Raw genomic sequence first — 57,671 nt, forward strand, 5'->3', positions numbered from 1 at the left:
GTTAATTATAATAATGGAAGTACCATTTCCTGTTTGAGAAATTTTCATGTCTTTTGACAATGAATTGGTTCCAATATTTTGAATATTTTGATTGTTTCCATTCTGATTCATTTCCATATTTACCTTATAATTAGTATAATATGTCAAATCACTGATTATATTATTATCTCCAATTTGAGAAATTTTTTGAGAGATTTCAGCAGCATTTTTGGTATAATCAACAGTATTATTTAGTCCGTTTTGACTAATAATAAGATTGGAATTTTCTGAAGAAATACTTGCATTAATTACATTATAATCTCCAATTTGTTGAATGTTCACACTATTTTGATTGAACTGTATTGGGTTCAAATTATTTGGCAAATTAGAAACCACAAATAATGAATTTTCTTCAGAATCAAAAAGAGAAGAACTATAAGAATTAAAAGCAGTATTGTTTTCTTCTTCTTGAGAAAAACAAATTTGCATAAAAATGATTGCAAATAGGATTATGTATTTTTTTGAAATCATACTTTAATTTTAAAATAATATAGATGAGACAGTATTTCCTTTTGGAAATACCACCTCATCATATACTAAAGTTTAGTTAGATTGTGTAACTGTTGAGTTATTTCCGTTACCAACTTGCATAACTGTACTTAGGTGTGATTGTCCAGATTGAAGTGTATTAGCAACGTTCATATCTCCTAATTGAGAAATTGCTGAATTATTCATATCTCCATCTTGACGAGTTCTAGCATAGTTATCATCTCCATCTTGGTCATGGTTAGAAACGTTATCATCTCCTGTTTGTCTTTGTCTAGACTCATTGTTATCACCATGTTGGATAGCGTAAGCATAGTTGTCATCTCCTGCTTGTCTTTGCCAGATAGTACTATTAGAAGTTACTCCACCTAATCCTTGATCAGCGATAGCGTCGTTTCCATCACCTATTTGGATTTGTTCAGCCTCATTGAAACCACCAGTACTTAAATCATTTTGATAAACTATTGCTTGGTTATTGTCTCCATTTTGCATTTGACTAGACCAGTTGTCAGTATCACCTTGAGTTGCATTAGCATCATTACTGTTCCCTGTTTGACGTTGAATAGCATAATGATTTGTTCCAACTTGATAAATATTAGCATCATTTACATGACCAACTTGTTTTTGATCAGCCATATTATCATCTCCTAATTGAGTGATATACGCTAAATTTCCTGGTGAACCGTTTGGTCCTGAGCTTTGATCTTGGATGGCATCATTACCATCTCCAGTTTGAGTAGTTGTAGCGTAGTTATTGTCAAAACGTTGTTTTTGCATTGAAGTGTTTCCGTCACCTGTTTGCGTAGTAATTGCAATATTATATTCCGCATTACCAACACCTTGATCTACAGTAGCATCATTGTTATCTCCTAATTGGATAACATCTGCTTCATTGAAATCACCATCTTGTTTAACATCAGAATCATTTGAAACACCATTTTGATTAACATCAGAGTCATTTGACTCACCACTTAGAGCAGAAACAGAACCCATTTGATTTACAACTGAGTTGTTGGTTGCTCCTACTTGTAAAACATTTGATTGGTTGGTTGTACCGTCTTGAGAAACACTACTTACGTTGCCTTGGGCAAATGCAGTCCCCGTAGCCACAAGAAAGGCTACACTTAAAATTAAGTTTTTCATAATATAAATATTTAATTGGTTACAATTTCAATATTTGGGGCTGAAAAAACTTTTAAAAATTAAAAGAATTATTTTTCTTAATTTAATATCTTGTGCTTGCAGGGATACACAATTACATAATTATATACAAATATAATTTTATATGCTTCAAACTATTTAAATAGTCAGTAGGTATTAAGCATATTATTCGCTCATTGAGTTCAAATGTAATTCTTTTTTTTTAAACACCAAACTTTTTTGCAAAAATCAACCAATATATCGATTAAATTGACAAAAAAATCGTTAAAATACTGCTTAATACATAAATTAATAGGACTTAGTTGTTAATTACATATTTAATCTCATTTTTAACAAAAAAGCCTATTCTTCTAAAGAACAGGCTTTTTAATTTATTTTAAGAGTATATTTATTATTTAGCAAATAACAACTCTCTATATTTAGTTAAAGTCCAAATTTCATCGTCAATCATCAACTCTAATTTATCTGCATGCTCTCTGATAATATCAAAATAAGGTTTAACTTTATCACAGTATGCAGCAGCCATTTTTTCAATATCTGTTAGGTTGTTAGCTTTCTTACGCTCTTCTGTCATTTTATCCACATTTGAATTTATCCCTTCAATATGTCCAGATATTTCTTTAATCATAGCTAACTGCTCTTTCGCTATTTTTTCAAAATCTTTACCGAAAATTTCTTTTAAACCTCTAACATTTTCGATTAGTGTATTTTGATATTTAATAGCTGTTGGAATAACATGATTACGAGCTATATCTCCTAAAACACGACCTTCAATTTGAATTTTCTTAGTGTACTCTTCTAATTCAATTTCATAACGAGCTTCAACTTCAACATGATTCATTACTCCTAACCCTTCAAACAAGTCCATTGCTTTTTTAGAAACTTTGGCTTTCAAAGCACTTGGTGTAGTTTTATGATTACTTAACCCTCTTTTCTTTGCTTCTTTTTCCCAAGCTTCGCTGTAACCATCTCCTTCAAAAAGGATATTTTTAGTTTGTTTGATATATTCTCTTAAAACATTAAAAATAGCTTCGTCCTTCTTTAAATCTTTTTTCTTAATCAGTGCATCAACCTCTTTTTTGAAATCTCTAAGCTGCTTAGCAACCATTGTATTTAAAGTAGTCATTGAAGTAGCACAATTGGCAGTTGAACCCACAGCTCTAAATTCAAATTTATTTCCTGTAAAGGCAAATGGTGAAGTTCTATTTCTATCTGTATTGTCTAATAAAACATCTGGAATTTTTCCAACAACGTTTAGCTTTAAGTCTGTTTTTTCTTCAGGTGAAAGTTTCCCATTTGTTACACCTTCTAATTCAGCTAAAACTCTAGTTAATTGAGCTCCAATAAAAACTGATATAATTGCTGGTGGTGCTTCATTTGCTCCTAATCTATGATCATTACTCGCTGATGCAATTGCTGCTCTTAATAATTCTTCATAATCATGAACTGCTTTAATAGTATTTACAAAGAAAGTTAAAAATTGAAGATTGCTCATCGGAGTTTTTCCAGGAGCTAATAAGTTAATCCCAGTATCAGTAGCTAAAGACCAGTTATTATGTTTTCCAGAACCGTTAACACCTTTGTATGGTTTTTCGTGGAATAATACTTTATATTCATGACGTTCTGCAACTTTTTGCATAACATCCATTAATAATGAATTGTGATCTACTGCTAAGTTAGTTTCTTCAAAAATAGGAGCTAATTCAAACTGACTTGGAGCAACTTCATTATGTCTAGTTTTTACAGGAATTCCTAATAACATACATTCGTTTTCCAAATCTCTCATATAATTTAAGACACGAGTTGGAATAGAACCAAAATAATGATCGTCTAATTGTTGTCCTTTTGCAGCAGTGTGACCTAATAAAGTTCTACCAGTAGCCATAATATCTGGACGAGAATTAGCTAATGCTTTATCTACTAAAAAATATTCTTGTTCCCAACCAAGAGTTGGTGTTACTTTTTTTACATTTTTATCAAAATATTTTGCTACCTCTGTAGCTGCTTCATCAATTGCACTTAATGCTCTTAATAAAGGTGCTTTGTTATCCAAAGCTTCCCCTGTATAAGATACAAAAACTGTAGGAATACATAATGTAGTACCAAAAATAAATGCTGGAGATGTAGGATCCCAAGCTGTATAACCTCTAGCTTCAAAAGTATTTCTAATTCCACCATTTGGAAAAGATGAAGCATCTGGCTCTTGTTGTACCAATTGGTCTCCACCAAACTTCTCTACTGGATCTGCACCATCAAATGAAGTTTCAAAAAAAGCATCATGTTTTTCTGCAGTTCCACCTGTTAAAGGTTGAAACCAGTGTGTATAGTGAGTAACTCCTTTAGAAAGAGCCCATTCTTTCATTCCTAATGCAATGTAATCTGCTAATTTTCTATCAATTTTAGTTCCGTGTTGCACAGCACTTTTTACAGCTTTATAACCTTCAGAAGTTAAAAACTGACGCATTGTTTTATCATTAAAAACATTACTTCCAAAAATAGTTGATTTTTTATCTAATTCTTCTACGTGAATTGGTGTTCTTGAATTAGCCTTTTCAAGTGCTCTAAAACGAATTGTTGACATAATTATTAATTATTTTGAAGTTATACCCTTTAAATTTGATGCAAATATAATCAAAAATTAATTATAACACATTTATACCCCTATTTTTTTTAGGGTTAAAATTTCAAAAACACACATTTCCTTGGTTTCGTTTTTAAGAAAGTAAAAAATTATATTTGTGCTCTTAAATAAATTTTATGATAGTTTGGATTGTTTTTATTGCTGCAATTATATTTTTCTTGGCTTTAGATTTAGGTGTTTTCAATAAAAACCCTCATATTATAAGTTCAAAAGAAGCTGGAATATGGACTTCAATTTGGGTCACACTTTCTTTTTTATTTTCTGGTGTAATATATTGGATATATTCCAATGGCTTTATTGAAAATCCTTCTAACCTTACTCCTACTTTAGCATCTATGAAGTTCATAACAGGTTACTTGATTGAACTTTCATTAAGTGTGGACAATATTTTTGTAATTGCCGTTATTTTTACATCCTTTAAAATTCCTCAAAAATACCAACACAGAGTTTTGTTTTGGGGAATTCTTGGAGCCATTGTTTTTAGAGGTTTAATGATTTATTTTGGAGTATTGCTTATCAATAAATTCAGTTGGATGATTTATGTTTTTGGATTATTTTTAATTTTTACAGCTGCTAAAATGCTTTTTAAAAATGATGATGAAGAAGTTTTTAATCCTAAAAAATCATTTGTATTTAAGATTTTAAGAAAAATAATGCCTATTACCTTGCATATGGAAGGACAGCATTTTTTTGTTAGAAAAAGAACTATCCTATTTGCAACACCTTTATTTGTTGCACTAATTGTAATTGAATTAATGGATGTTTTATTTGCAATGGATAGTGTTCCTGCTATATTAGCTATTACTTCAGATGGATTCTTGGTTTTTAGTTCTAATATTTTTGCAATACTTGGTTTAAGGTCAATGTATTTCTTTTTAGCAAATATGTTAGAAAAATTCAGTTATTTAGAATACAGTTTAATTGCTATTTTAACTTTTGTTGGAATTAAAATGTTAGCTCATGACTATATTGAGTTACCTGAATGGGCTTCCTTAGGCTTTATTGCTTTGTCATTATTAATTGGAATTGCTTATTCGTTATATAAGGACAAAAGTAAAAAATAAAAAAGAGGTCACTTCCCAGTAACCTCTTTTAACAAACAAACTAATCTAACCAAACTAACAAACTATTTTTATATATATTTAATCTAACTTTTTAATTGTTGATTTTTCATAACCTAACATTTTAATAGTAGCGTTATAATCTGAATAATCAACGACTGATCTATTAGTAAATGCGGCTGGAACAACAACTATTCTAAAGGTTTGATTATCTGTAACTTGACTTGATAAATTAAACAATTCAAACCCTTCCATGTATAACTCAACATCATATCTTGAGAAATTATAATCAAATCTATAATCTAAGGTTCCGTCATCAAAGTAAAATGTTTCTGGTAATAATTTCCAATAATCAGTACCATTTGAATATCCACTTAATCTATATACCAAAACCATATCCGAATTATAAATTGGAGGATTAAATGTAACCAATCTACTAAAATCATTATTAGGACCAAAAGATGTGGTTACTTCAAAAACTTCACTGATAGTGTCATAATCTACTATATCTCTTTCTACAACTTCGTTTACTGTACAACTATTTAGTGTTATCATCCCGATAAAAGCTAAAACTAAAGTATTTTTTTTCATGATATCTTTTTTTAAATGATTAATGATGTTTAACTATATTCAATTGCCGTGCCAAACTTTTTATTTAACAAAATTTTGTACTTTTGAAAGATGAAAAATAATTTGTATTTATACATGGTAATGTTAGGCTGTACACCAAAAGGAAGGCTAACAGAACAGCATGATGTTTTTTTTGGAATAGGAAATTCTTTAGCTGAATTGATTCCAAATATGAAACAATTTTGGCCAGAAGCTAAAGGAAAAATTCACATCGATGCTTGGCAAAAAGTGACTTATGTTGATGGTTTTTCTATTGAAATTATCGAAAGAAGTAAGACCATTGAAAATAATGAAAAATTATTCTTCATAAATTTAGGTGGTTACAAGGAAAATGAATTTGAAGAGTACCATTACAAAGTTTTAACCGTTGCAAAAAGTAAAGCTTCAGCCATTAAAAACAGTAAGAAAACAACTTTTTTTAAGCATTGTGGTTTTGAAGGAGCTGGAGCTTCACATATTGATGACAAATATGGAATTGATGTGGATGATATTTATAGAGTGGATGATATTTTATCGAATGAATTCAAATTAAAATACCAATTAAAAATTACAAAAACTAAAACTACAACAGAAGACAAGAAACATATAGGTTATTTAAAATTAGACAAGAAAAATACTTTAAACTTATAATTATGGGAAGAAATAACGAGAGGAACATCAAAAAACATAACGATAAATTACATAAAGAACAAGATAAAGCAAAAGCTAAAAAAGCTGCTCGTGCTGAAAAACTAAAAGCAATTGTACGAAAGTTCAACGAAGAAAAGAATACTTGATCTATATTTTACACTATATTTACTTCTTAATTTTTAAGTTACATTTTAATAATGTTTTAAAAATAAATTGATGATTTTGAGGTAACCATACAAACCTCATCTATAAGGTAAGTTTGCACAAACAACTATAAACTTATCTTATGAAAATTAAATTTACTCTACTTTTATTTTTACTAACTTATTTTATGCAAGCTCAGCTTACTACAGCTGGAGATATTGCGTTTGTAGGTTTTAATGCAGATGGCGATGACGATATTGCCTTTGTTACTTTTAAAGATATTCCTGCGAACTCAACTATTATTTTTTGTGATTCTGAATGGAATGGGGCAAGTTTTGGAACTGACGAAGGAGATTTTACTTGGAATTCGGGTTCAACTCTTATTCCAGCTGGAACTGTTATCTCAATCAATAATATTAGTGCTACAATTACTCCTTCAATTGGAACTATCACAGTTAATAATGCTGGTGGACTTTCATCTTCAAGTGATGCAATGTTTGCTTTTTTAGGAACTTCTCCTAGAACTGTTTCCATTATGTTAGCTGCTATTTCTAATTCATCAACAGGTTTTGGAGATTTAACAAATTCAGGTTTAACAATTGGTTCTACAGCTATTCTTTTACCAGAAGGAACAGATATAGCAAACTATAATGGTCCAAGAACTGGTTTAGATGCAAACGGATATTTATCACAATTAAATAATGCTGCAAACTGGCAAGTAGAAGATACTTCATCTGATGATAGTGCTAATGGAACAATTCCGGACTTACCTTTTAACAGCACAGCTTTTAACTCTAACACTTTTTCAATTTCAATGGTATCAGAAACTACGATTGTAAATGAAAATGATGGAACAGCTTCTGTTACAGTAAACCTTTCAAATGCTTCAGCTTCAATTGTAACTGTTGATGTTGCAATTCTTACTAATTCAGGAACAGCAACAAATGGAACAGAATATACGTTTACGAATCAAACAGTAAGTTTTCCAGCAAATACCACTTCACAAGTTATTTCAATTACTTTGAATAATGATGCTGTGGCAAATGGAGATAAATACTTTGTATTGCAACTTTCAAATCCAACAGGTGCAAACATAACTGGAATTACTCAAAATATTGTTTACATCTTAGACGATGAAGTTAACGTTCCAACAGCTTCAAACGCTTTAAATATAAATTATTTAAGTAGTTATTTGGTTGACCCAACAGGTTCTTCTGAAATTGTAGCTCATGATCCAACAACACAAAGGTTATTTGTAATGAATTCTACAGCTTCAAAAGTTGAAATTTTAAATTTTGCAAATCCAGCAGCTATTACACCAATCATGTCCGTTGATTTATCATCTTATGGAATTGGTGGAACAAGTATTGCCTTCAAAAACGGAATTGTTGCAGCAACTGTTGAAGGAGCAAATTTCGGAAACGGTAAAGTAGTTTTCATGGATACAAATGGAACAATTGGTTCTGTGGTTGAAGCTGGAGTTTTGCCTGACATGATAACTTTTACACCTGATGGAACAAAAGTTTTGACAGCAAATGAAGGACAGCCAAATGATGATTATACCATTGATCCTGAAGGTAGTATTTCAATTATAAATGTTAGTGGTGGATTTAATAATGTACAACAATCAGATGTTACTAATTTAAATTTCAATGCTTTTGACAGTCAATTAGCTACTTTAAGAGCGAGTGGTGTTCGTATATTTGGAGTGAATGCTACCGTTTCTAAAGATTTGGAACCAGAATATATTACAGTAGCTGATAATGGCTTGACTGCTTGGGTAACCTTACAAGAAAACAATGCGATTGCAACCATTAATTTAACTACAAACCAAATAACTGCAATTACTTCTTTAGGATTAAAAGACCATTCAATTGCTGGAAATACTTTAGATACTTCAGATCAATTTGGAGAAATTTTTATGGGCAATTGGCCAATTAAAGGAATGTATATGCCAGATGCAATGGCACATTATACTGTTGGAGGAACAACTTATTTAGTAACTGCTAACGAAGGAGATGCAAGAGATTATAATGGATTGGCTGAAGAAGTTCGCGTGGGAAGTAGTGCTTATACTTTAGACCCAACTGTTTTCCCTAATGCAGATTTACTTAAAAAGAATGGTAATTTAGGAAGATTAACAGTTACAAATGCAACAGGTGATATTGATAATGATGGCGATTTTGATGAAATTCATGTATTTGGAGCACGTTCATTCAGTATTTGGAATGCAACAACTGGACAAATTGTTTATGATAGTGGTGATGATTTTGAAAAAATTACAGCAAACGATCCAATCTACGGAGCATTATTCAATGCAAGTAATGACAATAATAATTTAAAAAACAGAAGTGACAACAAAGGTCCAGAACCAGAAGGAATTACTGTAGCAACAATTAATGGTGCTACATATGCATTTATAACTTTAGAAAGAACTGGTGGATTAATGACTTATGACATCACAAATCCTTCTGCTCCCACTTTTGTTTCTTATAAAAACAGCAGAACCATACCAACAGTTGGTGGAGATTTGGCTCCAGAAGGAATTATTTATATTGCTCCTGCTGATAATTCATTAGCAAAAGGTTTAGTAGTTATGGCAAATGAAGTTAGTGCTACATTAAGTATTTATGAAATTACAAATGATGTTTTAACGAATGATAATTTCACTGCATCGACTAACGCGTTTGTGGTTTATCCAAATCCTGTAAAAGATGGAATGGTTTATTTTAACAGAGAAGTTTCTGTAAGTCTTTTTGACATTTCAGGAAGAAAAGTTACGGAAAAAGAAAATATATCAAGTTTAGAAATGAATTACCCAAAAGGAATTTATCTTCTTAAAACTAAAGATGGTTTGGTTGAGAAGATCATTATTAAGTAAGTTGTTATTAATTCTGATTAACCTTAAAGGTCTTTCGAAAGAAAGGCCTTTTTTATTAGGTATGGAAATTCTATAAAAAACAATAAAGACATTGTAACACAGTAAGAAGTGCTTTAAGGTAATTTTACAAAATAACTTTAAAACCTTACATTATGAAAATCGGAAAAATACTTGGGGCTGTTTTAATTATTGGAGCACTATATATTGGTTACTTAGGAATTAATAAAGTCTCTAACAATAGCAAAGAAGTTGAAGTACTAGGATTAGAAATAGATGCTTCAAATGAATCAGGAAAAGAACAAGGTTTCCTATATATTGGACTAGCTGTCGTTCTTTTTGGTGGGGGAATTTATTCGTTGAATAAGAAATAAAATAGTACTATTTAAAGAATAGCCTTTCAAAAAAAATGAATGGCTATTTTTTTATTGATATAATGTAAAAATCGTTAAAAATGATATAAATATTACAAACCAATACTTACTTAAATTTGTGATAATAAAATTAATACTAATTTAAAATACTTAATTATGAAAAAGAAAATAGCAATTTTAGCTACCAATGGATTTGAAGAAATTGAATTAACGTCACCTAAAGAAGCTTTAGAAAAAGAAGGTTGGCAAACAGAAATAATTAGTCCAGAATCTGGAAGTATTAAAGCTTGGGCTACAACTGATTGGGGAAAATCATATGAGGTTGATAAAAAGATAGTTGACGCAAATCCTTCAGATTATAATGCTTTACTATTACCTGGTGGAGTAATTAATCCAGATAGCTTGAGAACAAATCAACATGCTTTAAAATTTGTAAAAGATTTCTTTGAAAAGGGAAAACCTGTTGCAGCTATTTGCCATGGACCACAAACATTAATTAATGCAGAAGTTGTAAAAGGAAGAAAAATGACCTCGTATCCATCAATTAAAGAGGATTTAATCAATGCTGGTGCAGAATGGCACGATAAAGAAGTTGTAGTTGATAAAGGATTAGTTACTAGTAGAAATCCTGATGATTTACCAGCTTTCAATAAAAAAATGATTGAAGAAATTAAAGAAGGTAAACACGAACCAGCTTTATAAAATTATAGTATAAAAGTAAAAAGGTCAAACAAAATCTGTTTGACCTTTTTTTATTATACTTAAAAAAATTACATATTCCTTCTATATTGCCCACCAACTTCAAATAAACCATTTGTTATTTGACCTAACGAACAAACTTTTGTCGCTTCCATTAACAACTCAAACATATTTTCGTTTTTAATGGCAGCATTTTGTAACTTTTGTAATTGCTCAGCTACTCTATCTTCGTAAGTTGTATGTAATTGATTCAACATATCAATTTGATATTGTTTTTCTTCTTCCGTTGCACGAATCACCTCAGCTGGAATGACCGTTGGAGAACCTTTTGAACTCAAAAATGTATTCACACCAATAATTGGAAATTCTCCTGTGTGTTTCAACATTTCGTAATACATGGATTCTTCTTGGATTTTGCTTCTTTGGTACATGGTTTCCATAGCTCCAAGAACTCCTCCTCTTTCTGTGATTCTGTCAAACTCCGTTAAAACAGCTTCTTCAACTAAATCGGTTAATTCTTCAATAATGAACGAACCTTGAATTGGGTTTTCATTTTTAGCTAAACCTAATTCTTTATTAATAATCAACTGAATTGCCATGGCTCTTCGAACTGATTCTTCGGTTGGAGTTGTAATTGCTTCATCGTAAGCATTGGTATGCAATGAATTACAGTTGTCGTAAATCGCATATAAAGCTTGTAAAGTCGTACGAATATCATTAAAATCAATTTCTTGAGCATGTAATGAACGTCCAGAAGTTTGAATGTGGTATTTCAACATTTGTGCTCTTTCGTTAGCACCATATTTATTTTTTAAGGCTTTTGCCCAAATTTTTCTTGCTACTCGACCAATCACAGCATATTCTGGATCGATTCCGTTGGAGAAGAAGAATGATAAATTAGGTCCAAAATCATTGATGTTCATTCCACGACTTAAATAATATTCCACATAAGTGAAACCATTTGAAAGCGTGAAAGCTAACTGTGTAATAGGATTCGCTCCAGCTTCTGCAATATGATATCCTGAAATCGAAACCGAATAGAAATTACGAACGTTTTGCTTGATGAAATATTCTTGCACATCTCCCATTAAACGTAAAGCAAATTCTGTAGAGAAAATACAAGTATTTTGTGCTTGATCTTCTTTTAAAATATCAGCTTGAACCGTTCCACGAACTTGCGATAAGGTCTTAATTTTTATATCGTTATAAACGTCAATTGGCAATACTTGATCACCTGTAACACCTAACAGCATTAAACCTAAACCATTATTTCCTTCTGGTAATTTTCCTTGGTATTGAGGTCTTTTGGTTCCTTTTTTCTTGTAGATTTCAGTAATTTTAGCTTCTACTTCATCCACCAAACCATTTTCTTTGATGTATTTTTCACAGTTTTGATCAATAGCTGCATTCATAAAGAATCCTAACAACATTGGTGCTGGTCCATTAATTGTCATAGAAACCGAAGTTAAAGCATGACTCAAATCGAAACCCGAATACAATTTTTTAGCATCATCTAAACAACAAATAGAAACTCCAGCATTTCCAATTTTTCCATAAATATCTGGACGCAAATCTGGATCATTTCCGTATAATGTTACACTATCAAAAGCTGTGGACAAACGCTTTGCTGGCATTCCTTGACTCACGTAATGAAAACGTTTGTTGGTTCTTTCTGGTCCACCTTCACCAGCGAACATTCTACTTGGATCTTCTCCTTCACGCTTAAATGGATATAATCCTGATGCAAATGGAAATTCTCCAGGTACATTTTCTTGTAAATTCCATTTTAAGATATCACCCCAAGCTTTGTATTTTGGTAACGAAACTTTTGGAATTTGAGAATGCGATAACGATTCTGTATGCGTTGCAATTTTGATTTCTTTATCACGAACTTTAAAAGTGTAAAATTCGTTTTTATATTTTTGAACTTTTTCATCCCAAGTAAGAATCACTTCCCAATTGTAGGCATCTAAGTCCATTTTAATTTTATCAAATTGTTGAATTAACAATTCTAAAAATACTTTATTTTCTTCTGTTCTATTTAATGAATCTGCTACGATTCCAGTTTTATCAATTTGAGGAAGATTTCCGTTTACGGATTCAATCGTTTTGAAAATTCCGTATAATTTTTGAGCCACTTCAACTTGTGTTAAAGCAATCTCATCATATTTTCTGTTGTTTTCTGCAATTTCCGATAAATAACGTGTTCTGTGAGGTGGAATTACGAAAATTTTCTCACTCATTTCACGTGTAATTTCGAAAGTAGAATTCAAATCAACACCTGTTTTTTCTACCATTTTATCCATGATTGATTTATATAGAGTGTTCATTCCAGGATCGTTGAATTGAGAAGCAATTGTACCAAAAACTGGCATTTCATCTGGATTTACATCCCAAAGGTTATGATTGCGTTGGTATTGTTTTTTCACATCGCGAATTGCATCTAATGCTCCACGTTTATCAAATTTGTTTAATGCTACCAAATCCGCAAAATCCAACATATCGATTTTCTCTAATTGTGTTGCCGCTCCAAATTCCGGTGTCATTACATATAAAGAAACATCCGAATGATCCATGATTTCTGTATCTGACTGACCAATTCCAGAAGTTTCAAGAATGATTAAATCATATTTTGCAGCCTTCAATACTTGGATAGCTTCATTTACATATTTTGACAACGCCAAATTTGATTGACGAGTTGCCAAAGAACGCATATAAACTCTAGGATTATTAATTGCATTCATACGAATTCTATCTCCTAAAAGTGCTCCTCCAGTTTTTCTTTTTGATGGGTCAACCGAAATTAATCCGATTGTTTTTTCAGGAAAATCGATTAAAAATCTTCTAACTAATTCATCCACCAAAGAAGATTTTCCTGCACCACCAGTTCCTGTAATTCCTAAAACAGGTGTTTTTGAAGTTTCATTCTTTTTGTGAATGGCATCCATAGTTTCCTTTGCAATTTCAGGAAAATTTTCTGCAGCAGAAATTACTCTTGCAATGGCTGTTGGTACTTTTTCTTCTAAATGATTGATTTCACCATTTAATTTATCACCAATCGGAAAATCAGAACGTTTTACTAAATCGTTAATCATTCCTTGTAATCCCATAGCACGACCATCGTCTGGAGAATATATTTTTTCTATTCCGTAAGCATGTAATTCTTCAATTTCTGTTGGTAGAATAACTCCACCACCACCTGCAAATATTTTAATATGTCCAGCACCTTTTTCTTTTAGTAAATCATACATATATTTTAAATATTCTGTATGTCCACCTTGATAAGATGTCATGGCAATAGCATTCGCATCTTCTTGAATCGCTGTATTTACAACTTCATCTACACTTCTATCATGACCCAAATGAATTACTTCGCAACCGGTTGATTGAATAATTCTTCTCATGATATTGATTGCAGCATCGTGTCCATCAAAAAGTGAGGCAGCTGTAACGATTCTTACTTTATTTTTAGGTGTATAAGGTAACTGTGGTTCCATTTTAAATAATTATCAATTTTAAAGGGTGCAATTTACGAATTAATTAAATTTTATACGATTTAAATGTTTTAAAATTTGAATTCTAAATTGAGGCACTATATTTGTAAATAATTTTTCAATAAAAAACATATCATGAAAAAAATAATTTTAATTTTATTAGCAGCAACTACTTTCTCAGGTTGTGCAGAATTACAACAAGTTGTTGATCAATTACCACAAGGTACAGGAATTAGTCAATTAGATATTGCTAATGGTTTAAAAGAAGCTTTAGACAATGGAATAGATAAACAAGTTTCAAAATTAACAGCAACAGATGGTTTTTTTAAAAATGAAGCTGTTAAAATTTTATTGCCTCAAGAATTACAAGTAGTTGATACAAAATTGAGACAAATTGGACTTTCTAGTTTAGCTGATGAAGGTTTAAAAGTTTTAAACAGAGCTGCTGAAGATGCTGTGAAAGAAGCTACTCCAATATTTGTTAGTGCTGTTAAAAACATGACTTTCACAGATGCAAAAAATATTTTAATGGGAAATAATACAGCTGCTACAACCTATTTAGAGACTTCAACTTCTAATGCTTTATATGCTAAATTTAATCCAGTTATTAAAAATTCGTTTGCTAAAGTTGGAGCTGATAAAGTTTGGACAAACATAATTACTAAATACAACAGTGTTCCTTTTGTAACTAAAGTAAATCCAGATTTGACAGATTACACAACAAACAAAGCTATGGAAGGAGTTTTTAAAATGATTGCTGTTGAGGAACAAAACATTAGAACAAACCTTAGTTCAAGAACATCAGATTTATTGAAAAAAGTATTTGCATTACAAGATTAAAAAGTTTCTAAAATTTTAATAATCAATAACATATAAATAACAAATAGTTAACATTAGCCAAAAATATTTTAACGACATTTGTACCGTTAATAAATAACATAAAAGTTTGGTTGAGTTAGTTAGTAAAAAAGAATGTTGTACTTAGTTGTACGACATTTTTTTTTATAGTTTAGTTTGCAAAATTTTAAAATAATCAAAAGCTTTTAAAATTCGTGTTCCATACCAAGAAAACATTTCTCCATCTACAAAAACTGTTTTAGCATGGTGTGTAAATCGTCCAATTTCAAAAGCATCTTCATCTTTAAAAGGATAAGGTTCTGAGGATAAAAACACCAAATCTGGATCACCTTCTAATCGCATCTTTTTCAATTCAACTTCTGGATATCTTCCTTTTTCTTTGTATATATTTTTAAAATGATTTGCTTCCAAAAGTGTATTGATAAAGGTATCTTTTCCGGCAGTCATATATGGATTTTTCCAAATAAAATAAGCCACTTTTTTAGAAGGCTTGTCTTTGATAAAATTTTGAAAATCTTGATACGCAAAATTGATTTTATCATGCCATTTTTGAGCTTCCGTTCTTTTACCAAATAACTTTCCAAAGTCTAAAATCATTTGCAAATTATCTTCTATTGAGCAAATATCTGTAACAATGACTGGACAAATTTGGCTTAACTCTTCAACGATTTCTTTTGTATTTTCTTCTTTGTTGGCAATAATTACATCAGGATTTAATTCTTTTACTTTTTCAAAATGAACGTTTTTTGTTCCGCCAACTATTTTCTTTGTTCTTTTAAAATGAATAGGATGCACGCAGAATTTTGTAATGCCAACAATCGCATCTTCCAAACCTAAGTCATATAATAATTCTGTTTGTGATGGAACAAGTGAAACTATTCGTTGTGGTACATTAGTAAATGTGTAGTCAATTATTTTTCCTTTAGCGTATATTAAATAATTTGTATTCAAGGTTTTAATTCTTATTTTCGTAGAAAATTCTTTAGATGAAAGCTAAAATTACTTTTCTAACTTGTTTATTGATTAGTCAAATATACGGACAAATTAATTTTAATTATAATTTTAACACCACTGGACAACGTGTGTGTTTGGTTTCTGCAAGTGTAACAGAAAATCCAGCTAGCGTTATTATTAATTTACATGATAGTGCTCAAAATACTTCACAGAATTATTCCATCAAAAGACGTCCTATCAACAGCCAAAATATGGATTGGGTAACCGTTGCTTCTAATATTCCAGCAACTACAACTTCTTGGACAGATACAAATGTTACTTTAGGAAGTGCTTATGAATATCAAATTTCAAGAAACACAGGAACTCAAACCGCAACAGGTTATGTAACTGCTTGTATAAGATATGACCAAACTGATTACAAAGGAAGAATGATTTTAGTCATAGACAATTCGTTTATAACTAGCTTGGCAACTGAAATTGCTCAGTTGAAAAAAGATTTAACATACGAAGGTTGGTTTGTAGAAGAATTATATGTCAACAGAGCCACAACTTGGGAAACAGAACCAGAAATCATAACCATTAAAAATCAAATTACTACAATTTACAATAATGCACCAACCAATGACAAACCTAAACATTTATTTTTATTAGGCCATATTCCTGTTCCTCGTTCTGGGCAAGGAGCTTTTGCACCAGATGGTCATGATGAGAACAAAGGTGCTCGTGGAGCAGATTGCTATTATGCGGATATTGATGGTGTTTTTACTGATGTCGCAACATACAATCCAGGAACTATTGACTCAAAAGCTATCAACTTACCAGGTGATTTAAAATGGGATCAAGATTTTATTCCGAGTGAATTAGAAATGGCATTTGGCAGAGTAGATTTTGCCGATATTGGTGGAAGTTCTCAAACCGAATTACAACTTTTACAAAGCTATTTGAATCGTTTACACAATTACAGAATGGTAGCTTCAGGACATGATATGGGAAACAAAACTGCTTTTAATTTTGGATATGACAATTCTAATGATGGTTCTTACAGAAGTTTGATTCCACTTTCTGGAGTAAATAATGTGTATCAATATTCTGGTACAACTATTTTCCCTTTATGGGTAAATCAAACTGGTCCTTATCAAGTATTTATGCAAAATGTTGAAATTCCTCATCCTGTGGCTTGGGATGACAATGGCATGAATGCTACAATTTTCAGTTCAGACCAAAGCTATTGGGGTTATTGGGATGATGCTCAGAACTCTTGGGGAGTTGGTCATATCAGAAATTTACTTTCAAAACCTACCAAATGTTTGGGAATACTATACACAACTTCAGCAGTAAATTTATTTCATCAAACTGGCATGGGTGAAACTATGGGTTGGAGCATCAAACGAATAATGGACCACAACCAAACTAATAATTTATACCAAAAACCCGAACAAGATTATGATACTTGGGAGTTTTGGGGAAGAACACATTTGCAATATCATGGTGATCCAACTTTGCGATTAAATCAAGTTATTCCGCCAACAAATGTTCAAGTTGGTTTGAACAATGGTCATTTAATTACTTGGAATGCTTCAACAGACTCTAATATTATTGGATATCATGTATATAGAAGTTATTCAGAAAATGGTCCTTTTGTTCGATTAACGAGTGCTCCAATCACGGATTTATCTTTCACAGATGGTGACTTAACTACTGTGATTAGATACTATTTAGTTAAAGCTATTAAATTAGAAACAACTGGAAGTGGTAATTATTTGAATCCAAGTATTGGAATAATGGCTACAAATGCTTTAAGCATTACTGGTTTTTCTGAAAATTCAGTTCAAGTTTATCCAAATCCTGCACAAAATGAAATTACTGTTGCATCCAATGAAACATTAATTTCTATTGAATTATATGATGTTAAAGGACAAAAAATAGCAACATTTAATCCAAACAACACTATTAACGTATCTAATTTGAGTCAAGGAATTTATTTCTTGAGAATTTATAATAATGAAGGTTTTTGGGTTGTAAAAAAAATAGTTAAATATTAAATTATTTCTTATCCAAATACTTAGCTATTTTATGAGTATTAGAAAGCAATATTATACCAAAAATAATTGCTACAATCCTTACATGAACCCAATACATTTCGGGTTTTTTATCTAAAATTAAATTCCCATAAGCTTGAAATTTAAAAATATTTATAATGTCAACAAATAATTGCGCAAAATTTTGAGAAATTAAAGTTCCTCCAATAAATATGATAATCAATTTAATAATTAAAACATTTGAAAATGAATTAATTTCAACTTTATCATTATCAAATCCTTTATCCAATTTAAAAAAATCAATAATTTGATCTGTAAAAGTTATTATTAGATAAATAAAAAGAGTCAGAAATATTATGCTCAAGACTCCTATTCCTAATATATTCAGTAAGAAATTAGAATCAAGATGTAAATTTAAAAATTGTGAAGCAACAGCTAAAAAACTGGCAATAATAGAATTCAATGCAATCAATTTAATAACTATTCTAAAAAAATCTCTTTTTGTCATATTATCTATTATTTAAAATTGATTCCATTTCTTGTTGTAATTTCAAAGCTTCTTCCCTAGCCTTTTGTGCAAAATCTTCTTGGCTTGAAGCATAAATAATTCCACGAGACGAGTTGATTAATAATCCAACCTCATCGTTCATGCCATATTTACAAACTTCTGATAAGCTTCCTCCTTGTGCTCCAACTCCAGGAACTAAAAGAAAACTTTTTGGAACAATTTTTCTGATTTCAGTAAAATATTCTGCTTTGGTTGCACCCACAACATACATTAAATTTTCTGAATTTTTCCAACCTTTAGAAGTTTCTAAAACCGTTTTGTATAACTCTTTCCCTTCTACATTTTTAGTTTGAAAATCAAAAGCTCCTTCATTTGAAGTTAAAGCCAACATAATAGTATGCTTATTTTCAAATGCTAAAAAAGGTTCAACAGAATCTTTACCCATATAAGGAGCAACAGTAACTGAATCAAAATTTAAATCTTCAAAAAAAGCTTTGGCATACATGGAAGAAGTGTTTCCAATATCTCCACGTTTTGCATCAGCAATGGTGAAAATTTCAGGATAGTTTTTGTTGATATATTCTATAGTTTTTTGAAGTGATTGCCAACCTTTGATTCCGTAAGCTTCGTAAAAAGCAGTATTTGGTTTATATGAAACGCACAAATCATGGGTTGCATCAATTATATTTTTATTGAATTCAAAAATTGGGTCTTCTAGTTCTAATAAATGCTTTGGAATTTTATTTAAATCAACATCTAAACCTATGCATAGAAATGATTTTTTTAATTGAATTTGTTCAAGTAGTTGTTTTGTAGTCATTTGTAGTTTGTTGTGATTGCAAATTTACAAAGTTTAATTGTTTAAAATATACATTCTATAAATATCTATTAAAATTCTGTAAATAGTTTTGATGCACCTAGCTATAAATTTGTAAAATAAATAACAAGATTATGAATGAGATAACGATACTTCAGAAAATAGCTTTATGTGGATTCAATTTAATGGTTTCTACATTCACAAGTGATTTATTGATTAATGCCAAACAAGTAAATTATTTTGAAATGTTCTTGTTATCATTTGCTATTGAGTTTAAAAACATGATAATTCCAGCAGATTTTTCTTTTTTAGAATGGATTGATATTGAAAAAATTAATATGTTAAAGATGTCATTAAAGGAAATAAGTTTTATAAATTCTTAAGCAATTATAATTATATAAGATTCATTAAAAATTCTGTAAGACAATTAGAAAATAGCCATCATATCTTTGTAAAACAAATAACAACTAATAAAAAACATATAAAAAATGGATACTAAATTAGGAATACCTCAAAAAGAAATGAAAGCCAATATTAAAAACTTGACGACAGTTTTAGCTAGTGAAATGGTTTTATATGTTAAAACAAGAAAATTTCACTGGAATGTAGCTGGAAACAGTTTTATGGAAATGCATAAACTTTTTGAAGCTCAGTATAATGAATTGGAACTTATCATAGATGAAGTTGCTGAAAGAATTGGCAAACTAGGTGAGAAAGCAATAGGAACCATGAAAGAATTTAATGACCATTCTCTATTAAAGGAATGCACTAAATATGAAGAAAAAGATGCAATGGTTGATGAGTTACTTTCAGATTACCAAAAATTAATTAGTTCTATAAGAGATTTTATTAAAGAAACAGAAGAAACTGATGATTTTGGAACAGCTGACTTTTTAACTGGAATCATTCAAAAACATGAAGAACAAGCATGGATTTTGAGAAGATATAAAGATCAAAAATAATTATTAATTCAAATAAAAAAAACGTTATGAACACAACAGAAATCAAAGGAAACTGGAACGAGTTTAAAGGAAAAATGAAACAAAAATTTGCAGATTTAACTGATGATGATTTGCTTTTTGAAGAAGGAAAAGAAGATGAATTTTACGGAAGAATTCAACAAAAAGTTGGAAAAACGAAAGATGAAGTAAAAAAAATGATTGCAGAATTATAATCAACTTCACAAATTAATTTAAACTGTCTATTGATTTATTGGTATCTTACATAGTTATTAATATATTTATAGACAGTTTTTTACAAATACAAAACCCATGAATACAACTAAAAATAAAACTCATATTGTACATGATTTATTTGCTTTTATCTTAATTGTATTCTTGGCTTATGTTACACAAGATTTTTTAATTCCCATATTTTTTGCAATTCTATTAAGTGTTTTGGTTTATCCAATTGTAAAATACTTTGAAACTAGATTGTGTTTCAATAGAATTGTTTCCATATTGATTGCCATATTAGTATTTACCTCCATTATCTTTTTAATTTTTGTTTTGATTGGAATACAGTTTCAAGATATCATGGATAAAAGTGATATGTATTATGACAAGATTTTAGAAAAAACCAATATTTTAATCAAAGAAACAGAAAACTCTACCGGAATTGAAAGCAAAGATATTGTTGGCGGAGATTCCATTGAAGTAAAAGAAATTGTTAAGAGAAATTCCAATAAAATTGTTGATTTTGTAACTCGTTCAGGAGCTATATTAAGTGACTTTGTGTTGACTCCATTATATATGTTTTTCTTTTTACTTTATAGAAGTTTTTTAATTAGTTTTTTATACAAAGCTACTTCTAAAGTAAGTGATCGAAAAAACATGAGATTGATTTTAGATCAATTATACGATGTACAACAAAATTATTTAGTTGGTTTAGTAAGTGTCATGTTTATTGTTGGAGTTTTAAACAGTATTGGTTTATTAGCTCTTGGAATTGATTATCCTTTTTTCTTTGGATTTTTATGTGCCTTGCTTTTATTAGTTCCTTATATCGGAATTATTATAGGTTCTCTTCTACCAGCATTAATTGCATTAGCTACTAAAGATTCTTATTGGTATTCTTTTGGAGTTATTGCTATTTTTGGTTTTATACAATTCATCGAAGGTAATTTTATTACACCAAAAATTACGGGTTCAAAAGTTTCACTAAATTCATTTGTTTCTATATTGGTAATTATATTATTTTCCATGTTATGGGGAATTCCTGGAATGATTTTAGCACTTCCCATTACAGCTTCTTTAAAAGTAATTTTTGATCATTCAGTAAAATTTAAGGCAATTGGTTTTGTTTTAGGACAGGCTGAAGAAAAATATTTTAGCAATAAAGCAAAATATAGATTGAAGATTTGGAAAAGAATACGAAAACAAAAAAGGAAAGAAAATAAATAATTCTTTCTACTAAAAAAACGCTCACTAAACTTACTTAGAATGTGCTTTTTTTAAGATTTTATTCTAATGTGTTCTTACAGATTTAATAAAATGATTTGTAAATTTACATTATAACCTCATTTTTAAAATTTATGAAAAAAAATATCATGTTTATAAGCTACCTATTATTTATTTTATTATTCAACTCTTGCAAAGACAACGTTAAAAATGTAAGTGAAACTGATACTTTTAAACTACCTAAATCTTTAAAAGAAGTTTCGGGTATGACTTATCTTGATGATGCTATTTGGGTGATTCAAGATAATGGAAATTCAGAAAAAATTCACAAATTGAGTCTTGAAGGAGAACTATTAAAATCAATTGAAATAAATTCAGTAAAAAATCATGATTGGGAAGCTATTACTAGCGATGAAGATGGTAACTTATATATTGGAGATTTTGGTAACAATGATAATAACAGAAAAAATTTAGCCATCTATAAAATTTCAAATGAAAATTTAGAAAAAGACAAAGTCAATATAGAATATACTGTAAATTTTAATTACGAAGACCAAGATGAATTTCCACCTAAAAAACATTTTTTATTATATGATTGTGAATCTTTTATATTACATGATGACAATTTTTATTTGTTTACCAAAAACAGAAGTAAAGGTTTTGATGGAACTTCTCATATTTATAAATTAGAAAACAAAGCAGGAAATCAAACAGCAAAACTTCTTAAAAAATATGTAACCTGCGATAGTTTTAATTCTTGTGCCATTACAGATGCTGCTATTAGTCCTGATGGAAATAAAATGGCATTAATTAGTAATAAAAGAATGTGGATTTTTACCAATTATTCAAACAGTGATTTTACAAATGGAAAAGTAAAAGAAATTAAATTTAACAGTTACACACAAAGAGAAGGTGTTACCTTCAAAGACGATAACACCTTATATATTACGGATGAAAAGACTAAAAATGTTGGAGGAAATCTTTACAAATATAAGTTAGACTAAAATCCAAAAGCTACTGCAAAGGAAACTCTTCCTTTATCAATTGGACTTGCAAAATAGCCTAATTTTGCTGTAATAGTATTTATTCCATTTATCCACAAAGCTCCACCATAAGAAGTATTCCAACGGTTTGAAGTATCGTCATCTAACCAAACTCTACCATAATCAAAACCTGCAATAACTCCATATTTCATAGGAATTAAACTTCTCTTTATAGTTCCAAGTGTTAACCTAACATCTGAAGTTTGGTAAAACGATTTTCTTCCTAAAAAGCGTTCATTTCTAAAAGCTCTCAAACCATTATTTCCACCTATTGATGCTCCATGATAAAAATCAAAATTATCGTTAGTTATCATTTTTCCTCTAAAAAGAGTTTCGTAAACTAAGTTTCCATTGGTAGTAATTTTATGCGAAAAATTAAATTTAGCCTCAAGTGTAAAGAAGTTTTTATTTTCCACATTTAAACTAGTTTTCCATTCTCCAGACATTAGAAATCCCATTCCTAAGGTTGGTAATGAAACAATATCATAATTTTCATAACCATAACTCAAAGCTGTACTGGCAAATTGTTGGTCCTCAAAAAGTCTTTTGTCAATTGTATTACTTGTTGTGACAAATCTATCTGGTGTATTATCAACTTCAATATTTTCAAAACCCAATTGGAATTTTAATTCACTACCCAATCGACCTACTTTTTTTATAGACGGATAAAAATTAAACATTTTCAACTTCACTCGATTGACATCAAAATCTATATCTTGTTCTTTATCATTGTAAACGGATTCATTTCCATAACCAAAGTAATTGATAGCAAAGTTTGGTGAAGTTACTCTTGAGTTTATTTCAAAATCATATTGACCCAATAATTTTGGAAAATGACCATTATACCTTACCTCAAAACCATTTGTTGCAAAGAAATAGTTTGGTGCAATAGTGTGTTTACTAGTATAAGGATTTTGTCTAAAACCATAATCAAAATAATTATAAACAAATCCTAATTTTACTCCATCATCAGGATTAAAACCACCACCTGGTAAAATTGAATAGGTGTTATGTTTGGCTTTTTTAGAAGTATACACATTCATTTCATAATCATCACTTAATCGTTTGGTTGTTTTTCCATCAATATCAAATTCGTTTTTCTTTGATTTATAATCATATATTTTGACATTGTTTCCATTTTCAACTTTGTATGAATCATTGTTTTGACCACCAATAATTCTGATTTTAATTTTAGATTTATAATCACCTTCAACCACAAATTTATCATCATCATCTAAACCATAAATCCAAACTTCTTTAGTGTCTTTAGCATTAAATTTTCTTTTAGATATAAATTGTTCTACACCATCTTTTTTATTTCTAATTTGTGTAACTTCAATTTCATTTTTATTTAATTTCTTGATGTAGAAATCTTCTTTTTTATCAGTACCAACAATAATAGCTCTTCTTTCAAGAATTTTATGATATTCCTTTGCATAATCCAACAATTTATCTCTTCTCGTTTTTAAATTACTTTTGATTTTATCACTTGTTTCATCAATAACTTCTTTTGGCAATTTTGAAAAAGCTCTATCAATATCTTCATCAGTTAAATTTGCTTGAATATATTTAGCTTGTTCAATCCAATCTTCTTCTTTATTTTCTTGTAATAAGGCAATATCAACAGGATAACCTGAATTATTTAAGTATTTTAAATTTTTGATTTCAGCTCCATAAGATTGCATATTTTTAAATTCAGGTAAATTTAAAAGAATACTTAACAAAGCACCACCATATTTTGGAAAAGCTTGATCTCTATCTTTAGGAATTGGTCTATAAACTACATCTTGATCACCTCTTTTAAACTCAGACCATTTCCACTGATCGGCATGTCTATCCCAATCACCTAATAAGTTGTCAAAAAGTCTGGCTCTAATAAACATTTTTTCATCCACCTTATACTTTTCATCTTTTCTAAGTTTTTTAAATAAATCATCTGTTCCAATAATATCATCCGGATTTCCAAAAAACCATTTATCTACCTGACTATCAGAAGGACGTTCTTCAAACATATACAATTTGTCACCAAAGTTGGAGTTGAATTTTCCTAATGCATCATGTTTTGGAATATATAAAAGTTTTGGATTGGTATGATATAAATCTATATCTGCAGCTAAATCATTAATAATAAAAGGTGTAAATGGATGAGCAGTTGTATAAAAATCCATTAAAAAAGATTCAATATAAGTCTCTTTTAAACTTTCTTCTACATATTGATCATTAAAAAGTGTTGCTTGAAAAAATCGGGTAGCGCTTTTTTTGACACCTCTTAAAACGTATTCATTTTTATTTTTATCTATGACACGTAAAGAATTTGTTTGATGTCCACCACCTTTTCTATCTGGTTTTAAACCTCCATAAAGTGTATCTAAAGTAGCAACATTTGCTGTGATTGTTGTTCCATAATATTTTCTATAATGTTTTCCCCATAAAAAATTATAAAAACCACTCTTTTTAGTAACTTCTAGATTGTAAATTGTTGTTTCCACAGTAGTTGGAAATTTGTTTGGATAATCTTTCTTTTCTACATTAATAGGTTTTAAAATCTCTTGTCTGTATAATACAATTTCCTTGTTGTTTTCTTTTCCATAAAAAGTCAAAATTGTTTTTCCATCTTTCATGATTTGTAAAGTGGCATAACCATTTCGTCCATATGAAAAATCTTTAGGATAAATTGCTCTAGCTGCATTAGTTTTTGTTCCTGAACCACTCACAACCTGTTTAATATTATCTCTTTCAATATATTCCAAACTATGTTCGTGACCAGATACTACAACGATATTATTATTCCCTTGAATTAAGGCTCTAATTCTTTTTGTAAGATTTGTATATTCCTTATTTAGAACATCTTGAGAGCTTACACCAGCTGTTTTTCTCAACAAATTGTACAATGTACCAATAAGTGGAATTGGAACTGAATCTTCAGCAGAAATCAACATTTTTCGCACACCAAAATGTCCACCATGTACACCGTTAGTAAACAAAGGATGATGCAAAGCTAAGATGGTAATTTTATCTTCATTTTTATTTAGAACACTTTCTAATTCTAAAAAAAACTCTTCTCTATTTTTGATGGTACAATCATCATTTATGGTTGGTATTTTGTTCCAATCTTCCAAATACCATTGACTATTAACTGTTACTAAAGTAATATTATCATTAATCTCAAAATCTTCAATTGGACACCCTTTTCTTGGAGAAAAAGATTCTTCATCATTTAAGTATTTTACCACAAATTCTTCTTGAGCATTTAAACCATCTAAACCACTATACCAATCATGATTTCCTGGAATAACTATCGTTTTTCCTTTGAAATTTTTAGTGATTTTCAATTGATTTTCAAGAATTACAACTGCTTCCTTATAAGCTTCAGATTCTTTATTTCCGTTCATTCCTACAGGATAAACATTATCTCCTAAATATATAAGAGTACTATTTTTTGAAGCCTTATCTAATTGATTTTTAAGAGGCTGAAGTGCTTCTTTAGAATTAATTTCATCTGCATTTCCAGCATCACCAATTAGATAAAAAGTATGATCAATTTCATTACTTTTAATTGAAATATCCTCAACTGGTTTTTTTAAATCTCTACCCGTTTGCACACTATAAGTAGCACATGAACTTAATATAAAAATTAAAAGAATTGAGAAGAAAAAAAATACTCTTTTTTGTAGAATAAGGTAAATATTTTGCATATTTTAGTATATTATTTAAAAGTATGAAATTAGTTAATAAAGCAGAGTTATTCGTTACAGAATTATTTGAAAACGTTCTAGAATTCAAATATACATATCATAATATTAATCACACTAAATCCGTTGTAAAAGCTGTTGAAGAAATTGCAACAAATGAAAAAATATCTGAAGAAGATTTAGAAGCTTTATTAGTTGCTGCTTGGTTTCATGATTGTGGTTATGTTGAATGTAAAGAAGGTCATGAAGAAGTAAGTAGCACCATCGTTTCAAAATTTTTACAAGAAAATAATTGTGATGCTCTTTTTATTGAAAAAGTTGAAAGAATCATTTTGGCAACCGTTTTTGACCATAAACCTAAAGACATTCTTGAAAAAATAATTTGTGATGCAGATTATAATCACTTAGGAAAAGACTGTTATTTTGAAGTTGCTTCTCACCTTAGAAAAGAATGGGAATTAACAAATTACAAATCTTTCAGTGATTTAGATTGGGCAAAAGGTAATTTAGAATTATTGGAAGAAAAGCATCGTTTTTTCACAAATTACGCTCAATTACACTGGAAAGTTGGAAAAGAAAAAAATATTAAAAAAATAAAAGAAAAGATAGAAGAAATGGAGAAACCAATTGCTGAAGAAAAAGAAACAAAAAAGAAGAAAAAAAAGAAAAACAAAAAATTAGGAAGAGGAGTTGAAACGCTTTTTAGAGTAACAATTAATAATCACACCCGTTTAAGTGATATTGCTGATAGCAAAGCCAATATTTTATTATCTGTAAATGCTGTAATTATATCAGTAGCTTTATCCGTTTTAATTCCAAAATTAGATAGTCCAGGAAATGGTTATTTATCATTGCCAACTTTTGTATTGTTATTTTTTAGTGTTTCATCAATAATCTTTGCTATTTTATCAACTCGTCCTAAAATAACAAAAACAGATTTTACGGATGAAGATGTAATCAACAAAAAGGTAAACCTATTGTTTTTTGGGAACTTTTATAAAATACCTTACGATGTTTTTCAAGGAGAAATTAATAAAATGATGGAAGACAATGATTATATGTATGGTTCGTTAGCCAAAGATTTACACTATTTAGGTATCATTTTAGAAAGAAAATATAGGCTTTTGCGTATTACTTATACCATTTTTATGATTGGCATAATCGTTTCAGTTCTTGCGTTTATTTATGCTTATAAAAATTCTTAGTCGATACTTTTAACAGTAACCCTCAATGCTTTTAAACCTGTAACACTCTGTAGATCTTCAACCTCTAATTTTTCAATAGTTGGTTCGAGTAAATCTTCAGATATTAAATACTTTAGATATTTTAAATATTCTAGTTTTTCATCATTTTGTGAGTATACAATTGTAATTTTATTGGGTTGCGTAATTCTTTCTTCAGTGTTTTTTATGAAAGACTTATCGATTCTTTTTTTCACAACTTCATATCTTGCGTTGTAAGAACCGTCAACATCAAAAAGTTTTTCTTCTAATCTAAATCTTATATTTAAAGGTGTGCTAAATACCAAAATCAGCGTTGTTACTTCTAAAGGAAATTCTAAAATATGTTTCCATTTTTGGTAATTATAAACTGTTTCGCACAACGTTTTAAGTTGCCATAATCTTAGATTATTTAAGTAGATAGTACTAAATTCTTTTTTAGGTTCGATTGATGCTCCAATGTATAAATTGTGTTCAATACCATCTGTAGCATATCTTTCATAATAGTGAGGAAAAATCTGCTGTGCTTCTATTTGTTTTTTATCTAAATAACTGGCTATCTTTTTATTAAGTACAGTAACCGACTCATCATATTTTCTCCTTGATTCGTAAATCATATTCAGTTGTTCGTCCATTTGACTTAGATACAACTCAATTTTATTTTTGACTTTATCTGAAAATTCTAAAGTGTTTAGTATAGGATGAACCTCATTTTGCACATATCTATTGAAAACACTTTCTGAATTTACTTCATAATTGTTTTCAATATCATCAGCTAATTTATTGAGCTCAAAAATAATTTGTTCAACAATCAATAAGTTGTTTTCTTTAGATATATCGTTGAAAATTGAAATTAAAATATCTAATTGTTTTTCAATATCATCTTTTGAAGCATTCAGTCTATTTTCAGAAGAACTTTTTATATCAATTTGCCCAAATAAAGCATGAACGTCTTCGAAAATTATATCTTTAAAATTATATTCTTCAATATCTTTTCCTGATTTTAAAAACTGACTGGCTTGACTTTTAAATTTCCAATAAACACTTTTGTGAATTGAGGTATATTCATTTTGAATTATAGCATCAATTTTATTTTTATTTTCTTCAATTGCCTTATCAATCGTGTTCTTAACAATTGGTAAAACCAAATTAAGTTTAGAAATATTTCTTTTCTTGATAGCATGTTTACTCTCAGATACAATCTCAAAAAAACCTACAACTAAACCGTGAGAAACAATGGGAGCAATAATTAAACTCTTAATATCTTGTTCAACTAAAGATTTTATTACTTTAGATTTTGGATGACCAATACCATAAACCTCAATATCTTGAACTACAATACTTTGTCTGTCATTCAGAAGTCTTTTAACAATTGTGTCTTCTTTATAATCAGAAATAGGTAGAAATTCTTCTTTATTAAGGATAAAACTATCTATCTGAAGGTTATTGTATTTTGGTTTTATGAGTATATCTTCATCATGATTATAAATCGTTACTCCAACTTTTAAATCTTTTATTCCAAAAATTGATCTAAAAATTTTTTTAAAAATTTCATCCGTAAAGACAGATTCAAGATTGGTTTGTAAAAGGTTTGTTTTAAGGTCAGAAACTGCGTTATCAATAGTATTTTCAATCAAAGTAAATATACTAAAACCTTCAATTGTCCAAGAGTTTAAAGGAAAAAGTTGCTTCCACAATTCATAGTTATCAAAATCATCAAGCAATTCATTTATTTGATTAGAAGTTGGAACATTTTTGGGATCATTTGGAAAAATCTTTACAAATTCATGATTGTCATCCACAATGAAACTTTTAAAAATACCATTTCCATCTTCAAATTCAACGGTTATTTTTTTATCATAAGAAATTTTATTTTCCAACAATGAGTTTAACAATAAAATGCATTTGTACTTATATAATTCATCTTCTGAAATGTTGCAAAATTTCACTTTATTATCATCTGAAGTTTCTGGTTGAGCTTGTTTTAGCTTTTCAGAAAAAAACAATAATTCTTCACCCATTGGTTTGGTAATCATTTTAAGCTCGTTCTTACTTAAATGTGATGGTATAACTAATGAAAAGAAAGAATTAAATAATGCCGAATTGTCTTGAATTGTTTTAAGATTTATCTCATTATCAATGGCTAAATTATTTATTTGAGTAAATAAACTCTCTAAATATTTAGGAGAAATTTGCAAAAAATCTTCACTCCAGACTTCTACAAAAGGTTCAATAGAAAATTTTGAATTAAAAGGAAATTTATTATTCTTAAGTTTTGTCATTATTATTTTTTATCAGAATCTACTTTATAACTTACCCCAACATTAAGAAAGAAATTGGGCTTAAATGAATCATTATAAAATTCTGAAATTCTATCATAGTTACTGTTGTATTGTTCATATAAACGACTTACAGTAACACCTGCTTTAAATGATAACCAAATATTAGAACCAAGATCTTTTGCATATGTTGGATATATAAAGATATTCATATTTCTTAAATAAGTTATATCATTTGGGTTAATTGTTGGATCTTCAGATAAATTTAAATGTGTTAAATTGCTTTCTGCATGATAACCAAATCCATAGGAATACCCTTCTTTAGCAAATGAAATAGATGCTTTTGTGGGTATAAAAGCACTAATTTTCATGTTGTCTTTTTTGTATTGAAAGTATAAAGCTGGTAGAATTCTAAACTTACCATTATTGTTGTTAACATTTATACCAATTCCATATTTGTAATTTGGATTTTTAATCACATCTTTCACAAAAACACCTGTAAAAGAAGGAAACATATCTTCATTATGAATGGGTTCTTTCCAATCAGTTCTTATGTTTACCCTTGGAGCTGCATAAAATGTCCAGTTCTCATCTAGTATTTGTCTATATAAAATCATTAATTTAAAATGATGCATATTATCAGGATAATTATTAAACTCAGGGTCGTATGAATCAAAATTGTAATCATATAATCTATAATTAATTAATCCATTAATTTTAATTTTTTTACCAATTTTAATTGTTGGCATATAACTTTGAAAATCAACTTCTGTTAAATGAGCTTTTGCATCAGCATTATTTAAATTTGAATTTGGAATGTGCGTAATTTCAAGGTGAACTGCATCAGTATCAAATTGTGAAAAAACTGGAATGCTCCATAATATAACGATACCTAAAATGAATGTATAACTTATTTTCATATGTAGTGCTTTTTGTAGTTTGTAAAATTAAACACGCAACTACAAATTGAGTTATATAATTTTTGCAATAACTTATATAATTAAATTTTAGCTACTATTTGATTTAAATTATATAACATAATTAAATTATCTTGTAAAGAGGTTTTAGATAAAACTTATCAAATTTGTGATTCAATAATTTAATTGAAAATCATGAAAAAAACATTCATTTTAATTATACTTCTTTGTCACTTTATTGGGTTTTCTCAAAAAACATCTCCATATGAAACTGATTTTTTAGTTGATGGGTCAATTATTACAGGAGTTTTAGGTGTCAATGCATTAGGTTTAACAATCATCAAAAACAAAGATTCTCTTTCGTTAGAAAAATTTAATAATTTAAATAAAAATGATGTTTGGGCTTTTGACAGATGGTCTGCTGGTTATAACAATGATAAAGCATCAAAAGACAGTGACTTGCCATTAATTGCTTCATTAGCTGTTCCGTTTCTATTTACTTTAGATAAAAACACTAGACAACATGCTGGACAATTATCTGTAATGTATGTTGAATCTGTTGGAATTTCTTTAGCTATGTTTACAATGACTGCTGGATTGGTTGAAAAATCAAGACCAAGAATTTATAGTGGTGAATTATCTGATGAAATAAGAAGATCAAATGATAACCAAAGATCTTTTTTTAGTGGACATGTAGGAGCAGCTGCTGCATCAACCTTTTTTGCTGCTAAAGTATATGCTGACTTTTATCCAAATTCAAAAGCAAAACCTTATATTTGGGCTGGTGCTGCAATACTTCCTGCTGTTGTTGGATATTATAGAGTTAAAGGTGGAAATCACTTTACTTCAGATGTAATTGTTGGTTATGTAGTTGGTGCAGCAAGCGGAATTTTAGTTCCTCATTTGCATAAAAGAAAAGAAAAAAATCTAAAAATTGCTCCAGAAATTGGTTTTGGATATCAAGGAATTGGAGTAAATTATACTTTCTAATTTTGAAGTTGAAAAAGAAAAAAATTTTAAAAGTAATTTTATGGATAATAGGCTCAATAATTGGGCTTATTTTTCTTTTATTGTTACTCATACAAATTCCTTATTTTCAAAATTTAGCTAAAGATAAAGCCGTAATATTTCTACAAGAAAAAATTAAAACAAAAGTCGAAATTGGTACAATTGACATTGGTTTTCCAAAAAAAATAATTTTAAATGATGTCTATTTTGAAGACCAATCAAACGATACCTTATTAGCTGGAAAATCTCTAAAAATTGACATTAATCTTTTTAAATTATTAAGTAATAAAGTAGAAATAAATTCAATTGATTTAGAAAAAATAACTGCTAATATTAGTGTAAATAAAGATTCTGTTTATAATTTTGACTATATCATTAAAGCTTTTGAAACTCCTAACGAGCCAAAAACTGATGAGAAAGGAATGGAAATTTCCATCAAAAAAATCAATTTAAACGATATAAAATTCAGATACAAAGATGCTGTAGCAAAAAATAATGTTGATTTATATGTAAATCATTTTGATACTGAAATTGACAAATTTGATTTGAACAACTTAACTTTTGGTGTTCCTGAAATTAATTTAAAAGGTTTAAAACTTAAATTAAATCAAGATTTAGTTGAAGCTAGCAAAAAAGCCACTCAAAAAATTAAAGAGGAAGCTGACACAAACATTTTAAAATTAAAACTTAAAGACATTAATCTTGAAAATATTGATGTTACATATAAAGATGCCATCACAAATTTAGATACCAAAATTCAATTTGAAAATCTAAAAACAAAAGTCAAAACAATTGATTTAGAAAAACAAGTTATAGCCTTAAAATCGATTGAATTAAATAAAACTAATGGCCAACTTACCTTAACAAAATCCAAGCAAACTACTCAAGAAAGTAATGAAAACACCTCATCAGGTTTAACATGGAAAATTGATGTAGAAGACATTTCAATAACCAAATTTAATTTAGAATTTGACAACAATAATGAATTAAAAACGCAAAAAGGAATTGATTTTAATCATTTAAAAATAAACGATTTAAACTTCAATGGGAATTCTCTTGCAATCAATAATGATGCTTATAGCGGAACTATTAATTCATTCACTTTCCTCGAAAAAAGTGGTTTTAGATTAGACGAATTGGCTACTGAATTCGACTACAATTCCAAAGGTGCTTCATTGAAAAACTTAACACTTAAAACACCTCAAACTACTTTGCAAGATAACATTGTAGTAAGTTATCCTTCTATCCAATCGATTAGTGAGAACATAGAAAACTTGACTTTAGATGCGAATTTAGAAAATAGCAGACTTGGTTTTAAAGATGTTTTATTACTTGTTCCAGATTTAAATTCAAATGATATTTTTAGAAATAATCCCAATGCAATTGTAAATTTTAATGCAATTGTAAAAGGGAAAATAAATAATTTAAGAATAGACACTTATAATGCAAATGGAATTGGAAATACAGAAATTAACGCAAAAGGTACAATCACAGGTTTACCAAATATTGACAATACTTTCTTTGATTTAAACATTATAAATTTCCAAAGTACATCAAAAGATATTTATGCTTTTACTCCAAAAAACACTATCCCAACTACCATTCAATTACCAGAAAATTTTAATGTAAAAGGAGATTTTAAAGGAAGTATAAATATTTTTCAAACCAATTTAGATGTAAAAAGTTCACTTGGAAATGCAATTGTGGAAGCTACTTTTGATCAATCTAGAAAAAATGATGAAAAATATATTGCTGATGCAAGTGTAGAAAATTTCGATTTAGGTAAATTCATCAAAAACAATCAATTTGGAAAAGTAACTGCAAATGCTACCATAAACGGAAAAAGTCTTGATCCTTCAAAAATGACTGCAAAACTGACTTCAAAAATTGTAAAAGCAAGATTCAATGAATACGATTACAACAACATAAACATTAACGGAAACATTGATAATGGATTATTTGTTGCCAATGCAAGTTCGACTGATCCAAATTTAAACTTTGTTTTAGATGCAAAAGGCTCATCAAATTCAGAAAAACCAACTTTAGATTTGAAGTTAAACATTGAACTTGTGGATTTGAATAAATTGAATCTTCATGCTGGTCCTTTAAAAATGAGAGGAAATATCACAGCTAATTTTGAAGATTTAAATCTAGACAATTTGAATGGAATTGTTAATGCCAATAATTTTTTAGTGGCTTTAGAAAAAGAACAATTCCCTTTGGACACAATTAGTATTCGAGCAATTTCAAATTTAGAAAAAGATTCAATTATCTTAAAATCTCAATTTGCCAATGGTTTAATTTCTGGAAATTATAAACTTTCAACTATTGCTGATCAATTGACTAATTCAATTTCAAAATATTATCAGTTGGACAAAAAATATGTTCCAAGCAAAGAAAAACAAAAATTAGATTTTGAATTCGTCATCAAAGACAATCAAATCACAAAAAAAATAATTCCAGAACTTACTGAATTATCTGAAATCACAATTAATGGAAGTTATAATTCTATCAACGATTCCATTGTAATAAATGCTTCAATTCCAAGATTAAATTATGCAAACAATGAAATTTCAAGTGGTGTTTTAAAAGTAACTACACAAGAAAATGCTTTGATGTATGATGTATCGTTAGCTAAAATTAAAAATGCAGAATTTGAAATTCCAAGAACAACTTTGGTAGGAAAACTAGAAGACAATACTGTTGATTATGCTTTGAATATCAAAGATGCAGAAAACAAAGACAAATACATCATTTCTGGAATGTATAAAGATAGTTTAGGAGCATCAATCATCAGTTTGAATCCTGAAAAATTATTATTGAATTACGAAGATTGGAAAATTGACAATGGAAATAGCATAAAAATAGAGAAAAACGGAATTTTAGTTTCAGATTTCAAAATCGAAAACAACCAACAATCTTTTTCACTTCAATCAGAAACCAATTCGGCTACTTCTCCAATTGTAGCAAAATTTGAAAACTTTAAATTGGAATCGTTAACCAGTATAGCTAAATCAAATTATGAAGTTGGTGGAAAAATAAATGGTGAAGCAACAATTAAAAATATCACCACTACTCCATTATTTGTGGCTGATTTAAACATTGACGATTTCAAAATCAAAAATGATACTGTAGGAAATCTTAATCTAAAAGTGGACAATAAAACTACAAATTTATACAGTGCAAACGTAACTTTATCAGGTTTTGAAAATGAATTAAATATTAACGGAAATTACAACATTAGCAATGAAAGTTTAGATTTTCTTGTAGACATTCAAAAACTTCAAATGAAATCTTTGCAACCTTTTACGTTAGATAATTTAAGAGAAAGTGAAGGCTATTTAAATGGAAAATTAGATGTTACTGGTAAAGCTTCAAATCCAAATATAAACGGAAATATCAAATTTAATGATGCAGGTTTTCTTGTTGTGAAACTCAATTCAAAATTTAATTTAATAAACGACAATATTGTTTTCAATACTAATAAAATTCTTTTTGACAACTTTAAATTACAAGACGAAAACGGAAATCCATTAACTATAAACGGTTCAATTAATAGTCAAGATTATACCAATTTAGGATTTGATTTAAACGTAATTGCTAAAAACTTTAGAGCTGTAAATTCAAAAGCCAAAGACAATGATTTGTTTTATGGTGAATTATATTTGGACAATAATTTAGGAATCAAAGGAACATTAGAAAGTCCAATTATTGATGGAACTATCAAAATAAATGAAGACACAAAGTTCACAATTGTTTTACCTCAAAGTGATCCATCCATTGCTGACAGAGAAGGAATTGTTGAATTTATAGATCAAGACCAACCTGTTTTAATTACGGTTGAAGACCCAACAAAACAAATTACACAAACAGAAATAAAAGGAATTGATGCTTCGGTAAATATTGTCATTGATAAAAAAGCAGAAATCTCAATTATCATAGATGAAGCAAATGGAGATTATTTAAAATTACAAGGTGAAGCTGAATTAACTGGTGGAATTGATCCTTCAGGGAAAACAACTTTAACTGGAAAATATGAATTTTCTGGTGGTGCTTATGAAATGAATTTTAATTTAATCAAAAGAAGATTTGATATCAAGCCAGGAAGTTATATTCTTTGGACTGGTGAACCAACAACTGCAAACGTTGACATCACAGCAGTTTATAAAGTTGATGCTTCACCGCTAGATTTAGTTAGTGATCAATTAGGAGATGTTCCTGCTGAGACGAGAAACACTTACAAACAAAGAATTCCTTTTGAAACAGAATTAAAAATGAAAGGAGAATTATTGCAACCTGAAATTTCATTTGACATTGTTTTACCAGATGGAAACAATACCGTTTCGGCTGAAATAATTAATACAACACAAACCAAATTAGAACAAATTAGACGTGACGATGATGCTTTGAATAAACAAGTTTTTGCTTTGTTATTATTAAATAGATTTATTGGTGAAAACCCTTTTGAAAGCGAAACTGGTGGTGTTAGTGGAGCTTACTTGGCCAAACAAAGTGCTAGTAAAATTTTATCCCAACAATTAAATAATTTAGCAGGAGATTTAATCAAAGGTTTTGAATTAGACTTTGATTTAGAAGCCACTGAAGATTATTCATCAGGTCAAAAACAAGAAAGAACAGATTTGAATGTTGGACTTTCAAAACAATTATTAAATGATCGATTAAAAGTTACTGTTGGAAGCAGTTTTGGCCTTGAAGGAGCACAACAAGAAAACCAACAAGCCTCAACAATTGCAGGAGATGTAACTGCAGATTATCTAATTACAAAAGATGGTCGTTATAAATTTAGAGCTTATAGAAAAAACAATTATCAAGTAGCTTTACAAGGACAAGTTATAGAAACTGGAGTTGCTTTTATCATCACCATGAATTATAATAAGTTTAGAGAATTATTCAAAAAAAATCGTAAAGACAGAAGAAAAGGAAACATAAAAGACAGGAAAAAGAATGAGACTAAATAATTACATCTTACTATTTTCAGCAGTTTCAATCCTTTTGAGCTGTAGCGGAACTCATAAAATTCCTGAGGGAGATTTATTGTACGTTGGTCATACTATTGATATTGAAAAAGGAAAAGAAGATAAAAAAACTAGAAAAGCAATAAAGTCTGAATTAGATGAATTAATTCGTCCAAAACCAAATAAATCTATTTTAGGAATGCGACCTGGTATCTTTTTTTATAACATTTATGATACAGTAAAAAAAGATAAAGGTTTTAAACATTGGGTAAAATATAAATTAGGAAAAGAACCTGTTTTGATGAGTAAAGTTGATTTAGAATACAACAAAAAAGTCATTCAAAACTATATTGAGAATAAAGGTTTTTTTAATGCAAATTCAAAAGCTGATTCAACCAGAAGTGGCAAAAAAGCAAAAGCTAATTATCAAATAAAATTAAACAATCAGTATAAAATTAAAAGTGTTGTTTTTCCAAAAGATTCTATTCTTTTAAGTCAAGAAATTAATAACATCAAAGAAAATAGTCTTTTAAAAGTTGGCAATCCATATGATTTAGACCTAATAAAAAATGAAAGAACCAGAATTGATGCAACTTTAAAAGAACGAGGGTTTTATTATTTCAATGAAAATTATTTGCTAGTTCAAGTGGATAGCACGGTTGCCAATCATGAAGTGGATTTAATTTTAAAAATCAAAAGTGATATTCCTGAAAAAGCAAAAAATCAATATAAGATTAACAACATTTTCGTGTATCCAAGTTTTAATATCAGAAGAGATACAATCGCTTCACGAAAAATGGACACTATTCAATATCAAGATTTGACAATTATTGATAACCGAACAGTATTTAGACCTATCATTTTTGAAAAAACATTGTTGTTTAAAAAAGGAGATTTATACAATAGAAGAATTCACAATTTATCATTAAATCGATTAATTACTTTAGGAACATTTAAGTTTGTTAAAAATGAATTTGTAGAAAATAATAGTTCGAAAGAAAATCAATTAGATGCTTATTATTATTTAACAGCTTTACCAAAAAAATCCATTCAAATTGAAACATTAGCCAAAACCAATTCAGCCAATTATTCCGGAACTGAATTAAACATCAATTGGAGCAATCGAAATACTTTCAAAGGAGCTGAATTATTAAAAATATCAGCATTTGCAGGTTTAGAAGTTCAAGTTTCTGGGCAAAATAATGGATTCAATGTGTATCGTTTTGGTGGTGAAGCCAGTTTAACTTGGCCACGATTTATCTCACCTTTTAAAATGACTTCAGGAAGTGCTTATGTTCCAAACACAAAAGCATCGATCGGATACGAATACCAATTACGAACACAATTATATTCTCTAAAAACCTTAAATACTTCTTTTGGATATATTTGGAAAGAAAACGAACGAAAAGAACATGATTTAAAGGTTTTAAATATAGCTTTTACCTCATCCAACAATGTTTCTGATTTATATAAAGAGCAAATTGCTGCAAATCCTTCTCTTCAAAAAGTGATTGACAAACAGTTAATTTTTGGCACAAATTATTCCTATACTTTCACAAATACAATGTTGCAAAACAAAAAAAACAACATTTATTTTAGAGGTGGAATTGATTTATCAGGAAACTCTTTAGGATTAATTTTAGGAGCAAATGATTATAACAACCCAAAAACTATTTTAGGAGTTCCTTTTAGCCAATACACAAAAGCTGAAGCTGAATTTCGTCATTATTATAATTTCAATAAAGAAACAAGATTTGTCAGTAGAATTATTGTTGGAGCAGGAATTCCGTATGGAAATTCTAAAGAATTACCTTTTATAAAACAATTTTTTATTGGTGGAACAAGTAGTATTAGAGCTTTTAGAGCAAGGTCTATTGGACCAGGAACTTTCAATGGCAATGAAACAACCAATTCATTTTTACCAGACCAATCAGGTGATTTAAAATTAGAAATGAATGCTGAATTTAGAGGAAAAATATACGATTTTATAAAAGGAGCTGCTTTTGTTGATGCAGGAAATATTTGGTTACTAAATGAAGATGCTGAAAAACCAGGAGCACAGTTTTCAAATCAATTTTTAAGTCAATTAGCTGTTGGAACTGGTGTTGGACTTCGATTTGATTTTGATTTTTTGATTCTTAGAACTGATTTAGCTTTTCCATTAAGAAAACCATATTTACCAAAAGGTGAAGAATGGGTAATTGATGCTATTGATTTTGGAGATAGAACTTGGAGAAAAGAAAACTTAATTTTCAACTTAGCGATTGGATACCCTTTCTAAATGACTGTATATCTTGAAATTAATTTCTATAATTTTATAACTCAAAAATATTTTGGAATACTAACTTAGACACATGTATTAAGTTAAATCTAAAATTATATTATGGAATCAAATACAGTAATTAATCATAAAATTCAAGGAATCATAGCAAAAGCCATAACTACTGAAAAAGTATATAAAAATTTTGCAGAAAACGTAACTAATCAAAGTTTGAAGAAATACCTGAATTCAAAAGTTTTACAGAGGAATAGTTTAATAAAAGAATTGAAAACTTTTTTAATGAAATCTCAAGAATTAACCTTTGAAGCAGATATTAATATTTCAAATTATAAGCAAACAAATTCTTCAAAAAATGATGATCAAACAATTCTTGAAAAATCCATTAGTATTGAAAAAGATATTTTAAATCATCTTGAAGATATTTTAGACAAAGAATACATAACAATGGATTTAAGAAATATTTTAAGTAATCATTACAATAGTATCAAAATTGAATTTGAATCAATCAAGACTTTAGATGACATTCACAAAGCATATTCATAAAATAAAAAAAAGGTTCTTCTTAATGAAAAACCTTTTTTTTTATAGGAATTATTTCAATTTTAAAATTTCAAATCTCCTTCTCTACCAATATCCATTTTTAGGCCAGTTGCAGCTTGCGTTGCAATTTTTAATAAGGAAATAACTTTCCCATTTTTATTGTCCCAATAATGAACATCTGATGGTTTAACACAAATTAAGGATACATTTGGATCTTTTTTTCCTTCTTCAAACCAAGCTTTTGCAATAGGAGACCATAATTTTTCAATGATTACTTTATCCTTAAAAATTTGGGCATTACCAAAAACAGTTAGAAATTCACTATCACTAGTATTGGTATAAAAAAGTTGAACTCTATTATCTGTTTTAATTTCAAAATTTTTATTGCTTTGTGAGGAACTTATAAACCATAAATTTCCTGAATCATCCACTTTTGTACTTGCCATTGGCCTTGTGGTTATCGGCAAAGAAGTTAAATCTGTACAAAACAAACATGTTTTTGTATCGCTAATCAATTTCTGTAATTTCTCAATTGCTTTTTCCTCAAATAGGTTTTCTATCTTACTCATAATTTTAGTTTTTAAGTTTACTCAAAACTATGAATACTAAGCAGTTATTCTATTACAAGATTTTAGGTAAAACTTATAAAATGTTAAGCAATCAAAGTATATTATATAATAAAAAACTAAAATTATGTAAATCCAAACAAACCTATCAGACTTAAATTTGTTAAAATAATTTTTAAAGTAAAATGAGTAAAAAAATACTTTCATATTCACATAACAAGTCATTTTTTTCAGCCATAAAAGAAAAAAGTATTTCATTTTTTATTAATGTGGCTAATGTTATGGATTATTTGAAAAACATTACTCGAAATTTGTTTTCTAATACATTAGAATTTCAAGAATTTTTAAAACAATGTTACCAAATAGGAAACAAATCAGTTGGATTAATTTCTATAACTGGAATCATAATTGGTTTGGTTTTAACCATCCAATCAAGACCACCATTAGTTGATTTTGGAGCAGTTGCTATGTTACCAGGAATGGTTGCAGTTTCAATCATTAGAGAAATGGGACCAGTTATAACAGCTTTAATTTGTGCTGGAAAAATTGGTTCAAGTATGGGTGCAGAATTAGGTTCAATGCGAGTAACCGAACAAATTGATGCCATGGAAGTTTCCAATACAAATCCAGTAAATTTTCTAATTATACCTCGAGTTTTAGCAGCAACAGTAATGATTCCAATTCTTACCTTGTATGCTGATGCTATTGGAATTTTTGGAAGCTGGTTAGGTGTAAACATAAAAGACGATGTTAGTTTAAAATTATTTATCACACAAGCATTTAAAAGCGTTGAATTTATTGATATTGTTCCAGCTTTAATTAAATCATTTTTCTTTGGAGCAGTCATTGGTTTAGTGGGTTGTTATAAAGGTTATAATGCTGGTAGAGGAACAGAAAGTGTTGGAATTGCTGCAAATTCTGCTGTAGTTACGGCTTCATTATTATTAATCATTGTAGACTTAATTGCTGTACAAATAACTGATTTATTATAATGGAAAATTCACCTCAAAATATAATAATTGACATAAAGAATCTCAAAAAAAGTTTTGGAGATCAAAAAGTGCTTAATGGAGTTACATTGCAACTACATGAAAAAGAGAACTTAGTTGTCTTAGGAAAATCTGGTTCTGGAAAATCAGTTTTAATAAAATGTATTGTTAGTCTTTTGCAACATGACGAAGGAAGCATTCAAGTTGGAGATTATGAATTAACAAATATAAATGAAGAAGATTTAATTGAAGTTCGTAGAAAAATTGGTTTCCTATTTCAAGGAGCTGCTTTGTATGATTCAATGACCGTTCGAGAAAACTTAACATTTTCTCTTTCAAGATTGGATAAAAAGTTTTCCAAAAAAGAAATTACCAATAAAATTGAAGAAGCTCTTGAAAATGTAAGCTTACCTGATTCAATCGACAAAATGCCTTCTGAATTATCTGGTGGAATGAAAAAAAGAATTGGTTTAGCCAGAACATTAGTTGTAAATCCTAAAATCATTCTTTATGACGAACCAACAACAGGATTAGACCCAATAACTTCAGATGAAATAAGCAATTTGATTAACGATACCAAAATAAAATTTAATAATTCCTCCATAATAATTACACACGATATTAAATGTGTTAAAACAGTTGCTGATAGAATTGTAATGATTAAAGACGGAAAAGTTTATAAAGAAGGAAGTTTAGAAGAGTTTACAAAAGATAATGATCCATACATACAATCATTTTTTAATTAAGAAATCATGACAACAAATAAAAAAGCATATAAAGTTAGATTAGGTATTTTTGTATCATTAGGATTACTAATCCTTTTTATCATAATATTTTTTATTGGAACTAATCAAAATCTATTTAGTTCAAAATTTAAAATCAGTACAAATTTTGGCAATGTAAGTGGTTTGCAAGTTGGTGGTCAAGTTCGGTTCTCAGGAATTTCCGTAGGAACTATAGAAAACATTCAAATTATTAATGATTCTACGGTAAACGTGATTGCTTCGATTGATAGTGATGTAAAAAAATTCATTAAGAAAGATAGCAAAGCTTCTATTGCTTCTGAAGGTGTAATTGGTGATAGAATTTTAACGATTTCACAAGGAAGTACAAAATCTCCTGAAGTTAAAGATGGTGCTCGAATTGAATCTTTTGAACCTGTAGAATTTGATGACATACTTTCATCTATTCAAGTAACTGCTGGAAATGCAGAAATTATTACCAATGAATTAGCCATTTTATTAAGCGACATCAATGACGGAGAAGGAACCATAGGAAAACTTATGAATGATGAAGACATGGCCAATGATCTAGACAGAACAATGGAAAATTTAAGAAAAAGTTCCAAAGGGCTTGAAGAAAACATGGAAGCTGCTAAACATAACTTTCTCTTAAGAGGTTACTTTAAAAAGAAAGAAAGAGAAAAAGAAAGAGCCAGAAAAGAAGCTGAAAAAGAGGCTAAAAAAAACAAATAAACTAATATGAATCCAGAAATAGAAACTTTTAAACAATCGCTTTATCAATCTTGGTTTAGCTTAATTGATCAATTGCCAACTATTATCTTTTCAATAATTATATTCATTATTGGATTACTAATCATCAAGTTAATCAATAAATATGCTAAAAAAATAATTGTTTCAAAAGCAAATGATCCGTTGGTTGCTGACTTTATTTTAAGTATTATTTCATTAGCTCTAACTGTTATTTTATTTGTAATCTGTTTAGGAATTTTAGGTTTTGATGATGTAACAAATAAAGTTTTAGCTGCAGCTGGATTGTCAACTTTTATAATTGGTTTTGCACTTAAAGATATAGGAGAAAACTTTTTGGCTGGAATTTTAATGGCATTTCAAAGACCTTTTAGAATTGGAGATTTAATCCAAATTGACAATGTAAAAGGAAGAGTAATTGAAATGAGTTTACGCTCAACAACCATAAAAACTTTAGACGGAATTGATGCTTATATTCCAAATGCTTCAATCTTAAAAAACAACCTTGAAAATTTTACTATTGATGAATTAATGCGAAATGATTTTATTGTAAGTGTTTCACATGATGATCGAATTGATGAAGCTTTTGATATGATAGATGCAATTTTAAAAGAAAATGAATTTGTTTTAAACATTCCAACTCATGCTGTTTTAGTTGATAAAATAGAAAATGATATTGTAAATATTGGTGTCTATTATTGGTACAGAACGGATGAAGTAAAAGCTCCAGGAGGAAAACTAAAGTCTGATTTACAATTGATTATTTATAAAAAATTAAAAGCAAGTGGATTTAATTTACCAACAACAACAGTTTCATACGAAAGAATTGATAAGAATTAAAAAAAATCATTTTAATTTTAATAAATTTACGGAATAAAGTATAACCTATGAAAGTATTTATAAAGTTTGATTTTAACTCAATTTGCAAAAAAGTTCTTGAGGAAAAATTAGAAGAGCATCAGATAAAACACAAAGTTTTAGGGTTTGGAGAAATCGAATTTTTAGAAAAACTATCCAACGAAAGATTAGAAGCATTTAGCAATTCACTAAATCCATATGGAATTGAAATAGTCGAAAATCAAAAATCAATTTTAATTCAAAAAATAAAGGATACAATTGTTGATATGGTTTTTAATGAAGACACAAATGTGAATGTAAAAAGTTCGGTTTATTTAGCAGATAAGTTAGGACACAGTTATGGTTATTTATCTAATTTATTTTCTGAGGTGACTTATACTTCTATTGAAAATTTTATTATAATTCAAAAAATTGAATACACCAAACAGTTGATTATAAGCAATCAGTTATCTTTAACAGAAATTGCTTTCAAATTAAATTATTCAAGTGTAGCTCACTTAAGCTCTCAATTCAAAAACACAACAGGAATAACACCTTCTGCGTTTCAAAGAATTATAAAAAAACGTAGAGAAAACGCAACAAAAAACATAAACTAAAATAAATATGCAAGAAGATTATATCCTAATTACTTTGGCTGATGATGATGAAGATGACAGATTATTTTTTACAGATGCTTTTGATGAATTAAAAATAAACACTGTCGTTAACACTGTTAAAAATGGTAGAGAATTAATTAATTTTCTAGATCATCCGGAAACTGTATTGCCAAATATCATTTTTCTAGATTTAAATATGCCTATTTTAAACGGAATTGAATGTTTAAAAGAAATCAAACAAAATGAAAGATTCAAAGACATTGCTATTGCTATTTACTCAACTTCTTCCTCTGAAGAAGATGTAGAAAATACTTTTGTTTTGGGTGCCAACATCTATATCAAAAAGCCAAGTAACTTCAATGATTTGAAAAAAATATTATCAGATGTTGTTACTGTCAATTGGCAATATCATACTAGTGGTTTAAACAAAGAAAATTTTTTACTTAGACTATAATGCCTTTAAAAGATATAAAACATAAATCCTCCATTTTTCACAAAATTATTTTTACGATAAGTTTATTTGTAATCCTCTTTATTGGGGCAATTACTTTTAAACATATCAACAATATCTCAGATTCTTCAAAGTTATTAATGCATACTTATGAAGTCAATTTAGAGTTAGAACATCTTTTTTCATATATAAAAGATTCTGAAAACAGCATGAGAGGTTATTTAATATCTAAAGACACTATTTATTTAGAACCCTATAGAACAGCTACAAAAAACGTAAACAATACTTTTTTATCTTTAAAAAAATTAACGCTAGATAATAAAAGACAGTCAGAAAATCTGCAAGATTTATTTAAAATAGTAAACAAAAGATATGAATACATGAAAGCGTATTCAGAACAAAGTAGAAGAGTTGACATTACAAATAGTTCTAGTTTCAAAAAAAATTTTAGAGAAAGTAGCAAATTATTGGTAGACATTAGAAATAAGTTAAATGAAATGGTTGACTTAGAAGAAAGTTATCTAAAAGCACGAAATTCTGAATATAACAATCAAATTTATCTAACACCTATATTAACCTTAGGAATATTATTTATCACTCTTGTACTTTTAATCTTTGCTTACAATCAAACTACAAAAGATGTTGACAAACTACAAGCTGCATATACAAAACTAAAAAAGTCTCAATTTTTAAGTTATCAAGCTGAAATTTTATCTGAATTTGGAACTTGGGAATGGAATCTAAACACCAATGTTATAGTTTATTCTGATAATTTATATAGAATTTTAGGTACTGAACCACAATCTTTTGAAGCAGGTCAAGAAAATTTTATGAAATTTGTTCATGAAGAAGATTATCAAATAGTAAATGATATTTTTGATAAAATTTTAAAAGACGAACATCTTCCCTATTCTTATTTTAGAATTACTAGAAAAGATAATGAAATTCGCTACCTAAGGTCTATTGGGAAATTATTTGTCGATGATTTAGGAAACAAAACTGTTTTAGGTGTAACTGTTGACATTACAGACGAACACTATAAAAATGAATTACTTAAAAGCAGTAATGAAGATTTAATTAGCGCAAACAAAGAATTAAAAATATTTGACGAATCTAGTAGACAAGCAGAAATACTTGGTCAGTATGGAAGTTGGGTATTGAGCTATGACACATTTGAATTTAAATATTCCGATAATAAATTTAGATTGCTAGGTTGCAAACCACAATCATTTAATCCTACAATTGAAAAATTATTAGAATTTGTCCATCCAGATGACAAACATATTGTTATAGAAGCCAATGAAAGTGCTCTAAAAACAAAGGAAATTCCTAACATGGATTATAGAATCATTAGGAAAGATGGAAAAATTAGGCATTTCAAAACAATTGCAAAATCGTTTGTTGATTTAAGTGGAACGGAAAGCATGATTGGAACAACCCAAGATGTTACTGATGATTATAACAAGAGTGAACAACTTAGAAACAGAAATAAAGAACTAGAACAAAACATCAAAGAGTTAAATGAATTTAATCATGTGGCCAGTCATGACTTACAAGAACCTTTAAGAAAAATTCAAACTTTCATTTCAAGAATTAATGATAAAGAAAAAGATAATTTATCTGATTTTGGTAAAGAATATTTAACTCGAATTGAAAAAGCTTCAAATAGAATGCGAGTACTTATTAATGACTTGTTACAATATTCAAGAAATAATCGAACCGAAAAAATATTTGAAAAAATTGATTTAAATGAACAATTAGGCAATACCTTATCCGAACTTTCTCAAAGTATTGAAGACAAGAAAGCTATAATTAATCATAGTGAATTACCTAAAATTAAAGGAATAAGCTTTCAAATTCAACAGCTGTTCACCAACTTATTGAGTAATTCTCTAAAGTATTCAAAAGAAGATGTTACTCCAGTTATAAACATTAGTTCAAAAGAAATAATTGCTAAAAACGAACCTTCATTAAAAGACGATACCAATAAAAAATATCATAAAATTGAATTTAAAGATAACGGAATTGGCTTTGATCAAGAAAATGCTGAAAAAATATTTTTATTATTCAATCGTCTTCATGGAAAAACTGAATATCAAGGAACTGGAGTTGGTTTAGCAATTTGCAAAAAGATAGTAGAAACACACGATGGGCAAATTTTTGCAAAGAGTAAACTTGGTGATGGAGCTACTTTTACTGTTTATATTCCAGTTTAGTTTTTTTTAAGACAACACCTATTGTATGGGAATTATGTAAAATTAAATTTTAATTTCATAAGTCAAATACTGTCTTTTTTTTAGAAATTTGTATTAAAATTATATTATGTTAAACAACACAAAATTACGAACTCTTACATACTCAGTTGCTATAGTTTTAATTTTGTTTTTGTCTTGCAACGATGAAAAAGAAAGAGACTTTAGTACTTCTATGTACAATGAAAATAATTCAGAGATTGAATCAAAAATCAATTTCAGAACTGTTGCGGTTTTAAACGAAACAAATAAAAAAATAATTGATATAGCTTCAATTGCTTTTGATAATTCTAAGGAATTAAAAGAATCTAAAATAATTTTAAAAATTAAAAAAGATCACCAAAAAATTGAATCTGAATTAAAAAGAATTACTGACGAAAATTTAATAATCATTCCAGAACCTATTTTTGATTTAAAATTAAATCAAAGTTTCTTAAAAGGAATCAATTCTAGTTATTACTTAATTTCTCTACTTGAAAAAGAAATTAACAATCAAATAAAAATATTAGATTCAATTGAAAGAGGTTCAAGAGATGAAGAATTCAAAGCTTTTGCAGACAAATCAAAAGAAGTATTATTAAGCAACAACGATTTACTTGAAGAATTTTTAGAGTTATAAAATGGACTCAGTAAAAAAATATATTGTAGAGTTACTTGAAGTTATTAAAAATGCTTTCAATGGTTTTTTAGAACATAAAGTATTAAAAATGAGTGGAGCTTTGGCTTACACTACAATGTTTTCTCTTGGTCCATTGCTTCTAGTTATTTTATTTTTATCTGACATCTTCTTAGGAAGAGAAGCTATAGAAGGAACAATATACCATCAAATAAAAAACTTTGTTGGACCAGCCAGTGCTAATCAAATTCAAAATATAATAGAAAATTTAGCTTTATCTAATGAAGGAACTTTTGCCGGAATTGTTGGAGTTATAACTTTATTAATTGGAGCAACTTCAGTTTTTGCAGAAATTCAAGATTCTATAAATACTATTTGGGGAATTAAACCTAAAAAACAATCGGGCTTTTGGCTATTTATAAAAGCTCGTTTACTTTCATTTGGAGTAATTGGTAGTTTTGGATTTATTCTGTTGGTTTCTTTAGGTGTTTCCACAATAATGGATACTTTAAGCAATCGCTTATTTTCTCAATTTTCAGACTCAGCTTTTTACATTGTTTATATTGCAAATAATTTAATAACATTTACAATAATTTCACTATTATTTGGAGCCATTTTCACCATATTACCTGATGCAGAAATAAAATGGAGACAAGTTAGATTAGCATCATTTACAACAGCAATTTTATTTATGATTGGAAAATTTCTTATCTCCTTTTATATTGCCAACTCCAATCTGCAAGATGTATATGGAACTGCAGGCTCTTTTGTAATATTAATGGTTTGGGTTTATTATTCATCTGTAATATTATATTTCGGTGCTGAATTTGCAAAAAGTTATGCTATCAAATTTTCTAATCCAATCAAACCTTCAAAATTTGCAGATTTTATTCATGATGTAGAAGTTGTCTCTAAAGAAAAAAATATTCAAAACGTAGATAAAGAATTAGACGTAATAAAAAAAAAACTCTCTGAAGAAGGATTTAAATAATTAATCCATTCTGCAATATATTTCTAAACTCCTCTAAAATCAAGAGGAGTTTTTTTATTTAAAAAAATAGAAAAAAAGCCTAAATGGAAATTCTATAAAACATCAAAAATATATTATAACGAAATAGCTCTAAACCTGTTGCATCTTTGTAATGTAGAAAACGAAAAAAAAATATCAAATTAAATCTAATTACTATGAAAAACAGAATTCAATTATTTTCGGCCCTTATTTTTTGTTTAGGAACAACATTCACAAATGTACAAGCTCAAACAAATGATTCATCAAATGCACAAGTAGGTGTTAAAGGTGGTGTAAACTTTTCTAACCTTTATTCAGATGATGTTGATGACAACAATGTATTAACAAGTTTTAATGCTGGTTTTTATGCATCAATTCCATTGACAAGTTCATTGGCTTTTCAACCTGAGTTTTTATACAGTAGAAAAGGTGCTGAGTTAGAATATGACAATGCATTTGCAAGCGGTGCAACAAAATTCAAACTAAACTACATTGAAGTACCATTATTATTAAAAATCAATTTAACAGACAATATTAATGTTCATGCTGGACCTTATTTTGCTTACTTAATTGATGCAAAAGTAACAGACGAAAACAGTGATGGAGATATCAATTTTGAAGAAGAATTTAATAATGATGATTTCAACAAGTTTGACGTTGGACTTTCAGCTGGTTTAGGTTTTGACTTTAATTCAATTGGAATTGGAGCTCGTTATAACTACGGTTTATCTACAGTTGGTAAGGAAAGAGATTTTGCAGGAACCACTTATACATTTCCAGATGCAAAAAACAGCAATATTAGTGTTTATGTAGCACTTAAATTAAACTAATTCATTAACCCATAAAAAATAGAAATCATGCAAAACTTATTATATCTAATTGCAGTCATATTAGTGATATTTTGGGCCCTTGGGTTCTTTGTATACAGTGCAGGTTCATTAATTCATATCTTATTAGTAATTGCAGTAATTGCCATTCTATTAAGACTTATAAGAGGAAGAGGAATATAAAAATAACAATTTAAAAAAAAATATTATGAAAACAAGTAAAACAATAGTTGGAGTATTAAGTGGAGTTGCAGTTGGTGCAGCATTAGGAATATTATTTGCTCCAGACAAAGGATCTAAAACCAGAAAAAAAATTGCTGATAAAAGCAATGCAGCTAAAGACAGTTTAAAAGACAGTTTCGATGAATTTTTAGATACTGTTTCAGAAAAATATAGCACTTTAGTAAGTAAAGGGGAAGAATTGCTAGAAAAAGGAAAAAAAGAAGCGAATAACACCAAAGAAGAAATTACTAAACAATTATAAAAATGGATAATATTGCAACAAACATGGAAGCGTTATATGAAAAAGCTAAAGAATATGTTGATTTAAACATAGAGCTTTTTAGACTTAATGCAATTGATAAAGCAGCTGATGTACTTTCATCATTATTTGCTCGATTAATTTTAATTATGGTTGTTGCAATGTTTACTTTATTTATAAACATAGCCTTGAGTCTTTATATTGGTAAACAACTAGGTGAAATGTATCTAGGTTTTTTAATTGTTTCAGGAATATATTTAGTGTTATCCATATTGGTTTATTATTTCAGTGATAAAATGCTAAAATTACCATTAACCAATTTGGTAATCGCTAAATTATTAAAAACGAAAGCTAAAAGAAATAAATCAAATACACCAAATAATGAAACCATATAAAGACCAAAACGAAAGATTAGACTTAGCTATTGAAGAGCTGGAACTTAAAAGAGATTTGAAGTTTATCGAACTAAAACATCAATTAGCTTCAACTTATGAAAGTGTAAAACCAATAAATATGTTGAATCAAGCACTGGAAGATTTTAAAGAATCTCCAAGTATTAAGTCAAATTTACTTCAAACTGTAGTTAGTTTAGCAGGAGGCTATTTTTCAAAAAGACTTTTAATTGGTAAATCAAATTCAATATTGAAAAACTTATTAGGTTATGTTTTGCAATATGGAGTTACTAATTTTATTTCTAAAAAAGTGGATGAAAACACATAGTATTTTGGTTTGTTCAAATAAAAAAATTGCAAATTCAACAAAGCTAATTATATAACACTTTGAAAAAATTATATAACAGCTAAACACCCAAGAATAAATAATTTTATACAATAATTAAAAACTCACAAAAAGATGAAAAATTTAAAATTAACTTTAGGATTAGTTGCATTGGCAACAGCATTTACATCGTGTAAAGATGAAAATCAAGAAATGGCTCAAAAATCAGTAGATTCATATGAAAAATATGTAGATTCAATAAGTAATGTAGCAGAAGCAGAAGCTGCAGCAAATTGGGACGCTATTCAAGCTGATTATGAAAAAATGAAAATGGATGCTGAAAGTTCAGTAGCAACTGCAACAGATAAAGAACCTCTACAAAAAGATGTAGATAACGCAACAATGAAATATGATGAATATAAAGTAAAAGTTGTAGCCGAAAAACAAAAAATGGATGGTGAAAATTCAAAAATGGTATTGTACAAATCATTCTTTGGAGATAATTATGTTAGTGATGACATGAAATTTGCATGGGTAAACAAAGACAACATTTTAAGCGTTTATGAAAACTTTTATGCTACAGTTGAGAAAAACAAAGATGCTTATTCAAGAGAAGATTGGGACGAAATTAAATTGGCCTATGAAGCTTTAGATACAAGAAAAAATACTGTAGAAAACGAAGGTTTGTCTTCTGAAGATAACAGAAAAATCGCTGGAATTAAACTAAAATTTGCTCCAATGTATACTGTTAACAGAATGGGGTCTAAATCTGAAGAAAACGCAGATGCAAAAAAATAATTGTTGAAAAACAATTATGTATGTAAGTTTGGCAAAAAGCCATACTTTCGGGGAAAAAAAACAGCGAGAATTATCTCGCTGTTTTTGATTTTTATATATGCTTAGTTTATTAAAAAACTTCTGACTCTTTTAATTTTTCGGTGTTACTTACCAATTGCAATTCACTTACAATTTTTTGAATATCACCATTCATAATATTTCCTAAATCGTATAAAGTAAGACCAATTCTGTGATCTGTTACACGACCTTGAGCATAATTGTAAGTCCTAATTTTAGCAGAACGGTCACCACTACTCACCTGACTTGTTCTTTTTGTAGCATCTTCAGCTTCTTTCTTAGCCAATTCCATTTCATATAAACGCGAACGTAAAACATTTAAAGCTTTGTCTTTGTTTTTATGTTGTGATTTTTGATCTTGACATTGAGCCACCAAACCAGTTGGAATATGTGTCAAACGAACAGCAGATTTTGTTGTATTTACCGATTGACCACCAGGACCAGACGAACAGAAAAAGTCAACACGAACATCATTCATATCAATTTGCACGTCAAATTCTTCAGCTTCAGGTAAAACCATTACAGTTGCTGCTGAAGTGTGAACTCTACCTTGAGTTTCTGTCTGAGGTACACGTTGCACACGATGAACACCAGCTTCAAACTTTAAAGTTCCATAAACATCTTCACCAGTTACTTCAAAAATTACCTCTTTGAAACCACCAGATGTTCCTTCGTTCATATCAACTACCGAAGTTCTCCAACCTTTATTTTCGCAATATTTAGTATACATTCTGAATAAATCACCAGCAAAAATAGAAGCTTCATCACCACCTGTTCCTGCACGAATCTCTACCATTACATTTTTAGCATCTTCAGGATCTTTAGGAATCAACATAAATTTGATTTCTTCTTCCAATTGAGGTAAACGTTCTTTAGCTTCTTCTAATTGCATTTTTGCCATTTCAACCATTTCGGCATCAGAACCATCAGCAATTATTTCATTAGCTTCATCTATATTTCCTGTTATATTGATTAATTCTTCACGTTTTTCCATTAAGTCTTTTAAACCTTTATATTCTTGGTTTAATTGCACATAACGTTTTTGATCGGCAATAACATCAGGCTGAATAATCAAATCTGATATCTCATCGAAACGTTGTTTTACATATTGAAGTCTTTCTAACATTTTACTGCATTTATTTAGGAGTGCAAAGTTAATGAAAAAAACGATTAGTTGTTATTCATAAAATTATTGATTTTTACAAACTCAAAATCAGACTCTTAAAAACTTTATTTAAAATAAGTCTAAATAAATTTTGTCATTAAAAACACAGCTATTATTTTTGTCGTGTTATTTTAATTAAATCTAAATAAAGCAATGCGAAAAATTATTCTTTCATCTCTATTATGTTTAGGAATCTATAGTGCAAATGCACAAGAAAAAAAAGAAAATGAAACCAAAAAAGATACTATTAAGTATTTAAACGAAGTCATTTTAGAAGCAAAAAATGAAATTAAATACAAAAAAGAAACTAGTCAAAATGTTTCTAAAATGCCTCTGAACGATATTGAAAATCCTCAAGTTTATAATTCAATACCTGTTGAATTATTAAAAGATCAAGTAGTTACTAATTTTAATGATGCTCTAAAAAATGCAACAGGAGTAACTCGTTTGTGGGAATCAACTGGCCGTGGAACTGATGGTGCAGAATATTATTCAATGAGAGGTTTCTCTGTTCAACCAACAATGATTAACGGTTTACCTGGAATAAATAATGGAACAATTGATCCTTCCAATATTGAAAGTGTAGAAGTTATCAAAGGTCCTTCTGGAACATTATTTGGAAGTAGCTTAATTTCTTATGGTGGTTTAATTAATATTGTGACAAAAAAACCTAAATCAGATTTCGGTGGAGAAATTAGCTACAATGCTGGTTCTTATGGTTCTGATAGAGTAACTGCTGATATCAATATGCCACTTAATAAAGATAAAAGCACTCTTTTAAGAGTCAATACAGCGTATCAAAAAGAAAATAGTTTTCAAGATGCTGGATTTAATAAATCATTCTTCATTGCTCCTTCTCTAAAACATATTGTGAATGATAAATTATATTTCTTAGTAAATACAGAATTCACTCAAAGAGAATCAGCCAATAATCCAATGATTTTTTTAAATAGAAATAATCCTTTATCATTTAGTTCCATTGATTTATTTGAAAAAAACTATAAGAATTCATTTAACTCAAATGATTTAACAATAAGCAATCCAACTTTTAGTTTACAAGCTCAAATGATGTATAAATTATCTTCTAAATGGACTTCACAAACAGTTTTATCTAGAGGAAATAGTAAAACAAATGGATACTACCATTATTTATATGACATGTCTGATGGAAATAGCTTTCAAAGATATATTGCTAAATTAAATGGAGAAACTTATACAACAGACATCCAACAAAACTTTATTGGTGATTTTAATCTTGGAAATATGAGAAATCGTTTAGTTGTTGGATTAGATTATTATAAGTCAAACATACTTAACGGTGGTTCTGGTTGGGTTGGTAATGGAGTTGTTACTCTTCAAGATGGTGAAGATGATGGAGATTTAACACAAGCTGGTGTTGATGATTTATTAGTTGGAACTTTCAGTGGAAACACCTCAGCAATAAATGAAGTTTATAGTGCTTATGCTTCAAACATTTTAAATATTTTACCTCAACTTTCTGTAATGGCAAGTTTACGTATTGATCAATTTAAATCTTCAACTTCAACAAGTGATAATGATTTTGACCAAACAGCAGTTTCTCCAAAATTTGGAATTGTTTACCAACCAATTCTTAATAAAGTATCTGTGTTTGCAAATTACATGAATGGATTTAAAAACATTGCTCCAACTACAGTTTCAAATGTTGATGGTACTAATCAAAGATTACAATCTTTTGACCCAGAACATGCAAATCAATATGAGTTTGGTGTTAAAACAAATATTTTTAAAGACAAATTAGCCTTAACAGCAAGTTATTATAACATCACAGTTTCAAACACAGTAATTGTAGACCCAACAAATCCAAACAATTCAATACAAGGTGGAGAATCAGAAAGCAAAGGAATTGAATTGAGCTTAATCGCAAATCCAGTAAATGGATTAAATATTATTGCTGGATATAGTAATAATGATGCAAAAGTTACTAAAGATAGTCCAGCTGGTGGATATTTAGGTTTAAGACCAGAATCTGCAGGACCTGAAACTTTGGTTAATTTGTGGGCTAATTATACTTTCCAAACTGGAAATTTAAAAGGATTTGGAATTGGATTTGGAGGAAATCATGCTAGTGAATACAAAACTTTAAATAGAGATGGAATAGGTGTTTTTGCATTACCAAGTTACACTATTGTAAACACAGCTTTGTCTTACGATACAAATAAATTTAATATCACATTAAAATTGAATAACGCATTAAATGAAAAGTATTATTCAGGATGGTCTACAGTGACACCTCAACGTTTACGTAGTTTAATTGCAGGATTAACATATAAATTTTAAGTTAAATAAAACAGTAACTAAAACTCCTTATTTCGGTAAGGAGTTTTTATGATTTATAAAAATAATAAAAATGAATTTTAAAAAAGCCGTTCGAAAAATACATCTTTGGTTAGGATTAGCTACTGGAATAATTGTTTTTATAATTTCCATAACTGGGTGTTTGTATGCATTTCAAATGGAAATTTCTAATCTTGTAGAAGACTTTCGGTTTGTAGAAGTACAAGACAAACCATTTATTCTTCCATCTCAATTGCAGGCCATTGGTCAAAAAGAATTACCAAACAAACATATTCATGCCATTCAGTTTAAAGGTAAAAATGAAGCAGCAGAAGTTATTTTTTATAATGAAGAACCTCTGTATTATGATATCTGTTACATAAATCCATACACTGGAAAAGTACAGAAAACAGTTAACGAATTTTCAGGTTTTTTTAGATTTATTTTAGATGGTCACTTTTATTTATGGCTTCCACATGAATTAGGACAAACCATTATTGCAACCTCAACTTTAATTTTTATTTTAATTATTATTAGTGGCTTTATATTGTGGTTTCCCAAAAACAAAAGTGCAGCCAAACAACGTTTTTGGTTCAAATGGAAAAAAAGCACAAAATGGAAACGTAAAAACTATGACCTACATAACATTACCGGATTTTATGTTTTATCAATTGCCTTAATTTTTGCTATTACAGGATTAGTTTGGGGATTTCCTTGGTTTGCTTATTCTTATTATACAGCCATTGGTGGAGAAAAATCATTAATTTATGAAGAACCAAAATCTGTTCTACAAGATAATTTAGAAGCAACAGCAAATCCTTTAGATAAAGTTTGGTTGAAAATGCAAAAAGAATATCCAAAAGCACAATCTATTGAAGTACATCCGCAAGAAGAAGAGAACTCTCCTATTGCTGCTAATGCTAACTTAGGTGATGGAACCTATTGGCAAACCGAATACAGGTATTTTGACGCTTACTCTTTAGAAGAAATTGAAGTAAATAATATCTATGGTAAACTTAAAAACGCAACAAACTCAGATAAATTGATGCGAATGAATTATGACATTCATACAGGAGCAATAATTGGGTTACCTGGTAAAATCTTTGCCTTTTTAATTAGTTTATTAGTTGCTAGTCTTCCTGTTACAGGGTTTATGGTTTGGCTTGGGAGAAAGAAAAAGAAGAAAACCTCTTAATAAAAGACATCAAACAGAACTTTTATCACAAATAAACACATAATAATCAAACACTTATAAAATTTATTTAAAATAAGTCTAAATAAACTTTGTAGATTCAAAATTGGGTTTTATTTTTGCATCGTTATTTTAATTAAATCTAAATAAGTTATGCGAAAAATAAATTTGATAATCGGAATTTCTCTTGTAAGTCTAAGTTTTTATGCACAAGACAGTTACAAGTATGATGGTGATATAACACTTGAAAATGATACCGTAAAAATCAAAAAATACAACCTTCAAGAAGTAGTGTTGACTGGTAAAACAATTGACAATCCTGTTTCTATTGGAAAAACGGATATCAAGCCAATGGATTTACCACAAGCAACTGCAGTTATAACTAATGAAACTTTAGAAAATCAACAAGTAAACTCAATTACAGATATTCTTAAAAATGCCAATGGAGTTTATATCATGGGAAATACTGGTGGTTATCAAGAAGAAATTGCATCAAGAGGCTTTTCTTTAAGTAGTGATAATACTTTTAAAAATGGTGTTCGTTATTACAACGGAATGAGTTTTGAAACTTCAGGTTTAGAGAGAGTTGAATTCTTAAAAGGTAGTGCTGCCATGTTATTTGGAAATGTAGCTCCAGGTGGGATTTTAAACTTAGTAACTAAAAAACCTAAATATGATTTTGGTGGTGAAGTAGGTTTCCGTTTTGGAAGTTTTAATACTATTAAACCAAATGTTGATGTTTATGGTGCTTTAAATAAAAAGAAAACAATTGCGTTTAGAATCAATAGCTCTTTTCAAAAAGCAGATAGCTATAGAAATTATGTAAGTTCTGAAAGATATTATATCAATCCTTCTGTGGAATTCAAAATAACAGACAAAACTAAATTATTAGTAGAAACTGACTACACAAATGATACTAGAACTCCTGATTTTGGAGCTGGTGTAATTAATTATGAAGTTGTTGACATACCAAGAAATCGCTTTTTAGGAGTTACTTGGGGAAAATATGACAGTGAGCAACTTTCAAATACAATTACCTTAACACATACTATCAATTCAAATTGGAAAGTGAATTTTATCAATGGAATTCGTTATTACAAAACAGAATTATTTTCAAATGCTCGTCCAAACACTGGTGGTTTAATTGGAGCTGATGGAAATTGGAATAGAAACATCCAAAAAGCAGATACAAAAGATAATTATTTTACACAACAAGCCAATTTGAATGGTAAATTTTCAATCGGAAAAACAAATCACAATTTCTTGTTTGGAGCTGATGTTGAAAATTATAAAACCTACTCTACTCGTTACAACACTGAAAGCTATGATACTATAAACATTTTTGAAGATTATAATCCTGCAATTGAAGGAGCAATTCCAACGATGACAAAAAGCAGATTAACTACTACACCTATAAGTCGTTTTGGAATTTATGTACAAGATTTAGTTAGTTTAACTGAAAAATGGAAAGTTTTAGCGGGTGTTCGTTATACATACCAAGACACAGAAAATAATGTTTTAAC

Annotated in this window: 49 protein-coding genes (2 of these 49 only partly in view); 36 read left to right on the top strand and 13 right to left on the bottom strand. The window is 28.8% G+C overall.

Going from position 1 to position 57,671, the window contains the following annotated elements:
- The 3 genes from ACFO3U_RS13160 to ACFO3U_RS13170 form a co-directional block, all read right to left on the bottom strand.
- On the bottom strand, positions 1-510 hold the 5' portion of the coding sequence (locus ACFO3U_RS13160; RefSeq protein WP_379743310.1) for a hypothetical protein. Its footprint begins 6 nt before the window's first position; only the first 510 of its 516 coding nucleotides appear in the window; its start codon is at positions 508-510; the stop codon falls past the left edge of the window.
- Positions 511-582: 72 nt separating this feature from the next.
- Positions 583-1,668: a hypothetical protein gene (locus ACFO3U_RS13165; protein WP_379743313.1), complete on the bottom strand. Its 1,086-nt coding sequence runs from the start codon at positions 1,666-1,668 to the stop codon at positions 583-585.
- Between the two features lie 409 nt (positions 1,669-2,077).
- Positions 2,078-4,267, bottom strand: a complete 2,190-nt coding sequence (locus ACFO3U_RS13170; RefSeq protein WP_379743316.1) for a glutamine synthetase III family protein — start codon at positions 4,265-4,267, stop codon at positions 2,078-2,080.
- A gap of 176 nt (positions 4,268-4,443) precedes the next feature.
- On the opposite strand from ACFO3U_RS13170, the gene ACFO3U_RS13175 reads away from it, so the two are divergent.
- Complete coding sequence (locus ACFO3U_RS13175; RefSeq protein ID WP_379743319.1) at positions 4,444-5,391, top strand: TerC family protein; 948 nt, start codon at positions 4,444-4,446, stop codon at positions 5,389-5,391.
- Between the two features lie 78 nt (positions 5,392-5,469).
- Here ACFO3U_RS13175 and ACFO3U_RS13180 read toward each other — a convergent pair whose 3' ends face one another.
- Positions 5,470-5,979 (bottom strand): hypothetical protein, encoded by a 510-nt coding sequence (locus ACFO3U_RS13180; RefSeq protein ID WP_379743322.1) that lies wholly within the window; start codon positions 5,977-5,979, stop codon positions 5,470-5,472.
- Positions 5,980-6,069: 90 nt separating this feature from the next.
- Here ACFO3U_RS13180 and ACFO3U_RS13185 point away from each other — a divergent pair, with 90 nt between their 5' ends.
- From ACFO3U_RS13185 to ACFO3U_RS13205, 5 genes are all read left to right on the top strand, one after another.
- Complete coding sequence (locus ACFO3U_RS13185; RefSeq protein ID WP_379743326.1) at positions 6,070-6,648, top strand: DUF1543 domain-containing protein; 579 nt, start codon at positions 6,070-6,072, stop codon at positions 6,646-6,648.
- A 2-nt stretch (positions 6,649-6,650) separates the two neighbouring features.
- Positions 6,651-6,794 (top strand): hypothetical protein, encoded by a 144-nt coding sequence (locus tag ACFO3U_RS13190; RefSeq protein WP_379743329.1) that lies wholly within the window; start codon positions 6,651-6,653, stop codon positions 6,792-6,794.
- A 140-nt stretch (positions 6,795-6,934) separates the two neighbouring features.
- Positions 6,935-9,673 carry a choice-of-anchor I family protein gene (locus ACFO3U_RS13195; RefSeq protein ID WP_379743332.1) on the top strand — a complete coding sequence of 913 codons (2,739 nt, stop codon included), beginning with the start codon at positions 6,935-6,937 and terminating at the stop codon, positions 9,671-9,673.
- A 152-nt stretch (positions 9,674-9,825) separates the two neighbouring features.
- Positions 9,826-10,044, top strand: coding sequence for a DUF5963 family protein (locus ACFO3U_RS13200; protein WP_338375218.1), 219 nt, complete (start codon positions 9,826-9,828; stop codon positions 10,042-10,044).
- Between the two features lie 156 nt (positions 10,045-10,200).
- On the top strand, positions 10,201-10,746 hold the full coding sequence (locus ACFO3U_RS13205; RefSeq protein ID WP_379743336.1) for a type 1 glutamine amidotransferase domain-containing protein: 546 nt from the start codon (positions 10,201-10,203) through the stop codon (positions 10,744-10,746).
- Positions 10,747-10,814: 68 nt separating this feature from the next.
- Here ACFO3U_RS13205 and ACFO3U_RS13210 read toward each other — a convergent pair whose 3' ends face one another.
- Positions 10,815-14,240: a methylmalonyl-CoA mutase family protein gene (locus tag ACFO3U_RS13210; RefSeq protein ID WP_379743339.1), complete on the bottom strand. Its 3,426-nt coding sequence runs from the start codon at positions 14,238-14,240 to the stop codon at positions 10,815-10,817.
- 132 nt (positions 14,241-14,372) lie between these two features.
- Here ACFO3U_RS13210 and ACFO3U_RS13215 point away from each other — a divergent pair, with 132 nt between their 5' ends.
- Positions 14,373-15,077 (top strand): DUF4197 domain-containing protein, encoded by a 705-nt coding sequence (locus tag ACFO3U_RS13215; protein ID WP_379743342.1) that lies wholly within the window; start codon positions 14,373-14,375, stop codon positions 15,075-15,077.
- Positions 15,078-15,239: 162 nt separating this feature from the next.
- Here ACFO3U_RS13215 and ACFO3U_RS13220 read toward each other — a convergent pair whose 3' ends face one another.
- On the bottom strand, positions 15,240-16,028 hold the full coding sequence (locus ACFO3U_RS13220; RefSeq protein ID WP_379743530.1) for an ABC transporter substrate-binding protein: 789 nt from the start codon (positions 16,026-16,028) through the stop codon (positions 15,240-15,242).
- 53 nt (positions 16,029-16,081) lie between these two features.
- On the opposite strand from ACFO3U_RS13220, the gene ACFO3U_RS13225 reads away from it, so the two are divergent.
- The gene (locus ACFO3U_RS13225; protein WP_379743345.1) at positions 16,082-18,091 is read left to right on the top strand and encodes a T9SS type A sorting domain-containing protein; all 2,010 of its coding nucleotides are present in this window, start codon (positions 16,082-16,084) and stop codon (positions 18,089-18,091) included.
- A gap of 1 nt (position 18,092) precedes the next feature.
- Here ACFO3U_RS13225 and ACFO3U_RS13230 read toward each other — a convergent pair whose 3' ends face one another.
- Together ACFO3U_RS13230 and pyrF are read right to left on the bottom strand one after the other, a co-directional pair.
- Complete coding sequence (locus tag ACFO3U_RS13230) at positions 18,093-18,596, bottom strand: hypothetical protein (RefSeq protein ID WP_379743348.1); 504 nt, start codon at positions 18,594-18,596, stop codon at positions 18,093-18,095.
- Position 18,597: 1 nt separating this feature from the next.
- Entirely contained in the window at positions 18,598-19,416 is an 819-nt protein-coding gene (gene pyrF, locus ACFO3U_RS13235; protein WP_379743351.1) for an orotidine-5'-phosphate decarboxylase, read from the bottom strand.
- A 131-nt stretch (positions 19,417-19,547) separates the two neighbouring features.
- Here pyrF and ACFO3U_RS13240 point away from each other — a divergent pair, with 131 nt between their 5' ends.
- The 5 genes from ACFO3U_RS13240 to ACFO3U_RS13260 all read left to right on the top strand — a co-directional run bounded on the left by ACFO3U_RS13240 (position 19,548) and on the right by ACFO3U_RS13260 (position 22,816).
- A complete protein-coding gene (locus ACFO3U_RS13240) occupies positions 19,548-19,796 on the top strand; it encodes a hypothetical protein (RefSeq protein WP_379743354.1) in 249 nt (82 codons plus the stop codon).
- 105 nt (positions 19,797-19,901) lie between these two features.
- Positions 19,902-20,375 carry a Dps family protein gene (locus ACFO3U_RS13245; protein WP_379743357.1) on the top strand — a complete coding sequence of 158 codons (474 nt, stop codon included), beginning with the start codon at positions 19,902-19,904 and terminating at the stop codon, positions 20,373-20,375.
- Between the two features lie 26 nt (positions 20,376-20,401).
- The gene (locus tag ACFO3U_RS13250) at positions 20,402-20,587 is read left to right on the top strand and encodes a CsbD family protein (RefSeq protein ID WP_338375188.1); all 186 of its coding nucleotides are present in this window, start codon (positions 20,402-20,404) and stop codon (positions 20,585-20,587) included.
- A gap of 97 nt (positions 20,588-20,684) precedes the next feature.
- Positions 20,685-21,815, top strand: coding sequence for an AI-2E family transporter (locus ACFO3U_RS13255; RefSeq protein WP_379743360.1), 1,131 nt, complete (start codon positions 20,685-20,687; stop codon positions 21,813-21,815).
- 131 nt (positions 21,816-21,946) lie between these two features.
- Positions 21,947-22,816 (top strand): SdiA-regulated domain-containing protein, encoded by an 870-nt coding sequence (locus tag ACFO3U_RS13260; protein ID WP_379743363.1) that lies wholly within the window; start codon positions 21,947-21,949, stop codon positions 22,814-22,816.
- Here the strand turns inward: ACFO3U_RS13260 and ACFO3U_RS13265 are convergent.
- Positions 22,813-26,550: a metallophosphoesterase gene (locus tag ACFO3U_RS13265; RefSeq protein ID WP_379743366.1), complete on the bottom strand. Its 3,738-nt coding sequence runs from the start codon at positions 26,548-26,550 to the stop codon at positions 22,813-22,815. The genes ACFO3U_RS13260 and ACFO3U_RS13265 overlap by 4 nt on opposite strands.
- Before the next feature lie 23 nt (positions 26,551-26,573).
- On the opposite strand from ACFO3U_RS13265, the gene ACFO3U_RS13270 reads away from it, so the two are divergent.
- Entirely contained in the window at positions 26,574-27,752 is a 1,179-nt protein-coding gene (locus tag ACFO3U_RS13270) for a Pycsar system effector family protein (RefSeq protein WP_379743369.1), read from the top strand.
- Here ACFO3U_RS13270 and ACFO3U_RS13275 read toward each other — a convergent pair.
- Entirely contained in the window at positions 27,749-30,049 is a 2,301-nt protein-coding gene (locus tag ACFO3U_RS13275) for a GAF domain-containing protein (RefSeq protein WP_379743371.1), read from the bottom strand. The genes ACFO3U_RS13270 and ACFO3U_RS13275 overlap by 4 nt on opposite strands.
- 2 nt (positions 30,050-30,051) lie before the next feature.
- The gene (locus ACFO3U_RS13280; protein WP_379743374.1) at positions 30,052-30,966 is read right to left on the bottom strand and encodes a DUF6268 family outer membrane beta-barrel protein; all 915 of its coding nucleotides are present in this window, start codon (positions 30,964-30,966) and stop codon (positions 30,052-30,054) included.
- Positions 30,967-31,158: 192 nt separating this feature from the next.
- On the opposite strand from ACFO3U_RS13280, the gene ACFO3U_RS13285 reads away from it, so the two are divergent.
- The 4 genes from ACFO3U_RS13285 (at position 31,159) to ACFO3U_RS13300 (ending at position 39,771) form a co-directional block, all read left to right on the top strand.
- Positions 31,159-31,953: a phosphatase PAP2 family protein gene (locus tag ACFO3U_RS13285; protein ID WP_379743377.1), complete on the top strand. Its 795-nt coding sequence runs from the start codon at positions 31,159-31,161 to the stop codon at positions 31,951-31,953.
- 8 nt (positions 31,954-31,961) lie between these two features.
- Positions 31,962-36,950 (top strand): translocation/assembly module TamB domain-containing protein, encoded by a 4,989-nt coding sequence (locus tag ACFO3U_RS13290; RefSeq protein ID WP_379743380.1) that lies wholly within the window; start codon positions 31,962-31,964, stop codon positions 36,948-36,950.
- A complete protein-coding gene (tamL, locus tag ACFO3U_RS13295; RefSeq protein WP_379743383.1) occupies positions 36,937-39,228 on the top strand; it encodes a translocation and assembly module lipoprotein TamL in 2,292 nt (763 codons plus the stop codon). The genes ACFO3U_RS13290 and tamL overlap by 14 nt, the downstream gene beginning before the upstream one ends.
- 102 nt (positions 39,229-39,330) lie before the next feature.
- A complete protein-coding gene (locus ACFO3U_RS13300; protein ID WP_379743386.1) occupies positions 39,331-39,771 on the top strand; it encodes a ferritin family protein in 441 nt (146 codons plus the stop codon).
- 59 nt (positions 39,772-39,830) lie between these two features.
- Here ACFO3U_RS13300 and ACFO3U_RS13305 read toward each other — a convergent pair whose 3' ends face one another.
- On the bottom strand, positions 39,831-40,337 hold the full coding sequence (locus ACFO3U_RS13305) for a pyridoxamine 5'-phosphate oxidase family protein (protein WP_379743389.1): 507 nt from the start codon (positions 40,335-40,337) through the stop codon (positions 39,831-39,833).
- Positions 40,338-40,519: 182 nt separating this feature from the next.
- On the opposite strand from ACFO3U_RS13305, the gene ACFO3U_RS13310 reads away from it, so the two are divergent.
- From ACFO3U_RS13310 to ACFO3U_RS13380, 15 genes are all read left to right on the top strand, one after another.
- The gene (locus tag ACFO3U_RS13310; protein ID WP_379743392.1) at positions 40,520-41,326 is read left to right on the top strand and encodes an MlaE family ABC transporter permease; all 807 of its coding nucleotides are present in this window, start codon (positions 40,520-40,522) and stop codon (positions 41,324-41,326) included.
- Positions 41,326-42,069: an ABC transporter ATP-binding protein gene (locus ACFO3U_RS13315; RefSeq protein ID WP_379743395.1), complete on the top strand. Its 744-nt coding sequence runs from the start codon at positions 41,326-41,328 to the stop codon at positions 42,067-42,069. The genes ACFO3U_RS13310 and ACFO3U_RS13315 overlap by 1 nt, the downstream gene beginning before the upstream one ends.
- 6 nt (positions 42,070-42,075) lie before the next feature.
- The gene (locus tag ACFO3U_RS13320; protein WP_379743398.1) at positions 42,076-42,798 is read left to right on the top strand and encodes an MlaD family protein; all 723 of its coding nucleotides are present in this window, start codon (positions 42,076-42,078) and stop codon (positions 42,796-42,798) included.
- A gap of 6 nt (positions 42,799-42,804) precedes the next feature.
- On the top strand, positions 42,805-43,653 hold the full coding sequence (locus ACFO3U_RS13325) for a mechanosensitive ion channel family protein (protein ID WP_379743401.1): 849 nt from the start codon (positions 42,805-42,807) through the stop codon (positions 43,651-43,653).
- Between the two features lie 47 nt (positions 43,654-43,700).
- Positions 43,701-44,267: a helix-turn-helix domain-containing protein gene (locus ACFO3U_RS13330; protein ID WP_379743404.1), complete on the top strand. Its 567-nt coding sequence runs from the start codon at positions 43,701-43,703 to the stop codon at positions 44,265-44,267.
- Between the two features lie 7 nt (positions 44,268-44,274).
- The gene (locus tag ACFO3U_RS13335) at positions 44,275-44,721 is read left to right on the top strand and encodes a response regulator (protein ID WP_379743407.1); all 447 of its coding nucleotides are present in this window, start codon (positions 44,275-44,277) and stop codon (positions 44,719-44,721) included.
- 137 nt (positions 44,722-44,858) lie between these two features.
- Positions 44,859-46,934 carry a sensor histidine kinase gene (locus ACFO3U_RS13340; protein WP_379743410.1) on the top strand — a complete coding sequence of 692 codons (2,076 nt, stop codon included), beginning with the start codon at positions 44,859-44,861 and terminating at the stop codon, positions 46,932-46,934.
- A gap of 106 nt (positions 46,935-47,040) precedes the next feature.
- Positions 47,041-47,589 carry a hypothetical protein gene (locus tag ACFO3U_RS13345; protein WP_379743413.1) on the top strand — a complete coding sequence of 183 codons (549 nt, stop codon included), beginning with the start codon at positions 47,041-47,043 and terminating at the stop codon, positions 47,587-47,589.
- Position 47,590: 1 nt separating this feature from the next.
- Positions 47,591-48,577 carry a YihY/virulence factor BrkB family protein gene (locus ACFO3U_RS13350; protein ID WP_379743416.1) on the top strand — a complete coding sequence of 329 codons (987 nt, stop codon included), beginning with the start codon at positions 47,591-47,593 and terminating at the stop codon, positions 48,575-48,577.
- 194 nt (positions 48,578-48,771) lie between these two features.
- A complete protein-coding gene (locus tag ACFO3U_RS13355) occupies positions 48,772-49,425 on the top strand; it encodes a porin family protein (RefSeq protein WP_379743419.1) in 654 nt (217 codons plus the stop codon).
- Between the two features lie 27 nt (positions 49,426-49,452).
- Positions 49,453-49,605 carry a lmo0937 family membrane protein gene (locus ACFO3U_RS13360; protein WP_379743422.1) on the top strand — a complete coding sequence of 51 codons (153 nt, stop codon included), beginning with the start codon at positions 49,453-49,455 and terminating at the stop codon, positions 49,603-49,605.
- 25 nt (positions 49,606-49,630) lie between these two features.
- Entirely contained in the window at positions 49,631-49,906 is a 276-nt protein-coding gene (locus ACFO3U_RS13365; protein WP_379743425.1) for a YtxH domain-containing protein, read from the top strand.
- Between the two features lie 2 nt (positions 49,907-49,908).
- Positions 49,909-50,298 carry a hypothetical protein gene (locus ACFO3U_RS13370; protein ID WP_379743427.1) on the top strand — a complete coding sequence of 130 codons (390 nt, stop codon included), beginning with the start codon at positions 49,909-49,911 and terminating at the stop codon, positions 50,296-50,298.
- Entirely contained in the window at positions 50,285-50,623 is a 339-nt protein-coding gene (locus tag ACFO3U_RS13375) for a hypothetical protein (RefSeq protein ID WP_379743430.1), read from the top strand. The genes ACFO3U_RS13370 and ACFO3U_RS13375 overlap by 14 nt, the downstream gene beginning before the upstream one ends.
- Before the next feature lie 132 nt (positions 50,624-50,755).
- On the top strand, positions 50,756-51,418 hold the full coding sequence (locus tag ACFO3U_RS13380; RefSeq protein WP_379743433.1) for a hypothetical protein: 663 nt from the start codon (positions 50,756-50,758) through the stop codon (positions 51,416-51,418).
- A 109-nt stretch (positions 51,419-51,527) separates the two neighbouring features.
- Here ACFO3U_RS13380 and prfA read toward each other — a convergent pair whose 3' ends face one another.
- A complete protein-coding gene (prfA, locus tag ACFO3U_RS13385; RefSeq protein WP_379743436.1) occupies positions 51,528-52,601 on the bottom strand; it encodes a peptide chain release factor 1 in 1,074 nt (357 codons plus the stop codon).
- 192 nt (positions 52,602-52,793) lie between these two features.
- Between prfA and ACFO3U_RS13390 the strand changes: the two genes are divergently transcribed.
- The 3 genes from ACFO3U_RS13390 to ACFO3U_RS13400 all read left to right on the top strand — a co-directional run.
- A complete protein-coding gene (locus ACFO3U_RS13390) occupies positions 52,794-54,959 on the top strand; it encodes a TonB-dependent siderophore receptor (RefSeq protein WP_379743439.1) in 2,166 nt (721 codons plus the stop codon).
- Positions 54,960-55,029: 70 nt separating this feature from the next.
- Positions 55,030-56,151, top strand: coding sequence for a PepSY-associated TM helix domain-containing protein (locus ACFO3U_RS13395; protein WP_379743442.1), 1,122 nt, complete (start codon positions 55,030-55,032; stop codon positions 56,149-56,151).
- A gap of 150 nt (positions 56,152-56,301) precedes the next feature.
- Positions 56,302-57,671, top strand: the 5' portion of a protein-coding gene (locus ACFO3U_RS13400) for a TonB-dependent siderophore receptor (protein ID WP_379743445.1). The gene runs 781 nt beyond the window's last position; 1,370 of the gene's 2,151 nt are visible here — the first part of the coding sequence; the start codon lies at positions 56,302-56,304; the stop codon falls past the right edge of the window.

Source organism: Flavobacterium ponti (genome assembly GCF_042652765.1).
Taxonomy (GTDB): Bacteria; Bacteroidota; Bacteroidia; order Flavobacteriales; family Flavobacteriaceae; genus Flavobacterium; species Flavobacterium ponti.

What these genes read in the sequence shown, in the direction of transcription:
- ACFO3U_RS13255 (WP_379743360.1), top strand. Translation starts at nt 20,685, where the DNA reads ATGAATACAACTAAAAATAAAACTCATATTGTACATGATTTATTTGCT.
- ACFO3U_RS13370 (WP_379743427.1), top strand. Translation starts at nt 49,909, where the DNA reads ATGGATAATATTGCAACAAACATGGAAGCGTTATATGAAAAAGCTAAA.
- ACFO3U_RS13305 (WP_379743389.1), bottom strand. Translation starts at nt 40,337, where the DNA reads ATGAGTAAGATAGAAAACCTATTTGAGGAAAAAGCAATTGAGAAATTA.
- ACFO3U_RS13215 (WP_379743342.1), top strand. Translation starts at nt 14,373, where the DNA reads ATGAAAAAAATAATTTTAATTTTATTAGCAGCAACTACTTTCTCAGGT.
- ACFO3U_RS13325 (WP_379743401.1), top strand. Translation starts at nt 42,805, where the DNA reads ATGAATCCAGAAATAGAAACTTTTAAACAATCGCTTTATCAATCTTGG.
- ACFO3U_RS13355 (WP_379743419.1), top strand. Translation starts at nt 48,772, where the DNA reads ATGAAAAACAGAATTCAATTATTTTCGGCCCTTATTTTTTGTTTAGGA.
- ACFO3U_RS13230 (WP_379743348.1), bottom strand. Translation starts at nt 18,596, where the DNA reads ATGACAAAAAGAGATTTTTTTAGAATAGTTATTAAATTGATTGCATTG.
- ACFO3U_RS13165 (WP_379743313.1), bottom strand. Translation starts at nt 1,668, where the DNA reads ATGAAAAACTTAATTTTAAGTGTAGCCTTTCTTGTGGCTACGGGGACT.
- ACFO3U_RS13380 (WP_379743433.1), top strand. Translation starts at nt 50,756, where the DNA reads ATGAAAAATTTAAAATTAACTTTAGGATTAGTTGCATTGGCAACAGCA.
- ACFO3U_RS13395 (WP_379743442.1), top strand. Translation starts at nt 55,030, where the DNA reads ATGAATTTTAAAAAAGCCGTTCGAAAAATACATCTTTGGTTAGGATTA.
- ACFO3U_RS13375 (WP_379743430.1), top strand. Translation starts at nt 50,285, where the DNA reads ATGAAACCATATAAAGACCAAAACGAAAGATTAGACTTAGCTATTGAA.
- ACFO3U_RS13250 (WP_338375188.1), top strand. Translation starts at nt 20,402, where the DNA reads ATGAACACAACAGAAATCAAAGGAAACTGGAACGAGTTTAAAGGAAAA.
- ACFO3U_RS13365 (WP_379743425.1), top strand. Translation starts at nt 49,631, where the DNA reads ATGAAAACAAGTAAAACAATAGTTGGAGTATTAAGTGGAGTTGCAGTT.
- ACFO3U_RS13195 (WP_379743332.1), top strand. Translation starts at nt 6,935, where the DNA reads ATGAAAATTAAATTTACTCTACTTTTATTTTTACTAACTTATTTTATG.
- ACFO3U_RS13225 (WP_379743345.1), top strand. Translation starts at nt 16,082, where the DNA reads ATGAAAGCTAAAATTACTTTTCTAACTTGTTTATTGATTAGTCAAATA.
- ACFO3U_RS13210 (WP_379743339.1), bottom strand. Translation starts at nt 14,240, where the DNA reads ATGGAACCACAGTTACCTTATACACCTAAAAATAAAGTAAGAATCGTT.
- ACFO3U_RS13175 (WP_379743319.1), top strand. Translation starts at nt 4,444, where the DNA reads ATGATAGTTTGGATTGTTTTTATTGCTGCAATTATATTTTTCTTGGCT.
- ACFO3U_RS13360 (WP_379743422.1), top strand. Translation starts at nt 49,453, where the DNA reads ATGCAAAACTTATTATATCTAATTGCAGTCATATTAGTGATATTTTGG.
- ACFO3U_RS13265 (WP_379743366.1), bottom strand. Translation starts at nt 26,550, where the DNA reads ATGCAAAATATTTACCTTATTCTACAAAAAAGAGTATTTTTTTTCTTC.
- ACFO3U_RS13190 (WP_379743329.1), top strand. Translation starts at nt 6,651, where the DNA reads ATGGGAAGAAATAACGAGAGGAACATCAAAAAACATAACGATAAATTA.
- ACFO3U_RS13390 (WP_379743439.1), top strand. Translation starts at nt 52,794, where the DNA reads ATGCGAAAAATTATTCTTTCATCTCTATTATGTTTAGGAATCTATAGT.
- prfA (WP_379743436.1), bottom strand. Translation starts at nt 52,601, where the DNA reads ATGTTAGAAAGACTTCAATATGTAAAACAACGTTTCGATGAGATATCA.
- ACFO3U_RS13350 (WP_379743416.1), top strand. Translation starts at nt 47,591, where the DNA reads ATGGACTCAGTAAAAAAATATATTGTAGAGTTACTTGAAGTTATTAAA.
- ACFO3U_RS13330 (WP_379743404.1), top strand. Translation starts at nt 43,701, where the DNA reads ATGAAAGTATTTATAAAGTTTGATTTTAACTCAATTTGCAAAAAAGTT.
- ACFO3U_RS13320 (WP_379743398.1), top strand. Translation starts at nt 42,076, where the DNA reads ATGACAACAAATAAAAAAGCATATAAAGTTAGATTAGGTATTTTTGTA.
- ACFO3U_RS13335 (WP_379743407.1), top strand. Translation starts at nt 44,275, where the DNA reads ATGCAAGAAGATTATATCCTAATTACTTTGGCTGATGATGATGAAGAT.
- tamL (WP_379743383.1), top strand. Translation starts at nt 36,937, where the DNA reads ATGAGACTAAATAATTACATCTTACTATTTTCAGCAGTTTCAATCCTT.
- ACFO3U_RS13205 (WP_379743336.1), top strand. Translation starts at nt 10,201, where the DNA reads ATGAAAAAGAAAATAGCAATTTTAGCTACCAATGGATTTGAAGAAATT.
- ACFO3U_RS13315 (WP_379743395.1), top strand. Translation starts at nt 41,326, where the DNA reads ATGGAAAATTCACCTCAAAATATAATAATTGACATAAAGAATCTCAAA.
- pyrF (WP_379743351.1), bottom strand. Translation starts at nt 19,416, where the DNA reads ATGACTACAAAACAACTACTTGAACAAATTCAATTAAAAAAATCATTT.
- ACFO3U_RS13270 (WP_379743369.1), top strand. Translation starts at nt 26,574, where the DNA reads ATGAAATTAGTTAATAAAGCAGAGTTATTCGTTACAGAATTATTTGAA.
- ACFO3U_RS13275 (WP_379743371.1), bottom strand. Translation starts at nt 30,049, where the DNA reads ATGACAAAACTTAAGAATAATAAATTTCCTTTTAATTCAAAATTTTCT.
- ACFO3U_RS13300 (WP_379743386.1), top strand. Translation starts at nt 39,331, where the DNA reads ATGGAATCAAATACAGTAATTAATCATAAAATTCAAGGAATCATAGCA.
- ACFO3U_RS13285 (WP_379743377.1), top strand. Translation starts at nt 31,159, where the DNA reads ATGAAAAAAACATTCATTTTAATTATACTTCTTTGTCACTTTATTGGG.
- ACFO3U_RS13260 (WP_379743363.1), top strand. Translation starts at nt 21,947, where the DNA reads ATGAAAAAAAATATCATGTTTATAAGCTACCTATTATTTATTTTATTA.
- ACFO3U_RS13245 (WP_379743357.1), top strand. Translation starts at nt 19,902, where the DNA reads ATGGATACTAAATTAGGAATACCTCAAAAAGAAATGAAAGCCAATATT.
- ACFO3U_RS13310 (WP_379743392.1), top strand. Translation starts at nt 40,520, where the DNA reads ATGAGTAAAAAAATACTTTCATATTCACATAACAAGTCATTTTTTTCA.
- ACFO3U_RS13170 (WP_379743316.1), bottom strand. Translation starts at nt 4,267, where the DNA reads ATGTCAACAATTCGTTTTAGAGCACTTGAAAAGGCTAATTCAAGAACA.
- ACFO3U_RS13280 (WP_379743374.1), bottom strand. Translation starts at nt 30,966, where the DNA reads ATGAAAATAAGTTATACATTCATTTTAGGTATCGTTATATTATGGAGC.
- ACFO3U_RS13345 (WP_379743413.1), top strand. Translation starts at nt 47,041, where the DNA reads ATGTTAAACAACACAAAATTACGAACTCTTACATACTCAGTTGCTATA.
- ACFO3U_RS13185 (WP_379743326.1), top strand. Translation starts at nt 6,070, where the DNA reads ATGAAAAATAATTTGTATTTATACATGGTAATGTTAGGCTGTACACCA.
- ACFO3U_RS13180 (WP_379743322.1), bottom strand. Translation starts at nt 5,979, where the DNA reads ATGAAAAAAAATACTTTAGTTTTAGCTTTTATCGGGATGATAACACTA.
- ACFO3U_RS13200 (WP_338375218.1), top strand. Translation starts at nt 9,826, where the DNA reads ATGAAAATCGGAAAAATACTTGGGGCTGTTTTAATTATTGGAGCACTA.
- ACFO3U_RS13340 (WP_379743410.1), top strand. Translation starts at nt 44,859, where the DNA reads ATGCATACTTATGAAGTCAATTTAGAGTTAGAACATCTTTTTTCATAT.
- ACFO3U_RS13240 (WP_379743354.1), top strand. Translation starts at nt 19,548, where the DNA reads ATGAATGAGATAACGATACTTCAGAAAATAGCTTTATGTGGATTCAAT.